This window comes from Helicobacter cinaedi CCUG 18818 = ATCC BAA-847, from assembly GCF_000155475.1.
GTDB lineage: Bacteria > Campylobacterota > Campylobacteria > Campylobacterales > Helicobacteraceae > Helicobacter_C > Helicobacter_C cinaedi.
Genome location: NZ_DS990391.1, coordinates 447,517 through 505,187 on the forward strand (window position 1 = coordinate 447,517; position 57,671 = coordinate 505,187).

The 57,671-nt window shown below is 39.8% G+C and carries 57 protein-coding genes, 2 tRNA genes and 2 pseudogenes (1 of these 61 running past the window's edge); 19 read left to right on the forward strand and 42 right to left on the reverse strand.

Annotated elements, in window-relative coordinates:
* Positions 1 to 170 precede the first annotated feature (170 nt).
* The 6 genes from HCCG_RS02360 to HCCG_RS02385 form a co-directional block, all read right to left on the reverse strand.
* Positions 171 to 392 carry a YdcH family protein gene (locus tag HCCG_RS02360; protein ID WP_002955800.1) on the reverse strand — a complete coding sequence of 74 codons (222 nt, stop codon included), beginning with the start codon at positions 390 to 392 and terminating at the stop codon, positions 171 to 173.
* A gap of 112 nt (positions 393 to 504) precedes the next feature.
* A complete protein-coding gene (gene argJ, locus HCCG_RS02365) occupies positions 505 to 1,716 on the reverse strand; it encodes a bifunctional glutamate N-acetyltransferase/amino-acid acetyltransferase ArgJ (RefSeq protein WP_002955801.1) in 1,212 nt (403 codons plus the stop codon).
* Positions 1,709 to 2,836, reverse strand: coding sequence for a potassium channel family protein (locus HCCG_RS02370; protein ID WP_002955802.1), 1,128 nt, complete (start codon positions 2,834 to 2,836; stop codon positions 1,709 to 1,711). The genes argJ and HCCG_RS02370 overlap by 8 nt, the downstream gene beginning before the upstream one ends.
* 20 nt (positions 2,837 to 2,856) lie before the next feature.
* The gene (gene rpmB / locus HCCG_RS02375) at positions 2,857 to 3,045 is read right to left on the reverse strand and encodes a 50S ribosomal protein L28 (RefSeq protein WP_002955803.1); all 189 of its coding nucleotides are present in this window, start codon (positions 3,043 to 3,045) and stop codon (positions 2,857 to 2,859) included.
* Positions 3,046 to 3,110: 65 nt separating this feature from the next.
* Entirely contained in the window at positions 3,111 to 4,094 is a 984-nt protein-coding gene (locus HCCG_RS02380) for an HlyD family secretion protein (protein WP_002955804.1), read from the reverse strand.
* Positions 4,095 to 4,103: 9 nt separating this feature from the next.
* Positions 4,104 to 5,480: a TolC family protein gene (locus HCCG_RS02385; RefSeq protein WP_002955805.1), complete on the reverse strand. Its 1,377-nt coding sequence runs from the start codon at positions 5,478 to 5,480 to the stop codon at positions 4,104 to 4,106.
* A gap of 110 nt (positions 5,481 to 5,590) precedes the next feature.
* On the opposite strand from HCCG_RS02385, the gene HCCG_RS02390 reads away from it, so the two are divergent.
* Positions 5,591 to 6,451, forward strand: a complete 861-nt coding sequence (locus tag HCCG_RS02390; protein WP_002955806.1) for a TIGR02757 family protein — start codon at positions 5,591 to 5,593, stop codon at positions 6,449 to 6,451.
* A gap of 1 nt (position 6,452) precedes the next feature.
* On the opposite strand, the gene HCCG_RS02395 is transcribed toward HCCG_RS02390, so the two are convergent.
* The 5 genes from HCCG_RS02395 to fabD are packed head-to-tail and all read right to left on the reverse strand — an operon-like array spanning position 6,453 to position 9,518.
* Positions 6,453 to 6,878: a type II secretion system protein gene (locus HCCG_RS02395; protein WP_002955808.1), complete on the reverse strand. Its 426-nt coding sequence runs from the start codon at positions 6,876 to 6,878 to the stop codon at positions 6,453 to 6,455.
* Positions 6,865 to 7,350, reverse strand: a complete 486-nt coding sequence (locus HCCG_RS02400) for a prepilin-type N-terminal cleavage/methylation domain-containing protein (protein ID WP_002955809.1) — start codon at positions 7,348 to 7,350, stop codon at positions 6,865 to 6,867. Before HCCG_RS02400 ends, HCCG_RS02395 begins: the two co-directional genes overlap by 14 nt.
* Positions 7,347 to 7,880: a SixA phosphatase family protein gene (locus tag HCCG_RS02405; protein ID WP_002955810.1), complete on the reverse strand. Its 534-nt coding sequence runs from the start codon at positions 7,878 to 7,880 to the stop codon at positions 7,347 to 7,349. The genes HCCG_RS02400 and HCCG_RS02405 overlap by 4 nt, the downstream gene beginning before the upstream one ends.
* Positions 7,881 to 8,576 carry a 5'-methylthioadenosine/adenosylhomocysteine nucleosidase gene (locus HCCG_RS02410; RefSeq protein WP_002955812.1) on the reverse strand — a complete coding sequence of 232 codons (696 nt, stop codon included), beginning with the start codon at positions 8,574 to 8,576 and terminating at the stop codon, positions 7,881 to 7,883.
* A gap of 12 nt (positions 8,577 to 8,588) precedes the next feature.
* On the reverse strand, positions 8,589 to 9,518 hold the full coding sequence (fabD, locus tag HCCG_RS02415; RefSeq protein WP_002955813.1) for an ACP S-malonyltransferase: 930 nt from the start codon (positions 9,516 to 9,518) through the stop codon (positions 8,589 to 8,591).
* 193 nt (positions 9,519 to 9,711) lie between these two features.
* On the opposite strand from fabD, the gene HCCG_RS02420 reads away from it, so the two are divergent.
* Positions 9,712 to 9,802, forward strand: a tRNA-Ser gene (locus tag HCCG_RS02420).
* Between the two features lie 49 nt (positions 9,803 to 9,851).
* Here HCCG_RS02420 and HCCG_RS02425 read toward each other — a convergent pair.
* From HCCG_RS02425 to HCCG_RS02490, 14 genes are all read right to left on the reverse strand, one after another.
* Positions 9,852 to 10,217: a hypothetical protein gene (locus HCCG_RS02425; RefSeq protein ID WP_002955814.1), complete on the reverse strand. Its 366-nt coding sequence runs from the start codon at positions 10,215 to 10,217 to the stop codon at positions 9,852 to 9,854.
* Positions 10,214 to 11,149: a 16S rRNA (cytosine(1402)-N(4))-methyltransferase RsmH gene (gene rsmH / locus HCCG_RS02430; protein WP_002955815.1), complete on the reverse strand. Its 936-nt coding sequence runs from the start codon at positions 11,147 to 11,149 to the stop codon at positions 10,214 to 10,216. Before rsmH ends, HCCG_RS02425 begins: the two co-directional genes overlap by 4 nt.
* A 14-nt stretch (positions 11,150 to 11,163) precedes the next feature.
* On the reverse strand, positions 11,164 to 11,745 hold the full coding sequence (locus HCCG_RS02435) for a hypothetical protein (protein ID WP_002955816.1): 582 nt from the start codon (positions 11,743 to 11,745) through the stop codon (positions 11,164 to 11,166).
* Positions 11,738 to 12,286, reverse strand: coding sequence for a hypothetical protein (locus tag HCCG_RS02440; protein WP_002955817.1), 549 nt, complete (start codon positions 12,284 to 12,286; stop codon positions 11,738 to 11,740). The genes HCCG_RS02435 and HCCG_RS02440 overlap by 8 nt, the downstream gene beginning before the upstream one ends.
* A 3-nt stretch (positions 12,287 to 12,289) precedes the next feature.
* Positions 12,290 to 13,315 (reverse strand): hypothetical protein, encoded by a 1,026-nt coding sequence (locus HCCG_RS02445; RefSeq protein ID WP_002955818.1) that lies wholly within the window; start codon positions 13,313 to 13,315, stop codon positions 12,290 to 12,292.
* A gap of 99 nt (positions 13,316 to 13,414) precedes the next feature.
* Positions 13,415 to 14,065 (reverse strand): lysophospholipid acyltransferase family protein, encoded by a 651-nt coding sequence (locus HCCG_RS02450; protein ID WP_014667333.1) that lies wholly within the window; start codon positions 14,063 to 14,065, stop codon positions 13,415 to 13,417.
* Positions 14,066 to 15,424 (reverse strand): tRNA (N6-isopentenyl adenosine(37)-C2)-methylthiotransferase MiaB, encoded by a 1,359-nt coding sequence (gene miaB / locus HCCG_RS02455; RefSeq protein WP_015453847.1) that lies wholly within the window; start codon positions 15,422 to 15,424, stop codon positions 14,066 to 14,068.
* A gap of 32 nt (positions 15,425 to 15,456) precedes the next feature.
* Positions 15,457 to 15,708: an HP0268 family nuclease gene (locus HCCG_RS02460; protein WP_002955821.1), complete on the reverse strand. Its 252-nt coding sequence runs from the start codon at positions 15,706 to 15,708 to the stop codon at positions 15,457 to 15,459.
* 150 nt (positions 15,709 to 15,858) lie between these two features.
* On the reverse strand, positions 15,859 to 18,345 hold the full coding sequence (locus tag HCCG_RS02465) for a molybdopterin guanine dinucleotide-containing S/N-oxide reductase (RefSeq protein ID WP_002955822.1): 2,487 nt from the start codon (positions 18,343 to 18,345) through the stop codon (positions 15,859 to 15,861).
* 10 nt (positions 18,346 to 18,355) lie between these two features.
* On the reverse strand, positions 18,356 to 18,949 hold the full coding sequence (locus HCCG_RS02470; protein WP_014667614.1) for a heme-binding protein: 594 nt from the start codon (positions 18,947 to 18,949) through the stop codon (positions 18,356 to 18,358).
* 157 nt (positions 18,950 to 19,106) lie between these two features.
* Entirely contained in the window at positions 19,107 to 19,943 is an 837-nt protein-coding gene (locus tag HCCG_RS02475) for a MotE family protein (protein WP_014667334.1), read from the reverse strand.
* Positions 19,940 to 20,383 carry a flagellar export protein FliJ gene (locus tag HCCG_RS02480; protein WP_002955825.1) on the reverse strand — a complete coding sequence of 148 codons (444 nt, stop codon included), beginning with the start codon at positions 20,381 to 20,383 and terminating at the stop codon, positions 19,940 to 19,942. Before HCCG_RS02480 ends, HCCG_RS02475 begins: the two co-directional genes overlap by 4 nt.
* Positions 20,384 to 20,388: 5 nt before the next feature.
* Positions 20,389 to 21,633 carry an adenylosuccinate synthase gene (locus HCCG_RS02485; RefSeq protein ID WP_002955826.1) on the reverse strand — a complete coding sequence of 415 codons (1,245 nt, stop codon included), beginning with the start codon at positions 21,631 to 21,633 and terminating at the stop codon, positions 20,389 to 20,391.
* Positions 21,634 to 21,667: 34 nt separating this feature from the next.
* A complete protein-coding gene (locus HCCG_RS02490; RefSeq protein ID WP_002955827.1) occupies positions 21,668 to 22,525 on the reverse strand; it encodes an ATP phosphoribosyltransferase regulatory subunit in 858 nt (285 codons plus the stop codon).
* Positions 22,526 to 22,672: 147 nt separating this feature from the next.
* Between HCCG_RS02490 and mnmA the strand changes: the two genes are divergently transcribed.
* The 5 genes and pseudogenes from mnmA to HCCG_RS13095 form a co-directional block, all read left to right on the forward strand.
* A complete protein-coding gene (gene mnmA / locus HCCG_RS02495) occupies positions 22,673 to 23,713 on the forward strand; it encodes a tRNA 2-thiouridine(34) synthase MnmA (RefSeq protein WP_002955828.1) in 1,041 nt (346 codons plus the stop codon).
* Positions 23,714 to 24,066: 353 nt separating this feature from the next.
* Entirely contained in the window at positions 24,067 to 26,289 is a 2,223-nt protein-coding gene (locus tag HCCG_RS02500; protein ID WP_015453848.1) for a TonB-dependent receptor domain-containing protein, read from the forward strand.
* Between the two features lie 254 nt (positions 26,290 to 26,543).
* Positions 26,544 to 27,983 (forward strand): aspartate ammonia-lyase, encoded by a 1,440-nt coding sequence (gene aspA / locus HCCG_RS02505; protein WP_002955830.1) that lies wholly within the window; start codon positions 26,544 to 26,546, stop codon positions 27,981 to 27,983.
* 555 nt (positions 27,984 to 28,538) lie between these two features.
* Positions 28,539 to 29,303, forward strand: a pseudogene (locus HCCG_RS13090) (anaerobic C4-dicarboxylate transporter family protein); the annotation flags it as partial.
* Between the two features lie 402 nt (positions 29,304 to 29,705).
* Positions 29,706 to 30,278 (forward strand): annotated as a pseudogene (locus tag HCCG_RS13095) (anaerobic C4-dicarboxylate transporter family protein); the annotation flags it as partial.
* Positions 30,279 to 30,358: 80 nt separating this feature from the next.
* Here HCCG_RS13095 and HCCG_RS02515 read toward each other — a convergent pair.
* Positions 30,359 to 30,544 (reverse strand): hypothetical protein, encoded by a 186-nt coding sequence (locus tag HCCG_RS02515; RefSeq protein ID WP_002955833.1) that lies wholly within the window; start codon positions 30,542 to 30,544, stop codon positions 30,359 to 30,361.
* 151 nt (positions 30,545 to 30,695) lie between these two features.
* Here HCCG_RS02515 and HCCG_RS02520 point away from each other — a divergent pair, with 151 nt between their 5' ends.
* Positions 30,696 to 31,172 (forward strand): DUF4156 domain-containing protein, encoded by a 477-nt coding sequence (locus tag HCCG_RS02520; protein ID WP_002955835.1) that lies wholly within the window; start codon positions 30,696 to 30,698, stop codon positions 31,170 to 31,172.
* A 106-nt stretch (positions 31,173 to 31,278) separates the two neighbouring features.
* On the opposite strand, the gene HCCG_RS02525 is transcribed toward HCCG_RS02520, so the two are convergent.
* On the reverse strand, positions 31,279 to 31,833 hold the full coding sequence (locus HCCG_RS02525) for a phospholipase D-like domain-containing protein (RefSeq protein ID WP_372449644.1): 555 nt from the start codon (positions 31,831 to 31,833) through the stop codon (positions 31,279 to 31,281).
* A gap of 99 nt (positions 31,834 to 31,932) precedes the next feature.
* Between HCCG_RS02525 and HCCG_RS02530 the strand changes: the two genes are divergently transcribed.
* The 6 genes from HCCG_RS02530 to HCCG_RS02555 are packed head-to-tail and all read left to right on the forward strand — an operon-like array spanning position 31,933 to position 37,526.
* On the forward strand, positions 31,933 to 33,951 hold the full coding sequence (locus HCCG_RS02530) for a midas domain-containing protein (RefSeq protein WP_002955840.1): 2,019 nt from the start codon (positions 31,933 to 31,935) through the stop codon (positions 33,949 to 33,951).
* Positions 33,948 to 34,574 (forward strand): guanylate kinase, encoded by a 627-nt coding sequence (gene gmk / locus HCCG_RS02535; RefSeq protein ID WP_002955842.1) that lies wholly within the window; start codon positions 33,948 to 33,950, stop codon positions 34,572 to 34,574. The genes HCCG_RS02530 and gmk overlap by 4 nt, the downstream gene beginning before the upstream one ends.
* Positions 34,575 to 34,620: 46 nt before the next feature.
* The gene (gene tatA / locus HCCG_RS02540) at positions 34,621 to 34,866 is read left to right on the forward strand and encodes a twin-arginine translocase TatA/TatE family subunit (RefSeq protein ID WP_002955843.1); all 246 of its coding nucleotides are present in this window, start codon (positions 34,621 to 34,623) and stop codon (positions 34,864 to 34,866) included.
* A 14-nt stretch (positions 34,867 to 34,880) separates the two neighbouring features.
* Positions 34,881 to 36,485 carry an arginine--tRNA ligase gene (gene argS / locus HCCG_RS02545; protein WP_002955844.1) on the forward strand — a complete coding sequence of 535 codons (1,605 nt, stop codon included), beginning with the start codon at positions 34,881 to 34,883 and terminating at the stop codon, positions 36,483 to 36,485.
* Between the two features lie 2 nt (positions 36,486 to 36,487).
* Complete coding sequence (locus tag HCCG_RS02550; protein ID WP_002955845.1) at positions 36,488 to 37,186, forward strand: AzlC family ABC transporter permease; 699 nt, start codon at positions 36,488 to 36,490, stop codon at positions 37,184 to 37,186.
* Positions 37,176 to 37,526 (forward strand): branched-chain amino acid transporter permease, encoded by a 351-nt coding sequence (locus tag HCCG_RS02555; protein ID WP_002955846.1) that lies wholly within the window; start codon positions 37,176 to 37,178, stop codon positions 37,524 to 37,526. The genes HCCG_RS02550 and HCCG_RS02555 overlap by 11 nt, the downstream gene beginning before the upstream one ends.
* A gap of 44 nt (positions 37,527 to 37,570) precedes the next feature.
* Here HCCG_RS02555 and HCCG_RS02560 read toward each other — a convergent pair whose 3' ends face one another.
* Positions 37,571 to 38,068, reverse strand: a complete 498-nt coding sequence (locus tag HCCG_RS02560) for a flavodoxin (protein ID WP_002955847.1) — start codon at positions 38,066 to 38,068, stop codon at positions 37,571 to 37,573.
* Positions 38,069 to 38,210: 142 nt separating this feature from the next.
* On the opposite strand from HCCG_RS02560, the gene HCCG_RS02565 reads away from it, so the two are divergent.
* Positions 38,211 to 40,850, forward strand: coding sequence for a TonB-dependent receptor (locus HCCG_RS02565; protein ID WP_002955848.1), 2,640 nt, complete (start codon positions 38,211 to 38,213; stop codon positions 40,848 to 40,850).
* The gene (locus tag HCCG_RS02570) at positions 40,847 to 41,956 is read left to right on the forward strand and encodes a cytochrome-c peroxidase (RefSeq protein ID WP_002955849.1); all 1,110 of its coding nucleotides are present in this window, start codon (positions 40,847 to 40,849) and stop codon (positions 41,954 to 41,956) included. Before HCCG_RS02565 ends, HCCG_RS02570 begins: the two co-directional genes overlap by 4 nt.
* Here HCCG_RS02570 and HCCG_RS02575 read toward each other — a convergent pair.
* The 12 genes from HCCG_RS02575 to hemL all read right to left on the reverse strand — a co-directional run bounded on the left by HCCG_RS02575 (position 41,953) and on the right by hemL (position 53,459).
* Complete coding sequence (locus HCCG_RS02575; protein ID WP_002955850.1) at positions 41,953 to 43,332, reverse strand: methyl-accepting chemotaxis protein; 1,380 nt, start codon at positions 43,330 to 43,332, stop codon at positions 41,953 to 41,955. The genes HCCG_RS02570 and HCCG_RS02575 overlap by 4 nt on opposite strands.
* Before the next feature lie 8 nt (positions 43,333 to 43,340).
* Complete coding sequence (locus HCCG_RS02580) at positions 43,341 to 43,838, reverse strand: PAS domain-containing protein (protein WP_002955851.1); 498 nt, start codon at positions 43,836 to 43,838, stop codon at positions 43,341 to 43,343.
* Positions 43,839 to 43,976: 138 nt separating this feature from the next.
* A complete protein-coding gene (locus HCCG_RS02585; RefSeq protein ID WP_002955854.1) occupies positions 43,977 to 44,798 on the reverse strand; it encodes a MetQ/NlpA family ABC transporter substrate-binding protein in 822 nt (273 codons plus the stop codon).
* 81 nt (positions 44,799 to 44,879) lie between these two features.
* Complete coding sequence (locus tag HCCG_RS02590) at positions 44,880 to 45,707, reverse strand: MetQ/NlpA family ABC transporter substrate-binding protein (protein WP_002955856.1); 828 nt, start codon at positions 45,705 to 45,707, stop codon at positions 44,880 to 44,882.
* Positions 45,708 to 45,744: 37 nt separating this feature from the next.
* The gene (locus tag HCCG_RS02595) at positions 45,745 to 46,437 is read right to left on the reverse strand and encodes a methionine ABC transporter permease (protein WP_172580142.1); all 693 of its coding nucleotides are present in this window, start codon (positions 46,435 to 46,437) and stop codon (positions 45,745 to 45,747) included.
* 19 nt (positions 46,438 to 46,456) lie between these two features.
* Positions 46,457 to 47,488, reverse strand: a complete 1,032-nt coding sequence (locus tag HCCG_RS02600) for a methionine ABC transporter ATP-binding protein (RefSeq protein ID WP_002955858.1) — start codon at positions 47,486 to 47,488, stop codon at positions 46,457 to 46,459.
* A gap of 158 nt (positions 47,489 to 47,646) precedes the next feature.
* On the reverse strand, positions 47,647 to 48,456 hold the full coding sequence (locus HCCG_RS02605; RefSeq protein WP_002955859.1) for a pseudouridine synthase: 810 nt from the start codon (positions 48,454 to 48,456) through the stop codon (positions 47,647 to 47,649).
* The gene (locus HCCG_RS12940; protein ID WP_015453853.1) at positions 48,456 to 49,544 is read right to left on the reverse strand and encodes a tetratricopeptide repeat protein; all 1,089 of its coding nucleotides are present in this window, start codon (positions 49,542 to 49,544) and stop codon (positions 48,456 to 48,458) included. Before HCCG_RS12940 ends, HCCG_RS02605 begins: the two co-directional genes overlap by 1 nt.
* Before the next feature lie 370 nt (positions 49,545 to 49,914).
* Entirely contained in the window at positions 49,915 to 51,123 is a 1,209-nt protein-coding gene (locus tag HCCG_RS02615) for a 2,3,4,5-tetrahydropyridine-2,6-carboxylate N-succinyltransferase (RefSeq protein ID WP_002955861.1), read from the reverse strand.
* Positions 51,124 to 51,172: 49 nt separating this feature from the next.
* Positions 51,173 to 51,721: a hypothetical protein gene (locus HCCG_RS02620; protein ID WP_230197832.1), complete on the reverse strand. Its 549-nt coding sequence runs from the start codon at positions 51,719 to 51,721 to the stop codon at positions 51,173 to 51,175.
* Positions 51,693 to 52,160, reverse strand: coding sequence for an AtpZ/AtpI family protein (locus tag HCCG_RS02625; RefSeq protein ID WP_002955863.1), 468 nt, complete (start codon positions 52,158 to 52,160; stop codon positions 51,693 to 51,695). Before HCCG_RS02625 ends, HCCG_RS02620 begins: the two co-directional genes overlap by 29 nt.
* Before the next feature lie 3 nt (positions 52,161 to 52,163).
* Positions 52,164 to 53,459, reverse strand: coding sequence for a glutamate-1-semialdehyde 2,1-aminomutase (gene hemL, locus HCCG_RS02630; protein ID WP_002955864.1), 1,296 nt, complete (start codon positions 53,457 to 53,459; stop codon positions 52,164 to 52,166).
* 224 nt (positions 53,460 to 53,683) lie between these two features.
* Here hemL and HCCG_RS02635 point away from each other — a divergent pair, with 224 nt between their 5' ends.
* Entirely contained in the window at positions 53,684 to 54,244 is a 561-nt protein-coding gene (locus tag HCCG_RS02635) for a YceI family protein (RefSeq protein ID WP_002955865.1), read from the forward strand.
* 126 nt (positions 54,245 to 54,370) lie between these two features.
* Here HCCG_RS02635 and HCCG_RS02640 read toward each other — a convergent pair.
* Both HCCG_RS02640 and HCCG_RS11515 read right to left on the reverse strand, forming a co-directional pair.
* Positions 54,371 to 54,448, reverse strand: a tRNA-Met gene (locus tag HCCG_RS02640).
* Between the two features lie 200 nt (positions 54,449 to 54,648).
* A complete protein-coding gene (locus tag HCCG_RS11515) occupies positions 54,649 to 55,296 on the reverse strand; it encodes a hypothetical protein (protein ID WP_133246297.1) in 648 nt (215 codons plus the stop codon).
* Positions 55,297 to 55,380: 84 nt separating this feature from the next.
* On the opposite strand from HCCG_RS11515, the gene HCCG_RS02650 reads away from it, so the two are divergent.
* A complete protein-coding gene (locus HCCG_RS02650) occupies positions 55,381 to 56,574 on the forward strand; it encodes an aspartate aminotransferase family protein (RefSeq protein ID WP_002955867.1) in 1,194 nt (397 codons plus the stop codon).
* 26 nt (positions 56,575 to 56,600) lie between these two features.
* Positions 56,601 to 57,671 carry the 5' portion of an SAM-dependent methyltransferase gene (locus HCCG_RS02655; RefSeq protein WP_230197836.1) on the forward strand. The gene runs 9 nt beyond the window's last position, so only the first 1,071 of its 1,080 coding nucleotides appear in the window; it begins with the start codon at positions 56,601 to 56,603; the stop codon falls past the right edge of the window.

Below are 57,671 nucleotides of genomic sequence, written 5' to 3' on the forward strand. Positions count from 1 at the left end.
AACTAAACCCTTTTTTACAGATTCTTGCCCACTTTTACATTGGGCAGGGCTTATTTCTCACTCCCTGTGCCTTCTTAAGCCTTAACACCGAAAGCAACTCTATAGATAGATTTCTACCGACTAGACTGCTGTAAGGGTAGATTCTATTAAACATAGAATCTAAAGGGGCTTTAGTGAGATTTGCGATATTCCAAAATCATCGCATACGCCTCATCTTTAAGACGCAATTTTTGCTTTTTTAGTACCTCAAGCTCCATATCACTCATAAGCTCCTCGCCATTTTCAATCTTTTGAATCCTATCATCAAGCTCATTATGCTCATCAAAAATCTTAGCAAAATGTGCGTTGTTGGTCTTAAGTGCAGTTACCTCATCTCTATATTCGTGAAACATACTTAACTCCTTGTATGAAATAAAACCTTATTGTAAGATATTTTCGGTAATAACACCACGCTTTTACAAGAAATTTTAGGCGACTTTTGTAACCCCAAATCTCAATAAATCACTAGCTTCTATAATCAGCATTAATCTCCACATATCTATGTCCCAAGTCGCAACCATACGCTACAAAGCTCCCTTCCCCCATACCTAAATCACAAGTGATTTTAAAACTTTCTTGTTTCATCACTTCCGCCGCTTTTGCTTCCATTGCTTCATCAAAACAAATCTCACCCCTATCAAAAACAACAACATCATCAAAAGCAATTTTCAATCGCTCCTGTGCTGAATCTACCCCACTAGCCCCAATCGTAGAGGCTATCCTGCCCCAATTTGGATCGCCCCCAAAAATAGCGGTTTTGACTAAAAGTGAGTTTGATAACGCCTTTGCAGCTTTCATCGCTTGAGCTTCATTCATCGCATTACACACTTCAAACGCCACTACATGTGTCGCTCCCTCGCCATCACGGACAATATCAAGGGCAAGTTTATGCATTACTATTTGCAACGCTTCCTTAAACGCATCTTTGTCATACACGCCACTATATCCATTTGCAAACAAAAATACAGAATCATTTGTGCTTGTATCGCCATCTACGCTAATGGCATTAAAACTTGTCTTAAGACATTCCCGCAATGCTTCTTTGGCGTGAGATTCTACAATCTTAGCATCAGTTGTGATAAAGCAGAGCATTGTCGCAAGGGAGGGCTGTATCATACCCGCCCCCTTTGCCATAGCCCCGATGTGAAACTCCCCTGAATCTAGTTTAACTTTTAAGGCTATTTCTTTACTAAAAGCATCAGTTGTGCGTATGGCATTAGCCGCTCTTGTGTGGGCGTCCTTGTCATTTTCAAAAGGCTTAAAAAGCTTAAAACTTGCCTTAATTTTCTCCTTTGGCAGATACTGTCCTATCACTCCTGTGCTTGACATAATGGGATTTTCAATAAAAGGAAATTCCTGCTTTAAAGTTTCTAGAATCTCAACCACATCTTGCACCCCCCTTTGCCCCGTCATCGCATTGGCATTTTTGGTATTAATTAACACAAAATTGCTCTTTTTGCCCTGCACATATTGCTTAAAATGCGTAATGGGCGCAGCAGGAAAGCGATTATTAGTAAAGCTCACAATGGGTTGCAGTGGCTCTTTGCTATATAAAAAAGCAATATCTAATAAATCCTTTCCATTCTTATCCTTGCCCTTTAGTCCTGCACTCACGCCATCAGCATAGAATCCTTGTGGTGCATTCACACCACCATCAATAGGAAAAATCTCAAACATAATCCACCTCCCTTGGCTTTTGCTTTCTCATAATAAGTCGCTTTGTGGCACGGATATTTTCACTTGAGCCAATCACAAGCAGTTTGCACTCGCTTGAGACAATCGTATTGCCATTTGGCATACTGATATATGTGCCATCTTTTTGCGTTAGCCCTACAACTGATACATTTGTAACATCTCTAAAATGTGCTTCCTTAAGCTTTTTTAGCACAAGCCAAGAATAACGCGGCACAATAATCTCTTCTAAATCAAGGGGCGTATCACGGCGATATAAAAACTGCTCTAAAAGATTCTCCATATCCGGTCGCACTGCCATAGCCGAGATTCTCTGTGCCATAAGTTTAGAAGCTGAAATCACAGAATCACAGCCTAGTTTCTTAAGCTTCTTGCTCTCTTCTTGAGAATTAGCACTCGCGATAATATAATAGGGCTTTCTGCCTAGCTCCTCTTCAAAAAGTCTCGCACTCACCACCATTGTGATATTGTCCGCAGCATTCTTAGAAAAGCTCACTATCCCCTTGGCACTTGAAAGGTGGGATTTAAGCATAGCAATATGTGTATGTGGGTCATCAATGATGTAGTAAGGGTATTTATGCTTCTGTGCTTGAGCTTCAAAATCTTTAGAATTATCCACCACAACAAATGGAATATGGGCTTCCAAAAATTGCTGTGCGAGTTCTATGGTAAATTCATTGTGATAGCAAATCACATAGTGATTTTGCAAACGAGCGATTTTATACACCATTTTTTGCTCCTTGATTAAGCGGATAAGTGTGCCATTATTCACAACACTCATAATAAATGCCACGCTAAAGGTTACTACTCCCGCTCCACACACCATTAAAATAGCGGTAAAAAGAATAGTAATCGTGCCAAAATCTTTTTCCCCAAGTGAGCCAAAGCCGGTATTTGTAAAAGTATAAGAAGTTTGAAAAAATGCCTGCATTAAATCATAATCTTCTAAAATCAAATACCCTAAAGTGCCAAAAAGGAGAAAAAACTGAACGAGAATAAGCGGAAGTCTAAAAGGTTTGAGCTGCTCATACAGCTCACCTGCTAAAGAAATGTCTGGTTTTGGGTTGTTGCCCCAATGAAGAAATTTTTTAAGCTTTGCAAACAAGATAATTAAAGCTTAGAATCTTAAGAGTGTTTTTTGAGTGTCCGCAAAGTAGAAGCGGCAACCTTAACTCTAATGCTGCTGCCATCTTCAAGCTTCAAGCGAATGCTACGAAGATTAGGAAGGGAGCGTTTTTTTGTTTTGTTATTTGCGTGGCTTACATTGTTGCCAACCATTGGACCTTTGCCTGTGAAGAAACATTTTCTTGCCATAATAAAACCTTTTTGATGAAATAAGCTTGGGATTGTAGTCAAAATTACCCCAAAACTACCTTAAATTATTCAATAAGCACACTCATACCCACGCGTAAGCCTTCAATAGGGCTAACAGGATAGGCTTCAACTTCAAAGGTACGGACATCATAGCCCTTAGTTGCACTTGTCGCCCTCCAAGTCGCAAAATCGCCCATCACAGAGACAAACTCCACCTTAAACTCTGCCTCTTTTTCAAGGGCAGGAATATAAGCCTTAAAAGCTGTGCCTTTTGGAAAGTCTTTGAGCCGATACTCCGGCAGATGAAAAACAATCCACGCATCATTCATATCAATCATAAGCACAACGGGAAATCCGCTCGGTGCTAGCTCCCCCTGATGAAGCAAAACATTGCTTACCTCGCCATCAGCTGGAGCAATGGCTTGAGTGTCCTTAGCATAGCTCTCCACCTCGCTTACTTGCCCTGCTGCAGCATCTTCCTTGGCTTGGGCAGCGATTTTTGTCTCGTGCGTTGTGCCATCAAGGGCGATTTTATATTGCTGATAGGCTACATTCTCATTATGCTTAGCAGTTGTGTAGTTTGCATAGGCTTCATCGCGTCTTTGCTCACTGACAACGCCATCTTTATACAAAGATTCTAAACGATCATAGGTGCTTTTGGCAAGATTTGCCATCGTTTTTGCCCCTTGCCACACATCTTTAGCTGATTGAATCGTCTCCACTCTCGCACCCTGCTTTGTTTCTGTGCTTAGGGCTTTGGCAGCTTGGTAACCAGCTTTTGCTTGTTCAAGCTTGGCTTCAAGCTCTGGAGAGTTGATCCCATATACCAAATCACCCTTTTTTAACATATCGCCTTTTTTGACAAAGATATTTTCAACTCGCCCTGCCACTTTTGAGCTTATGGCATATTCTCGCGCTTGGACTTGTGCGTAAATCTTATTTTCCTTTGGCTGATAGGCACGCACAAAACTCACAATCAACCATAGCAAGAATCCTGCCACAATGACACCAAGCACGATAAGCTTTGCATTCATTTTGATAAATCTCATAGCACCCCCTTAGTTAAAAAATCCATAGAATCTATCCACCTCATCACTTAGACTTAAGAGTCTAGCAAGGGCGATAGCATAGTTATACGCCACACTTTGACGCTCAATAATAGCTAGAGCTAAAGCATTTTGAGCATCGCTCACATCAGCACTTGTACTCATTCCTTGCAAAAACGCCTTTTGACGCAATTTTAGATTCTCATTTGCAAGTTCAATAGATGACTGCAAACTGAAATATTGCGATTTGAAAGACAGCACTTCATTATAGGTTTTCTCACATAAAGTTTTTAAATCTTTTGTGGCTTGAGATTTAGCAAGTTCAGCCTCAATGGAAGCGATCTTACTTGCTTGATACTTTTGGATTCTCCCTCCGGGCGTGATAAGCGACCACTTTGCGCCAACCCCTGCAAACCAATTTGGCATAGCCTTATCAAGCACCGAACTATTATCATTCATCATATAGCTACCAAATAGCCCAACTTCAGGCAAAAATGTAGAAAACTCAATGTGAGAGAGCTCTTTGGCGGATTTAATCTTATTATCCATAAGGCTTAGGGCAGGATAAACTTCAAGCGTTTTGTTAATAAAATACTCAACACTCTCCAGCCTCGTATCTTGCTTAATATCAATCTGTTTTACAAGCTCCAATCTCTCTTTAGATTCACGATTAAGCATAGCATTGAGTGCCATATTTGCGATAATGAGATTATCACTTGCTTTTTTGACATCAATGCTTGATTTATCATAATTCACTTGAGCTTGGAGTGTTTCTAGTCGTGCGACTTGCCCTTTACTTTGTAGCTTTTGTGCGTTTTGATAATGTGTCAAATGCCCACTATTAGCAGATTCTAGAGTGTTTAGAATCTGATTGTTTAACACCACACCATAATACAATTTCACGCAATCTTCAAACAAACTTAGCTCTTTGAGTTTAAGGGCAAGATAGGAATCTTCAAGGGCGATTTGAGAGAGTTTATTAGCAAAATACCGCTTACCGCCCGTAAAAATGGGATATATGATATTAACAGTCCCAAAGATGACATTTTGATCTTGCAAGGTTACAGGCTGTCCTAAATGCTGTAATAGCGGAGCTAGAGCAGAATTCCCACCGATATTCCCACTAAGATTGCCAAGCTGGGATTGATTGACTAGGTGCATATTCATCGGATCTTGCAAACGCACATAATAAGCCCCAAGCGAGACTTGTGGGAGATAGAGCATTTTACTTGCGAGGTTGAGTTTTTCTTGCTTCTGCACGGCGTGTTGCGTGGATTTTAACCCATCATTGCTTTCTAAAACCTGCTTGTAAGCTGATTGCAATTCCAAATATTCCGCTTTTCCACTACTCGCTACGATACAAACAAGCAAGAATATCCATTGTTTCATTTATAAACCCTTTTTATAAGCCTTTAACACAAACTTGTTTGTGCTAGAATCAGGCGAGTATTCTAACGAAAATTAAATAACCACGAGATTCTAAATATAAAGCAGACACGATGACAAACAAGCAAAGACAAAAGATTCAAAAGCTCCTTGATACACAATACAGCTTAAGAAACACAGATGATGAGTTAAACCAAACTAGCCCCGATCCACTCCTTATAGCTAGAATCTACAAAGAAGATTCCCATTTTGCCGAAATAGCCTTGATATGTGCGTTATTATCTTATGGTAACGCAAAGATGATTGTAAAATTACTCCAAAGCCTTGATTTTGGGCTTTTAACGCGTGGAATTGATAGAATACAAAAGGCTAACTTTCCGCATTATAGATTCCAAACAAGCAAGGACATACAGGGGCTTTTTATGCTCGTTAAGATTTTACTTGAATCTAGCGGATTACTGCAATGCTTTATGCAAGGCTATGAATCCTACCCACACACAAAGAGTGAAAGTCAATGGAGCAAAAGCAATAATCCCAATCACGCTAAGATTCTAAGCGGAATCTATCACTGCATAGACACACTTTATCTTTTAGCCAAAACGCATAAAATCCCCATCACTCAAGGGCTAAGATTCTTGCTTGGCAGTTCCCATAGTACCTATTTAGCACAACATCACACCATTCCGCATAATGCCTCATGTCTCAAGCGGTGGAATATGCTCTTGCGTTGGCTTATACGCAAAGACAGGCTAGATGTCGGCACTTGGGCTTCACATCTGCAGTCTTCAAATCTCATTTTACCCCTTGATACGCATACTTTTAGAATCTGTGGGAAGTTAAGCATCTTGCAACGCAAAAGCTATGATTTATCCGCCGCACTTGAAGCGACTGATACTTTGGCACTTTTTAATCCTAAAGATCCCATAGCTTACGATTTTGCACTCTATCGCTTGGGGCAGAATGGAATCTTATAGGCTATTTATCTAAAATTCTATCGCTAAACTCCTTGCAAAGTGGTTGGGAGAGATTGCACGAAATAATGGGATTAAGGCTTAAATCACTTGGCTGAATGGAAAAGTAGAGAATTTGTGAATCTATGGTGGCTTTTAATGCGTTAGATTCTAAGCTAAAGCGGCAGGTTGGCGTAGAATCTAATGTAGCTGTTTGTAAAATCTGCCTTGCAATCTCAGGCTGAAAGGAATCTGATTGTATAAAGGCTTGAGTGTAATATTTACTCAAAGCATTTTGCGTAAAAGCAAGTTTAGCTTTAAGCCTTAGCACACATTGCTTATGGTGTAAATGCCCCATATATTTTATACCCACACCTGCGAGTATGCCTACAATAACAATCACGCAAAGCACTTCAAAGGCACTAAAAGCACTCCGCTTAGAATATCGCATTTGATGTGCTAAGGGGGATTTCTTTGCGTGTGGGGTGGCGTTTTAGGAGTTTTTCACAAAGTGGAGAATCTAGCTTTGGCTGGATAGAGAGAATAAGTTTGCCATTTTCCTGCATAATGCTTACGCAGTCATTTTCCATATCAACACTGCCATTTTTGGCAAGTTTTATGCTATTGCCTTGGGCTACCCAACGCGATGTGCTAAGCCCGGCTAATTCTAGAATCTTAGCTCCATCAATGCTATTTGGGGTAATATTTTGGCTAAAAACCTCTCTTTGCAGGGCATTAAGTGTGCTGATGATGTCATTTTCAACAGCAATAAGCTGGGCGTCCGATCTTGTAAGAGATAAGCGAGGCAGGGCAATGGCGGCTAAGATTCCAAGAATGATGATAACAAAGACAAGCTCCATCATACTAAAGGCTTTTCGCATTGCAAAGATTCTATGTGAATGGCGAGTTTGCGGCGTTTTCATTTTGTCTTAAAATTTTCAAGCACAAAAGGTGGGATAACAAAATCAATCACCCCACTTCCTTCAAAATCTTTTGCAAGACTTTTTGCACTCTGCTCTAAAACAAGACGGATAAGCACACCCTTTGGCACAAAGGCATTAAAAGGTGGGGCGATATAAGTAGCAAAACTCTTTAAATCCGGTTGATGCCCGATGATAAGCACATTTTGAGCCTCCATAAAAGTTTTGTTTTGTGTGAGCTTCATATAGCCTTCAAGCCCACAATCAGGTGCAATATATTCACTTATCATAATGCAATTTTTAGGCAGAAACTTTTTCAAAGGCTTTAAAGTCTGCAATGTCCGCATAGCAGGGGAGCAAACAACAAGATCAAAGCTTAAATGCTCTAGGGCAAACTTTGCGATATGCTTACTTTGAATCTTGCCAAGTTTGCTAAGTGGGCGAAACAAATCGCTTTTATCTTTTTTGTTTGTTAGGCGATATTCTTCCCTGCTTATCGTATCTGCGTGTCGTAAAAGCGTGATAGTTTTCATCTATGCCTCCAATAAACTCTCGCACATTTTTAGCACAAACTCCGCACTTCGTTTAGCCGAACTCTCTAAAAACTCATCAAAACTCACATCGGCACTGCCATCGGCACTATCGCTAATGGAGCGTAAGACACAAAATGGCACTTGTAATAAATCACACACCACCGCCACAGAAGCCCCCTCCATTTCCACTGCGTCAGCCTTAAAATTTGAAATAATCCACTGCTTTTTCTCACTATCGGCAATAAACGCATCGCCTGATGCGATAATGCCCTGCTGTAAGTCAATGCCTTGTGCTTTGGCTACTTGCTTGGCTAGGGCATTAAGATTCTTATCTGCCTCTATATAGACTTTACTTTCGGGTATAAAGCCTAGCGGATGTCCAAAGGCGGTAATATCCACATCGTGCTGACATAACTTCTCTGCAAGGAGCAAATCGCCCACTTTCAAATCCGCATTTAGCCCTCCAGCAACACCGCTAAAGATAATTTTCTCACATTGAAAATGCAAAATCATTGTGCTAACGGTAAGGGCGGCATGCACCTTGCCTATTTTGCTATACGCGATAAAAATTTTATGCACCCCTTTTGTGATTTCATAATAAGTATTGCCGCCCACCTGTATTTTCTTATGCTCTCCAAATTTTTCAAGTAAAGGCGTGATTTCTTCCACCATTGCTCCTATGATTCCAAGTCTCATTTGCCAATCTCCTTATGCTTTAATTGAATCTAGACATTCTTTTAATGTCGCAAGATTGCTTATATTCCAAGTTGGGCGGGAACTTAGACGCTTATTTAGCCCACGCAACACATTGCCATTACCAAACTCAATAAACACATCAATGTGATCATTTAGCTTTGCAATACTTTGCTTATAATACACAGGCTGTGTAAGTTGCTTCCCTAAAAGCTCTTTTGCTTGGGCTTTTGTGTTATATGTTTCGAGTGTGGCATTTGAAAGGATAGGTGTGCTTAAATTTTCTTTCAAGCTCTTATCCAAAATCTCCATAAATGGCACAACCGCAGATTCTAATAAAGGACAATGACTTGCCACAGACATCGGCAAAAGCAAAGCTCTTTTTGCCCCAAGAGCTTTGATGTCCGCTTCACTTGCAGCTAAGTCATCTTTACTTCCCGCTAGGACAATCTGCCCTTCGCCATTATAGTTCGCACACCAAATGCTTTTACCCTTATTTCGCGCTTCAGCACAAAAAGATTCTAATTTAGAATCTTCCACGCCCACAACGACCATCATACCGACATTTTTACCCTCACACGCCCTTGCCATAAGCTCACCTCTTTTTTGTGTGAGCTTAATACCTTGCGTGAAACTCATACCCTCACTTAGCACCACTGCACTCACTTCGCCCAAAGAATGTCCCAACGCCACGCTTGGCATAATGGGATATTCACTTTGTAAAATATTATGTGCCACTGCACTCACAAGAAAAATGGCAGGTTGCGTGTATTGCGTGAGATTAAGCTTATCATTTTCTTCAAATAAAAGCGATTTCATATCTAAGCTTAACGCATCGGAAGCTTGCTCAAAAAGCTCTTTTGCGATAGCAAAATTATCATAGAGTTCCTTACCCATACCCACACTTTGTGAGCCTTGACCGGGAAAAATAAAAGCATAATTCATCAAAATCCTTTGTGTAAATTGAGGGCTGATTGTAGCATTACTTTGCTTTATTTGTCTTTTGTGGCTCAAAAAGGAGATGAAAATATCAAAAATTTTACATTTTTTATAAGGATTCTAGAATCTGCAATGAAGTTAGGCTGTGTTAAGGGTAGTTTTATGAAATTTTTCTTAGAATGTCGTTCTTTTTTGACAAGGATAGGTGGGTGAGTTGGCTGAAACCACATCCCTGCTAAGGATGCATAGCCGCAAGGTTATCGAGGGTTCGAATCCCTCCCTGTCCGCCACTTGGCAGAATCTGCATTATCTCTTTTTAGCCTAGATTTTCTTACAGCTTTAAAACTCTTCTAAAATGATAAATTTATATCTCAAGCTCTCTAAATCGTGCTTTAATCGCTTATTTTCATCAAGCAACATATCGTGCTGGGTTTGTAAAAGGGCAATGTCCTTACTCAAATAATAAATGCTATTAGAAAGGTAAATCTTTGGCACACATACTACAAGCACCGCACACAAAATAAGCCCTGCTATTTTTAGCTCCCTTTTACCTAGCCCACTGCCCCGCGTCAAATCCGCAGAATCTGTGGATTCAAAAGATTCAAATAGCATATCCTTTTCTTCCTCGCTCACACGCATTTTTACAGAATCTGGCAGGATAATATCATTAAGATTTATGGGCTTGTCTCTATTATAGTCATTCATATCTTTGCTCCTAGTTGAAAAATTCTTAGTTTCGCACTGCGGGAGCGTTTATTTTGAATAATTTCAGTTTCACTTGGCAAAATGGGCTTTTTAGTGAGAATGCTCCCTAAAGCATTATTATTCCCACACTCACATTTTAAGGCATTTTCTCCGCATTTACAGCTTTTTGCCCATTGCTTAAAAGTTTGTTTGATGATTCTATCTTCAAGTGAGTGAAAAGAGATAATAGCCACTTTGCAATCATACAACACACCATTTATAAAGGCAGATTCTATACTTTGAAGTAAAGTTTGTAGCTGTTCTAGCTCACCATTAACCTCAATGCGCAATGCTTGAAATGCCAAAGTCGCAGGGTGAATCCCACCAATGCGTGGAAAATGCCTTTCAATCAACTCACTTAACTCCAAAGCACTCTCAAATGGCTTTTTCTCACGGGTAGAAACAATAAGCTCTGTGAGTTTCTTGCTTTGCCGTATCTCGCCATAGATTCTAAAAATCTCTTCCAAACGCATTGCGGAATAGGTGTTTATAACCTTAGCAGCATTAAGATTCTGCGTAGAATCCATACGCATATCAAGGTTATTTGAAGTAAAGCTAAAGCCCCTGTGCTTATCATCAAGTTGCATAGAGCTTACCCCAATATCAGCCAAAATCCCTCTCACCCGTGCTAATTGCTCATTGCCAAGTGAATCTAGAGCGTTAGCAAAGGCACAATGCTGAATATGCAAGCGTGAAGCATAAGGGGCTAGACGCTGCTTTGCTAAAGACAGAGCACTTTCATCTCTATCAAAAGCATAGATATGTATGTTTGGGTTTTGCTCTAATAAACTAAGTGTATGTCCCCCATAACCCAAAGTGCAGTCAATAACCGCCCCACTCTCTAGATTCAGTGCTTCTAGCACTTCATTTTTTAAAACAGAAAAATGCTTCATATAGATTCTAGATTCTAAGGCTTAAAGGAATCAAAGCGGAGATTATTATCAAGAATGATTTGATGTTCTTTGTAAGCGGAGTTTTTAAGGCTTATCATCATCACAAAATAGATTTGTTTGCTTTTTTCATCAAATTCCATTTTTAATGGCAACTCAACTTTTGCAAAATAAGGTATCGTATTTGTCCAAACAATAAACTCTTCAATACTTTGAACAGAATACGCATAACCCTTAACCTGATAGCGTGTATCAAAAATATCAAGCTCTTTTGTATTGCTGATAGCCTTAACTTCAAGGGCATTAAAATGTCCTTGCAAAAGCTCTTGGAGCTTAAGCTCATCACCCTTATTATGAATGGCTGATAGGATATTGTAATTTTGCACCACAAGGGTTTTGAGCTGGGATTCTATAGCTTGATAGTCTTTGTTAATTTGATTAAAAGCAATTTTTGATTTTTTGGCCTCAAGGGCTTGTTTTTTATATTCTTCAATTTGTGGCAAAAGAAACTTAGCAATACCAAACACGCACACAGACACAAAAATCAAAAACCACACAAAGTTTTTTATTGCATAATCTGTGTTAAAGTCATTATTCATTACTCATATCCTTATCTTCCACATTGAGTGGTTTTAGGGCAGGGTGAGTTTTGCTCACTGATACAAAGTTAAACCACCCGCTTGTAAGAGGATAAAACTCTACCCTTGTTTGTGTGAAAACAGCTCTTAATGGGGCTTCAAGCAGGAATTTATACACTTCTTTTGATGGTGTTAAACCACGCATTGTTAGGGTATTGTAATTTAGCTCAAGGCTTCTTATTGTGATTTGATCAGGGATAAGCTTTAAAAGGTTTGACACACCATCTTTTAACGCCTGATTCTGTGCTTGAATCTCCGCCCCAAGCTTAATCTCATAGTCTAATCGCTCTATATAATCCTTTACAACAATTGCCTTTAACTTTACACTTTGAATATCTTGCTTAATACTTGCTTGCTCATTGATTTTGGCGACACTCTGCTTTTCAAGCACTTTTGCAAAAGCCAAAATACATATAAATGCCAATACACTATAAAAAATCCAAATTTTCGTATAGCGTTTAAGAATGCTCTTTGGTTTTGGCTGGATAAAACTATATGCCATTTTCTACCCTTGAGTGCCGCTAAGCTCGGCTTGTGCTAGGGCGATTAAGGCTTCTGGGATATTTAACGCCCTAACCTCAATATCAAGCATCAACGCATTACGCAAATGCTCAACAGCTTGTTCTGTAATGCCATAGGTATCTAAAATCACAATAGATTCTATAAATTGTGTGCTTGCATAAATGGGATTGCTATAAAACTCATTAATGGAGTTTTTTAGAATCTCAGCCGCATTTGAAGCACGAGCCAAGTCTCTTAAGCCCTCTAAGCGAGAGATTTCCATCTCTTGTTGCTCTTGCGTATCCACTTCTTGTGGAGCAAACTCTTTTCTAATAAGCTCCGCGTCCAAGTCCTCTAGCTCACCAATTTCATTCAGCTCATCAAGAGAGCCAAGGATAGAATCTAGACTGCTTATTTCCTGTAAAGAATGCACCTCAACCGCAGAGAGACTTTCATCTTCGCTTTGTTCTAGCTCCCCACCCATCATAAAAAAGCCACCAAAATATACACCCTTTTTATCCGCAACAAAAAGTGTAATACTCGCTCTCTCTTGTAAGACATAAAGTTTGAGTTTTGAACTTAGCCTTGTCTTAATATGCTCATACACAAGCACAAAAGGAGAAAAAAGATAATCTAGCCCTAACGCACGGATATACTTCACGCGATTTTCATCAACCGCAAGCTGTTGGATATAAAAAAGCCATTGATTTGGCATTTCAACAATCCGTGAAGTTTTTGCATTTACGCCAAATTTGATTAAATCACCCTTTTTTGCACAATTTGCCAAGCCTTGATTGTAAGTCTTACTCATCGCACTAAGATAGGTAAAAGGATACCTACGCTTATAGCTTTTAATCAGCTTTGCCACCTCCATAGGTAGCTCTTTATCTACGATTTTATAATCCTTGCTTATGGTGCTTTTTATGCGTTTATTTTTCATCACAACAATCTTGAGTGAGCAGACTTTTGCGTCTAGATTCACGCCAATAAGCACGGTAGAAAAGAATGGTTTCAGTAGAAAATTTAACAACTTAGCAATCTCCGCAACATTTTAAACTCCACATTTTCAGGCTCACATTTTGAGTTATTGTAGCAAAACTTTAATGAAGTTTCCAAAATCAATAAGCATTTAGAGTTCCTTTTCTAAATGTGAAAGAAGCAAAGCCTTTGCATCATCTAGATTCATATCTCTTGGCACGACAAAACCATCTAGGGCATAAAAGTCAATCCTTGAAAATGGCTTTGGAATCTTAAACTTATCCCAAGTCTTTAACTCCCAATACCGACTATACACCACACGCATAGGAATAATGCGTTTTTGCGTCTTTTGGCTCATTGCTATTACGCCATCGCCTATGCTGTGATATGGTCCCTTTGGTCCATCAGGGGCGATACCTATATCGTAGCCATTTCTAAGCAATTTAAGAGAATCTATAAGCACTTTTAGCCCACCTCGCGTTGTTGAGCCACGCAAAGGCTTGAGCTTAAAATACTCGCATAAACTCACCATTAATTGTGCATCAAAATGATGGGAAGCAATAATGTAAAATCCTTTATCACGCCCCTGCTGCATTTGTTTTCTTAGCTTTTTATACAAAAATGGTAGCATACAAAATTCCCCGTGCCAAAATGCACCGATGATATTTTCACCACTTGTTTGTGGGCTAATAAAAAAGCGATGTCGGCTTAAAATATACAAAACCCACACAAGCACAAGCATCAACGGCGGAATAATTTTACCTAGAATCTTACGCTTTGTTTCGCGACTAATCACTGCCATTTATACACTTTTATATACATTTGCTTGCAAGGCTTGTTCCAAACTTAGCTCTCTTACAAACTCCCCATACAGCCCACCGCCATCATTATGGGTAACCTTGACTTGAATAATTGAGCCAATGGGGCATTTTCTGCCTAGGATCTTTATAAGTTTATTTTGACTGCTCCGCCCCTCACTCCAAGTCTGCCCCTCATCATCGCGGTGATTTTCAATCAGCACCTCATAGATTGAGCCAATTTCTTTTTGTGCCTTTTTTTGTAGAATCTGCTTATGGAGATTCTGTAATCGACTTAATCGCTCTTTAGCCACCTCTTGAGGCACAAGCATACTCTTATCATAGCTATACGCACTTGTATGCGGACGCGGAGAATACACAAAACTATAAAGCGTATCAAATTCAACGATTGATAGCACCTCCATTGTGTCTTCAAAGTCTTGTTCAGATTCAGTGGGGAAGCCTACAATAATATCCGTGCCAATGCCAACATTTGGGAGCAGGGACTTAAGCTTTGCAATTCTGTCTAAATACCACTGCTTATCATAGCCGCGTCTCATCATTTTTAGAATCTGGCTTGAACCACTCTGCAAAGGAATATGTATGCCTTTAGCAATTTTTGGATTCCTAGCAAATTCTTCCAAAAACTCATCGTCCATATGCAAGGGATGCGGTGAAGTAAAGCGGATTCTATATAGCCCTTCAATCTCGCTTAAAGTCGCTAAAAGCTCTGTGAAGTTTGTCTTTTTATGCGGGGTAGAAAACCTTACGCCATAATGATTGACATTCTGCCCTAGCAAAAGCAACTCCTTTGCCCCATTTGCCACAAGCTTTTTAGCTTCATTTACAAGCAAATCTATGGGAATTGAAATCTCCTTGCCACGCGTGAAAGGCACGATGCAATAGCTACATTTTTTATCGCAGCCTATTGAGATATTAAGATGAGCTTTAATCCCCATATCTTGTGATGAAGCAAACACATAAGTGCTATCATCATAGTCTATATCTACCTCCACAGCTTTTGGACGATCAAGCACCTGCGTGATTTTAGAGACATTCCTAGCCCCAAGCACAAAATCAACACTAGGAGCTTTCTTAATAATCTCTTCGCCCAAATGACTAGCCGTGCAGCCGCAGATTCCTATCTTTGCGCCAGATTTTTTCTCCTTAGCAAACTGCCCAATTTCCGAAAATAGCTTTTTTTCAGGCTTTTCACGCACAGAGCAGGTGTTAATAAGGATTAAATCCGCCTCTTTAGCATTATCAGTAAGTGTGTATTGCTTCTTTTCTTTCAATTCAGCAATGATATGTGCTGAATCTCGCTCATTCATCGCACAGCCCAAAGTTTGTATAAAAAGCTTCATAAACTTAGTCTTTGATATATAGATTCTAAAAATTACAAAATATGAAGCTCATAAATATAACTGCCCTCATCTAACGCATAACGCACTTCATTGAGATATGTGCTATGCCCCGCTTTTTGAAAAAATGCACACGCCTTTTGCATATCTTTATGGGAATTTTCCTTATCAAAATAAAAGATATTTTCCCCCTGCGTGAGTTTTTTAAGTATATCTTCACAGCTTATTTTCACCGCATTTGTCTTGTTTTTGGTATTGAGTGTGTTTTTAGCAAGTTTTAGCTCCATTTGCTCTCCTTTATGTAGATATTGCAGATAAACAAAGGGTCGCATTATAAGTCAAAATCACTCATTGCTTGCTTAATTTAAGATGATTCTATGAAACTTCACATAGAATCTAAGCATACGCTGCCAAGATTCTATATTTGAGAAGAGGATTTAAGCACCCTTTGGTGGAGTGAATACGCTTATTGGCTCAAGGCTACCTTCATATTTTTTGATATTCACAAGTCCTGTATGTGCGATATTACCATTAGCAAGAGCAGAGGTTGGCATATCTAAAGTCAAAACATTTGGTGAGCCATTTTTACATATACTGCCGACTTTACCCGGCTCTTGTGGGTCATACCACGCCCCTTCACACAAACGCACGACACCGGGCTTAATTGCATCGGTTACAAACGCCCCTGCTAAGACTTCACCCCTTTGATTACTCACACTCACAATATCACCTGTTTTAATGCCTTTAGCCTGTGCGTCCTTTGGATTAATCCAAATAGGCTCTTTATCGCCAATAGCATACTCTTTACGCAGTGAAGTATTGGCAAGTTGAGAGTGCAATCTTAATGCTGGGTGAGAGGTAATAAGTGCAAATTCTGCTGGCTTATCCTTCATACCTAGCCATTCTATTGGCTCAAGCCAAGTGGGGTGTGCCGGGCAGTCTTTATACTCATATTTCTCAATCGTTTGAGAATAAATCTCAATCAAGCCAGAATCTGTCCCAAGCGGATTTAAAATTGGATCTTCTCTAAAGTCCGCATATCGCACAAATGCTTCAGATTCAGCTGGAATCTCAAACTGAAGTGGCTCATTTGCCTCCCAAAACTTTGCAAAATCAGGTAGCTCTAACAACAAGCCTTTTGATTGAGTGAGAGCTTGATTATAAAATTCCTCAAGCCACTGCATTTCGCTTTTATTCTCGCTAAACTTATCATACACGCCAAACGCCTTTGCTAAATCACAAAAGACCTTATAGTCATCTACGGCTCCAAACTGCTTCTCCACAAGCTGTTTCATCGGCACAATATGGAGGTTTGAGTAGTCCCCACTCATTGAGATATCATTGCGTTCATAGCTTGTGGTAATTGGCATAACAATATCAGCGTGTCGTGCTGTTGGCGTCCAATAAATCTCATTGACTACAATCGTCCTAGGTTTTTGCCACGCTTTAAGGAAAGTGTTTGTATCTTGATGATGCACGAGCGGATTCCCACCAGCCCAATAGATAAAATCAATATCTGTATAAGTGATTGTCTTGCCGTTGTGCTGTATGCTCTTGCCCGGATTCAGCAACGCATCGGCTATTCTCGCTAATGGGAAATTATTCTCACTGCCCTGCATAAGCCACTCTGCACCACCTTGACTGACATTACCAAGATTTATTCCGCCTACAACCGGAGCCGTAGCTGTAGGTGAGCCACCATTGCTGTAATGATAGGACAAGCCAAATCCACCACCGGGCAGCCCAATCTGCCCTATCATACACGCAAGTGTTACTAAAGCCCAGTGTGTTTGTTCGCCGTGATGAGCGCGTTGCATTCCCCAGCCAGACATTAGCATTGTGCGATTTTTGAAAAAGAGTTTGGCTAAAGATTCTATTTTTTGTGCTGAAATACCACAAATCTTAGACGCCCACGCAGAATCTTTGACTACACCATCACTCTTGCCCAAAAGATATTGACTAAACTTATCAAAGCCCTGCGTGTAGTTTTCAATAAACTCTTTATCATATTGATTTGTTTTTAGCATTGTATGCATAATGCCAAGCATTAGTGCCACATCAGTATTTGGCAAGGGAGCAATCCACTCCGCTCCCAAATAATCGCAAGTCATATTCCTTACAGGATCTATGCTAATGAGCGTTTTGTCTGATTTTTTAAGCTTTTCAAAAAAGTCAAGTCCCGTGCCTTCGTTCAAAGCCCAAGCATTTCGCAAAGTCGCCATAGGGTCAGCACCCCAGATAACAACCACTTGAGAATTATCTAGCACCATAGGATAAGAAGTTTGCTGCTCATACACCTCTATACTTCCCACGACATAAGGCATAATTACTTGCGATGCCCCGGTAGAATAATCTCCCGTTACGCCCACATAGCCACCTGCCATACCCATAAATCTTTGCAACAAGATTCTGGAATTGTGCAGATTCCCGCTACTTTTCCAGCCATATGACCCGGCAAACACACCCTCCTTGCCCTTTTGCTTGTAGGTTGCCTTAAGCTCTTTGGCAATGAGTGCAATAGCCTCATCATAGCTTACTCTCACCCACTCATCAGCTCCACGCAATTCCGGCTTTGGAGAGGCGGGATTTTCAAGGTAGGATTTTCGCACCATTGGATATTTGATACGCGTAGGTGTGTAAATTAAATCGGCAATCGTGCTATGTAAAGGGTTTGACACACTATTTTGCAAGGCATTGACACTAGAGATAACTTTGCCATCTTTAATCGTGGCTTTCAAAACACCCCAATGTGCACCCGTAATCACCTCTCCATCTAACACGAGATTTTCGCTAAATGCTTTTAGTCCAGATTCTACACTCGCCTTTTTGCTTGAATCATCACAGCCCACAAAAGGCACAAGAGCAAAGACTGCTAGTCCCTTCCCCATTGCTTGAAGTATTTGTCGTCTGCTAATATTACTCATCACGCCCTCCTTACTTATCTTTTGGCATATCTTTGGCATTTTTTTGCAAATATTGAGACACAAGGTATTCTTGGTTGCTATCATAGCCCACGCGACTTTTCATTGACTTTACAACGCTAGGCCACTGATTAGCATTAAACTCCTTTGGCGGGTGCAATGCGTGGCACACAGAGCAGTTTCCAAAAAGCTCTTGTGCTTCCTTATAGAGTGGCTCTACACTCTCTACCAAATCCGCATTTTCACTCCATAGCTCAACACTCGCTTTCACCCACTCTTGCTTACTTTCACTCTCTTTAAAAGACTTGGTAATCTTAAATTCCACATCTGCATTTTTAGAAAACCCAGCATTTAAGATTCTACGATTAGGGACAAAATATAAAGCCACTTGCTTATCAGCTTGTGCGTAGCCTTCAATCCTTAAAAGCACCTTATCACCCTTTTGCTCTAGCACTTCCACCTGAGCTGTTGGTAGCAGTCTTCCCACAACCTTATCACTCCCATCTTTGTAAAGGGATTTTACCTTAGAAGCATACTTCACATCACCCGCATACGAATACGCAAACGCCATACTTACAAGTATCATCGCTCTTGCAAATACTCTCATTTACCCTCCTTGACTTTTTGGTATTATTCACTTAAGGAATGTTTTGATTTTAGTCAAAGTTTATTAAAATCAACTGAAAAAGCGTTATTTTAAGGAGTGTTTCTTATGGGCTATGTAGCCTTTTGTATCGTGGAATTATCGTTATTTACAAAAAAGTCTATCGCTTATCTTGGGCTTGAGATTCTGTATTTTGTTCTTTATCAGCAGGGTTTTCATTGGTGGAAGAATCTTTAATGGAAGATTCATTGGTAGGATTTTCATTTGTAATAGAATCTTGCGTATCTTGTGTGGGCTCTTGGTCTAATTCTTGGCTTACTTCATTCTCTTGCAAATCTCCTGCCTGTGTAGAATCTTGTGAGCTAGAATCTTGGCTTGGCTTAGAATCACTTTTTTGTTTTAAGCGATTTGGTTCTACTTGGCGGATTTGTGATGTGATTTTAGCTGCTTTTTGAGTATCCATTTTGCCTAGAATTTTTGTCATATCTTTCACTTCCATTTGTGAGAGAATCTCCACCGCTTCAGATTCTGGCATATCAGCTAGAATAGCTGCTGCCTTGGCTTCTTTCAAACCTTTATAAGCTTTGACTATTTTATCATCTTTGACCTGTTTAATTTGGGCTAGAATCTCCTCATTTCGCGTGATTAAATCCTGCAATTCCTGCTCTTTTTGCTCTAATTCTTGGTTATTTTTCTCTTTCAAACTCGCTAATTCCGCCTTTGCCTTCTCTTGCTCTTCAGCAAAGATAACGATTTTCTCATCAATCTCTTTTTGCTTATCTTGGAGCTGTCGCTCTTTTTCATCAAGTAGCACTTGCGTAGCATTTTGCAATACTTGCAGGGCTTGTTGCCGCTCATCTATCTCATCAAGTTGAGTTTTTATCTCGTTTTTACGCGTTTCAAAAATAATACTACAATCAAGCAATTGCGAGTTTTCAGCAAAGCTCTGCACCCCCACACATAAGCACAATACACCATAGAAAAAAGAAGCCCTCATATCACTCTGCCTCCTATTGTCTTATCTCCAGCGTTATTATAAAGCATAAGTGCGATTTCATTGCTTTGAAACTTCTCTTGCATTTTTAGCTTTTGTAGCACAGAATCTTGCTCTTTTTTTTCCAAAAACTTTACCTTTTCATATTCAATATGCGATTTTTTATACTGCTCTTGCAAAAGGGCTTTATTTGCTTGTAAAGATTCTAACTCCGCACAATGCAAGGCGATATGGGCTAAAAGCATATTTTTTGTTTCTTCAAATGCCCTAAAAGCATAAAATGCCCCGCCACTTGGCATTTTAAGCCCTAAAAATTCTTCTTGCAACGCCGCTATTTGACTTTGCTTACTCGCGATTTTATTTTCATTTTGCATAATGCTACGCTCAATCCTTTGCATATCATTTTTGCGAAGATTCACAATCGCACCAAACTTTGTTTTCATTCTTCTCAAAGCCTAATAGTATCTTCTCGCTCAGCACTTGTAGAAATCATAGAGATTTTCACACCTATGAGCTTTTCAAGCTCTTTGATATAGATTTGTGCGTTTTTTGGTAGGGCGTTAAAATCTCGGATTCCACAAGTTTTGTCCCACCCTTCAAACTCCCTGTAAATAGGCTTCACACATTCATAATCTGTTGGGATATAGCCTATCTCCCTGCCCTCATATTCATAGCCCACACAGACTTTGATACGCCTAAATCCATCAAGCACATCAAGCTTCATAATACTCAAACTCTCACAACCATTCAACGCACACGCATACCGCACCGCTACAGCATCAAACCATCCACATCGCCTAGCCCTGCCTGTTGTCGTGCCAAACTCGCCTCCAGATTCTCTTAGTCTCTCTCCTATCTCGCCTAGCTCTTCGGTTGGGAACACGCCATTGCCCACCCTTGTGCAGTATGCCTTGGCGATGCCAATAACCTTTTGTATATCTCGTGGGGCAAGTCCGCTACCACTACAAGCCCCTGCGGCAATGGTGCTAGAGCTTGTTACATACGGATATGTGCCGTGATCAATATCTAGCATACTGCCCTGTGCCCCCTCGCATAGAATCTTCTCGCCCTTTTTTTGTGCCTCCCATAAAAGCTGTGTCGTATCTGTGATAAAAGGCAGAATCTGCTCTCTTAAAGATTCTAAATGCGAAATCACATCTTCCACACTTGGTAGCTCCACACCATAGAGACTTTCAGCATATTTGGCTTGTTGATAGATAGATTCTATTTTTGCTTTTAAAATTTGAGGATGCTTTAAATCCATTAGTCGCACACCATTGCGTGAAACCTTATCGCCATAGCAAGGTCCTATGCCCTTGCCTGTCGTGCCAATGGCACTTGTATTTTTGCTCTTTTCTTTTGCTTTGTCTAAAATCTCGTGGTATGGTAGAATGATATGTGCCTTATCGCTAATAAACAATCGCCCCTGCAAATTCTCAAACGCACTCATCTCTTTTAACAACGCTTCAAGGTTAATCACAACGCCATTGCCGATGACATTTTTGCACTGCGGATACAAGATTCCAGAGGGAAGTAAATGCAAAGCGATTTTTTTAGAATCCACCACGATTGTATGCCCTGCGTTATGTCCCCCTTGGTAACGCACCACATAGTCATACCCACTAGCTAATAAATCAACAATCTTTCCCTTGCCCTCATCGCCCCACTGAATCCCCACAATCAAATCAGCCATCTTTAATCTCCTTAAAAAAATAGAATCTCACAATTTACGCTAAAAGGCACTCAACCACTTCATCAGTATATATCGCAAAGCCACACGAGCTTACACTCTCTACCCCATCTTCAAACACGCTATATTTGCCCCCTTGAAGCAAAGTCGCATTCCCTAAAAACATTCTAAAAAATAAATCCCCATAATATGAGCTAGGCGCATACGCAAGGGGAGAGAAAATGCTATTTTCATACTCGCAATAACTCGCACACTCTAGCAGCCTTTCAAGCTCCCCTTTTAAAAACACAGGCGAATCTGCTATGGCTTTAATCAAATCCTGCTTAGTCTTTACACGCGTGAGATTAGCAATATATGAAGGCATTTGCAAAAGTTGCTCCACATTATTTGAAGCAAAGACTTCAAGATTCACACCACTATGTTTAGCACATAAAAGCGGAATCTTCATATTTGAGATTTGTAAAAATGGCTTTAACCCAAGCTCGGCTAAGATTCCAATACCTAGGCACATTACCGGCGATAGACTTTCTCCGCCTAAATGCTCCGCTCCAATTTGATGAATTTCAGTCGTAGGATAGCTAAATACCGGCTGGATATAAAACCACTTCTTATGCTCACTGCTACGCGTTATCCGCTTGGTAACAATACGCATAGCATCAAGTGTCGTATCATACCTTAGCCCAATTTGATGATTGCTTTCACTGCTTAGCCGCACAAGCTCACGATTAAAAATATCGCCCTGATGTTCTAAAAAGCTAAAAGTTGGCGTTACAATCTCTTTATAATCATTCTCATAAAACGCCCTAATCGCACAAGATTCTATATCTCGTTTTAGCTTTGCTGCGGTATCAAAATATAACTTGCTCCCTTGCGGTAGCTCGTGCTCTAAAATCACTTTTACACACTCCTACTTTCATCTAAAATCGCTATAGCTTACACAAAAGGCTGGATTATAGCATAAATATCGTTTTATGCGATTTACATAACTTTTACTTGCAAATGCTATACTCGCCATTCTTCTAATAAACACAAAGGGTTTTCAATGAAAAAAGTAGCATTGCTTATGAGCGGGGGTGTAGATAGCTCTTATTGTGCACATTTGCTTTTATCTCAAGGGTATGAAGTCATAGGGCTATATCTCAAACTCCACGATAAAGAAAAAAAACATAAAATTTACATTAAAAATTGCGAACAAGTCGCTAGTCAGCTTGGAATCCGCTTTGAAGTGCTAGATTTGCGTGAGGAATTTAAAAAGAATGTCTATGACGCATTTGTGAAATCCTACAAAGCAGGGCAGACGCCAAATCCCTGTGCAGTGTGTAATCCGCTAATGAAATTTGGCTTAGGGTTACAAAAGGCTGATGAGTTAGGTTGCGACTTTATCGCTACGGGGCATTACGCACAGATTAAAGAGATAAATGGCATTAAACGCATAGCAAAAGCACTTGATGATACAAAAGACCAAAGCTATTTTCTCTACGCCCTGCCACAAAGTGCGATAGATAGAATCATCTTTCCACTTGGGACATTTACAAAAGAAGAGGTAAAAAAAACCGCCCTTAAACTCCTGCCTTTCCTTGGGACATTAGAGACTTATAAAGAATCTCAAGAGATTTGCTTTGTAGAAGATAGCTATATTGATATTTTAAAACTCCACGAAAAGGTGGATATGGAAGGTATTGTGCGGGATAGCAATGGTAAGGCGGTTGGCACACATAAGGGCTATATGCACTACACTATCGGCAAACGCAAGGGCTTTAGCGTCTTTGGCTCACACGAGCCGCATTATGTCAAAGCGATTAACCCACAAAAGAATGAAATCATTGTCGGCACAAAAGAAGAGCTTACCATAGATTCTATACAAGCCCTCAATAAAAGCCTCCCACAAGCCTTTGATGGCGGAGTGTATGATATAAAGGTGCGGTATCGCAGTGAGCCTTTAAAAGCAGAAATCAACATACAAGGCGAATATATCCACGCAAAATTACTAGAATCTGCCTATGGCGTGGCTCAAGGACAAGCCTTGGTGCTTTATCAAGATGACTGCGTTTTGGGTGGAGGCGTCATCACTCAAGCGAACTAAGAGGTTTGATAACCCGTGTCAAAATAAATCTTTAACAATAAAGCCCTATATCTCTCAAGTTTAGATTCTAGCTCAAACTCTCATTTTGTCTAGAATCTAAAAATTCTAACCCTTTTCCGCATTTGACTTCTTTGACTGACACAACATAAAGTTTATGAAAACTCTTATTATTTTCATATTTTTCACTTGCCTAGATGTTTATTAAGATTCTAAAATGCCTGAAACAAACCTATCTCAATTCTCATTTTGGTTTATCTTTAAAAACTTAATAACTATTCCTATAATTAATTATATTTTAAGCTGAGTTATATTATTCTCCCGCTTTCACACATAATTTACACAAAGGAATCACAATGAAAACTCAAATGAAAACAATAAGCAGAATTTTAACGGGGGGGGGGGCAATTTGTCTTTTTGGCTCAATCGCCCTTGCAGATACTCTCAATGAAAATTCACACACAGCCACAAATCAAACAAGTCTTGCAGAATCTTCAAGCGATCAAACTTCCCCATCCACTCGCAATGTCAAACTCAACAAATCTATTGTTACCGCCGCATCAGGTAGTGAAAAGCTTGTCAAAGATGCTCCAGCTTCTACCACCGTGATTAGCCAAGAAGAGTTGCAAACAATGCCCTATCGCGATTTAGCCGAAGCAGTAAGGAATGTCCCGGGCGTTGAGATTGACTCAAGTGCAGGGAAGCTTGGAGGATTTTCATTCCTTATACGCGGTATGCCAGCAGACTATACACTTTTACTTGTAGATGGCAGACGCACCAAGCCGGGCGGACAAATCGCCACAAATAATAATGGTATGGAATCTATGTATAATGCCTTTATGCCCCCCCTTAGTGCGATTGAAAGGATAGAGGTTATACGCGGACCTATGAGCACACTCTATGGCAGTGATGCAATGGGCGGTATGGTGAATATCATAACGAAAAAAATCCCAGAAAAATGGGGTGCGACACTAAGCCTTGAAGCAAATATCCCTGAATCTAAAACCTATCAATCCACCTATCAAGCCTCATTCTACGCCGCAGGAGCATTAAGCAAAAAAGTAGGTATGAACTTTAGACTACGAGATCTCTATCGCTCTGAAGCGGGAGATACCTTTAAAACAAATGATGGCAGCACAACCAAAACCTTCTTTGGCGCTCAAAGCAATGCTTATAATATCGGCACAAGGCTAAACTACACGCCAGATTCTAAAAATACCTTTATCTTTGATGTGGATTATACAAAAATCACTTTTGATAATCGCAAGCAACAAGTAGGAAGCCACACCACAAGTAGCAATGATACGCTGATAGGCGGATATACTGATTATCTGAATGTATCTAAACTTGTAGGGCTACTTGGACACGATGGGGATTATAGCTTTGGGAAGTGGAAAACTTCATTGCAATATATGGATACACGCAATCTTGGACGCAAGGTTGTGGGCAAATACACCGCCGATCCTGATGTGGGCAAAAATCGCGATATTATAGGGCAGGATATTTATCTAGATTCACGATTATTGCTTCCATTAGGAGACTATAATAACCTTAATATTGGGGCAGAGTATCGCAGTGAGCAAATGCACGATAGAGCGGCAAATCCAAATAGATTTGGCTTTCACACTATAAGTGCGTTTGTAGAAGATGAGTGGAATATTTTTGAGCCTTTTACAATTACACTTGGATTGCGTGATACTTATAACACAAAGTTTGGCAATCACATCTCGCCTAGAATCTATGGTGTGCTTGATATAACAGATAGTCTAACGCTTAAAGGCGGTGTATCCACAGGGTATAAAACCCCTTATACCAACCAGCTTGTAAGCGGTGTGTATGGCTATGGGTCTCAAGGAAAATTAGGCTTTTTGGGGAATCCGGACTTAAAGCCAGAAACTTCAATCAACTATGAGCTAGGCTTAGTATTTGATAATGACTATGTGGATTTTAGTGTTACAGGATTTAGGAATAACTTTTCTAACAAAATCACTTCACAGAAAGTAGCTTCTGGCGAAGCATTTAGCGCCTATTGTGGCAATAGTATTTATAGTAGTGGCTGTAATCAACTCTATAACGCCGATACTGCCTACACACAAGGGGTTGAAAGCACATTTGGGATTAAGCCCATTTATGGCGTGGGCTTTGATATAAGCTATGTTTGGACAGACACAGAAGTAACTTCAGGCAAGACAAAAGGGCAAAAACTATCCTTTATCCCCGAGCATTCACTCAATGCAAAGGTAAGCTATGCGTATAAGGATTTTAGTGCCTATTTACGCACAGAATACAAAGCAAAAACGCCAAATAATAGTTTTTACAGCAACACAAATACACTCACTTACAAAGAATACTACAAAGACTATGTCGTGCTAACCCTTGGCGCACAATATAGGATTAATGACTTTGTTCGCTTAAACGCTGGAATCTACAATCTCTTAAATCATAGCTTTATTGATTTTGATTATGTCGGCACACAAAGTAGGAATGGTAGTAGTAGTAGTACACCAGTATATGCCAACAACTACCGCTTTATCCTTGATGGACGAAGATATTGGCTCAATGTAACGCTTGATTTTTAATCACACAAAATGTTTTTAGAATCTACAAACTTCAAAATGACAAAAAGCTTGAAACAAAACTTTGGGGTTTTGCCCCAAGGTGTATAAAGCTGATATATTTCTTAAAATTTTTTAAAGGATTTGTAAAAAACATCTCTCTTATCTTAAAAAAATGTAAAAAATTATAGCTTTTAGATTCTTTTCAGTTTCTAAGGCATAGAATCCTAACCGAAGTTATCATAATGTGATAACAATCTCACCCAAAGGAGTTTATTATGGGAAAACGCGTAGAACACGATTTTATAGGCGAACTAGAAATTGCTGATGATGTGTATTATGGAGTGCAAACTTTTAGAGCTTTGCAAAACTTCAACATCACAGGCGATAAGCTTAGTAGCTACCCAAGCTTTATTAAAGCTTTCGCACAGGTAAAAAAGGCGGCGGCTCTAGCAAATAATGAGCTAAAACTACTAGATAGCACAAAAAAAGATGCCATTTGTAAGGCTTGTGATAGGCTTATCGCTGGGGAATTACGAGATCAATTTGTCGTAGATATGATTCAAGGCGGGGCTGGAACTAGCACAAATATGAATACCAATGAAGTGGTAGCAAACCTTGCTTTAGAGATTATGGGGCATAAAAAGGGTGATTATCAACACTGCCACCCAAACGACCATGTGAATCTCTCTCAATCTACAAACGACTCTTACCCAACAGCTATCCATGTAGCCCTTTATGATGAGTTATCCGCCCTTGCTAAAGATATGGAAGTGCTTAAAAAATCCTTTGAAAATAAATCAAAAGAGTTTAAAGATGTGCTAAAAATGGGACGCACACAGCTCCAAGACGCTGTGCCTATGACTTTAGGGCAGGAGTTTCATACATTTGCGGTGATGATGGGCGAAGACATTGCTAGAGTTTTAGAGGCAAGAAGCCTTGTAACAGAAATCAATATGGGCGGCACAGCGATTGGCACGGGGATAAACTCTCACCCAAACTATCCAAAAATCGTGCAAAAATATCTTTGCGAAGTTACAGGACACCCCTTCAAAACCGCTGATGATTTGATTGAAGCGACACAAGATACGGGTGCTTATGTGCAAGTAAGCGGTGTGCTAAAAAGAGTAGCGGTAAAACTCTCTAAAGTATGCAATGACTTGCGACTTTTAAGCTCTGGACCGCGTGCTGGGCTAAATGAGATAAATCTCCCTAAAATGCAACCCGGAAGCTCCATAATGCCCGGAAAAGTAAATCCCGTGATTCCAGAAGTGGTCAATCAAGTGTGCTATGCGGTTATTGGTAATGATGTAACTGTGAGCTTTGCGAGTGAAGGCGGACAATTACAACTCAATGTATTTGAGCCGGTTATTGCCTATGGACTCTTTAACTCTATCTCTATGATGAGAAACGCAATGCTTACCCTTGCAAGCAAATGTGTCGATGGAATCACAGCAAATGAAAAGGTATGTAGCGACTTTGTGTATAACAGCATAGGTATCGTTACCGCCCTAAATCCATATATCGGTTATGAAAACTCTGCATCCATCGCTAAAGAATCTTTGCAAACAGGCAAACCGGTAAAAGAAATCGCATTAGAGCGAAAGCTTTTAAGCAAAGAGCAGTTAGATGAGATTTTCCAACCAAAAAATATGCTAAATCCTCATATGAGTGCGGAAGATAAGGCGAAGTTTCAAAAAAATTCGCCATTTGCGTAAGAAATTTAGGCTTTGAGTGCAAAGGCAAGAGCCTAAAATTTTGATTTTTGGGAAGTTTCTCATAAACCGCAATATTAGCTTAAGTAGCTACATTATTATGCGAGATAGCCCAAAATACACCTTAAAGATACTTCCGCAAGTATTCATATTAGTATCTTGTATGGAATCTAGATTCTTGTCATATTGAGCCGTAGGCGAAATATCTTTTTTAGATTTTAAAGTTTTAGATACTTCGCCTAAAGGCTCAGTATGACAAGCTGTTTTAGATTCTAGATTCTAACAACTTGTTATGTTTGAGCGAAGCGAACCGCCTAAGAGTTTGGATTTCAAAATAAATTTAAATTAAAAGGTATTTCATCAAATGCTTAATATAACAAGAGTTTAGATTCTAGGTTTTCACTAGGCAATACTTATTTTTGTGTTTTTTAAGGCAAGAACTACTCTATGTGCGAATTGCTATCTTAAAAAACACAAATTTAGATTGAACACAAAGTAAAACTTGTGAATCTTTAAAGTAGATTCTAAAACTTTTTAATGCAAAATCAAAGGATTACAATGGAAATGTTAGTGCTTATACTTCAAGTTGCCGTGCTACTTGGAGCTATTTTTATCGGTATTCGGCTTGGCGGTATGGCGATAGGCTACGCTGGTGGTTTTGGCGTAGTTGTGCTTTGTCTCTTTTTGGGTATGAAGCCCGGAGCTATTCCTTGGGATGTTATCCTTATCATTATGTCAGTTATTGCGGCGATTGCGGCAATGCAACTTGCTGGTGGGCTAGACTATATGGTGCAGGTGGCTGAAAAGATTCTAAGAAAGAATCCAAAATACATTAACTACCTTGCCCCAACGGTTACTTACTTTTTGACATTTTTAGCAGGGACTGGGCATACTGCCTTTTCTATGATACCTGTGATTGTAGAAGTGGCAAAGGAACAAAATATTAAGCCATCCGCCCCTCTTTCAATCGCTGTTGTCTCTAGTCAAATCGCCATTACCGCAAGCCCTGTAAGTGCGGCGGTAGTGTATATGACCGGTGTGCTAGAGCCGCTTGGCTGGAGCTATCCTACTTTGCTTTTAGTATGGCTTGTTACAACTTTCAGTGCGTGTATGCTGACTGCCTTTGTGGTGAGTAAGTTTTTCCCACTTGATTTGAGTAAAGACCCTGTGTATCAAGAGCGACTAAAAGCTGGGCTTGTGAAATCAGCAAATGGTGCAGCACACATTGAGCTAAAAAAGGGAGCAAAGCTAAGTGTTGGTATCTTCCTTGTGGGTGTGCTTTGCGTGGTGATTTATGCCACTTCAATATCTGATGTCGTGCGTAAGCCTATGCTAGAATCTGTAAGCAAAAATATCCCAGTGTATGTGGATAATGAGCTAGATTCTATAAAGAATGAAGCAACTTCGCTTTTAGCAATAAAAGATAGTGAGCAATTAAAACTAGAAAAACAAAACCTTAGCACACCGCTAGAATCTTTGAAGAAAACCTATATAGATTCTATCCCTGCGATTAAGGCAAATCCAAATGATATAGAAAATCTTCAAAATGCCTTTGCCACCGCAAAAAACGAGATAAATTCTATTGCTAAAAATGAGCAGAATGAAAAAGCCCTTGAACTAATAGAATCTAAGCTAGATTCTATGGTAGGGGAGCTAGATTCTATCCTGCTAGACTTCGCACAAAAAGATGGAATGTTAGCAAACTTATCAGCAATGGTAAAAAGCTATATTGATCCTGTGCGATTGCCACGCGATGGGGCGATTATGAGCTTTATGCTGATGATTGCAACTTTGATTGTGATTTTCTGTAAGGTAGAAACCGGCAAACTGCTTGATGCAAGCACATTTAAGGCGGGAATGACAGCTTGTGTGTGCGTTTTAGGTGTGGCTTGGCTTGGCAATACTTTTGTTGATGGCTACAAAGCAGAGATTGGCGATTTAGCCGGCAAACTTGTGGGCGATTATCCCGCACTTTTGGCAGTAGCCCTTTTCTTTGCGAGTATGTTGCTTTACTCACAAGCGGCTACGGCTAAGGCGATTATGCCGGTTGTGATTGCTGCACTCGGTATCACCGCTACAAATGCGGATTCTGCGTATATTTTGGTAGCAAGTTTTGCGGCTGTGTCGGCATTATTTGTGCTTCCTACATATCCTACGCTACTTGGAGCGGTGCAAATGGACGATACCGGCTCTACACGCATTGGTAAGTTTGTTTTCAATCATAGCTTCATACTGCCGGGTATTATAGCTATCGTATTTGCCGTAGCTCTTGGCTTTGCCATCGCTCCGCTATTCTAAAAACTACAACATAGAATCTTTTTAGATTCTATGTTTATTCTCTCTTTTGATAAGCATCATCACTAAGGCTAAGATTCTATCTACCTTTCCTTAAGCTCTAGGCTTTGTAGCTCCTTGATACATTTTTGCAAATCTTCAATAATCTCATCGTATTTAAAACTAAGCAACACACGCTTATAAAGCTCTGGCTTATGCTTTCGCCAATTTCTCAAAGTCTTTGGTGTAACATCAATAATGCGTGCCATATCCTGCTGTGTGTATTTCATTGTGTCCCTTAGATTCTTTTGGGCTAGAATCTACACAAAAAGTTTTTTAAATCAAATTAGGTAAATATTTTCTAAATAAATATTATTTTAAGTATTTTTTACCTAGAATCCTACACTCGCCAAGAGAAAATACAAAAACAAGGAGAAAAAAATGAAAAACCCGACATTATCTATTGCACTCAAAGTGGGAATGGCATTTGGCTTGGGACTTTTAGTTGTTGGTTGTGGAGACCCCGTCCCTGAGTTGCCACACTATAAACCAAAAAGCCTAGAACAACAAGGCAAAGGTATTACTATCGCCAAAAGCACCCCCTATAATTGCAAAATTTTAGGTGAGGTTGAAGGTAAAGACAATACAAATGGCACAAGAGGAGCAACACGAGAGTTACTAAGGGAGGGTGCATTAAACGACCTTAGAAATGAAGCTGGGGATGCAGCAGGAGTGGGCAAAAGAATTATGCTTAACATTACCAATGAAGAAGTGTTATGCAGTGTCGTGCTTGAAGGCAAAAAAGGCAAAACGCAACAAACCATAAAATGCACCGACGGCTTACCAATCGACGCAATAAATGGCAAACTGCTCTCTCATAGAATCCACGCTCAAGTTTTTGATTGTGGTGAAAAATAAACTCGCTCCTTTTAAACTGAAAGATTCACAAACAAAGGGGATTTTATTGCAAAATCCCCTTTTAGAATCTCACACGCGCAACAACCAAACCCTTACACCCCACTCCCTAGAATCCTAAGCAATTTTGCTTCATTTTTGCAAATGCGTTATTTGCCTTTTGGACAAGATTAGGCTCAAAACTAAAAAGCAGAGTTTCAAAGTTATTTTCAAAAGCGTTTCTGCTCCAATTTGCCGAGCCAAGCACTAAAATCTCATCATCAATAATCGCCATTTTTTGGTGCATTATCCCATAATACTTGCCGTTTCTGGCTTTCACCCCGCTTAGCAGACACACGGAAATATTATTATACTTTGCTAGATAGCCAATGACTGAACTTTTATTCTCCATATTGCTTTCTTTATCAAAGATAATCTCCACGCTCACGCCCCTTTTTGCCACATCTCTTAGAATCTTAGCAATATCATTATTTGTAAAGCTATAAATGCTGATTTTTATCTCACGCTTTGCATTTCTTAACGCCCCCTGCAATGTATTTAAAGCTTGTTTTTGCTCATAGGGCAGTATATAAAGCGTATCATTTGGAGCAGAAAACGCAAATGAAGTAAGCAAAAAAGTGTGAATTATCCCCACAAACACATAATTCTTACATTTTCTCAATATTTTTGCCATTTTTGCCTGCATTTTATTCCTTTGTGCTGTGGATTTAGTTATAATCATAGGCTATTATTACACAAAAAGCAATAAAAGCGGGGAATGTATATGAAATTTCTACTCATCAATACCAATCAAATCGTTCAAAAACTCGTTGAAATCACAGCCAAAAAAGCTGGGGCAGATCTCACCACAATTACAGAATCTAGCCAACTTGCCAACCTAGAGCAGTATGATTATATCCTTGTTGATGATGATTGCTTTGGGCTAGATTCACAAGCCTATACAGACGCACTCAAAGACAAGCGGAAATGCCTTATTTACAACAAACAAGTCAAAAGGATTGAAGGGTTTGATGACTATGTGCAAAAGCCCTTTTTACCAACGAGTATTTTGGATATTTTCACCGCACAGCTTAGCAAACAAGCCCCCGCACAAAACCCTGAAAAAACGCCTTTAGACTCAGTAGATTCGGCACTTGGAGCAGAGCTTGATGCGGCATTAAATGGGGAAAATTTAGATAGCACAGAGAATGCCCCTATTGAGCTTGATAACCTAGATAAAGGGCTAGAAGAGATTGACAACTTGCTTGATGATAACCTTGAAAGCTCTAGCAGTGGGGATTCTAATGTAGATTCTAGCAATGTAATAAAACAGGAATCTATTGAAACAAAAAGTGGGGATAGTGGGGATTCTCAAGCAGAAAATATAGAGACTGAAGAGCCGACACTTGATATAGAACAAGCGACCGATGAGCTAAACCCCGAAGCGACTTTAGATGAGGGGCTAGATATTAACCTTGATTTGAGTGGGCTTGATGAGTCGGAGGGCTTCAGTGATGATGAAAATACTGAATCTATGGCAGATTCAGTAGAGACGGAAAAGAAAGCAGAGGCGGTAAGTGAAGCTGGAGATACGGCGGATTTAGATAATTTAGGGGATCTAAGCGGTTTAGATGACTTGACACAAGATGAAAGTTTGACTGAAAGCACTGCAGATTCCATAACTGAAGAGAATTCTACCGACACACAAGATGAAACAGAATCTTTAAGCTTAGATGATGAGCTGGATTTGGCAAATGAGACAAAAGAAGATTCTAAAGATTCAACACAAGAAAACATAAAGACAGAATCTCAAGGATTAGATGATTTGGAGAATTTGGACGATGAGATGGCACATCTAGATTCTGCACAAGAAATTGCAGAAACACAAAGTGCCGAATCTACACAAGATGAGCTGGGCGGTTTAGATGATTTGGAAAATCTCAATGATGACGCAGGGGAAAATGACAATCTAGGGGAAACAAAACAAACACAAAACGCTGATGATTTGGGCGAGTTAGATAACTTAGATGATTTGGATAGTTTGGGAGATTTGGCAGGGCTTGAAAATGAGCTAGGACAAACAGAGTTAGACGACATAGAATCTCAAAACGAAATAGAACACAATATAGAATCTGCAGATTCTGCTGATGAAAACTTAGGTGGAGAATCTTTGAGCGAAGAGAATGAAAAAAATTTGGAAGCAGAAAATACAGAATCTTTAAGCGATTTGGGCGATGAAACACTTAGCCTTGATGAGTTAGATGAGCTAGATTCCCTTGACACAAATGATGAAACACAACAGGACGCCACACAAGAAGCCGCAGATTCACATATACCACTTGATGATGAGTTTTCAAGTGAAGGCTTACTAGAAAATGACTTGCTTGATAATGTGGAAAAAGTGAGCTTAGCTGAGCCTGTGCTTGATAAAGAACAAGTGAGTGAAGTTAGCAAAGCCCTTCAAGCCCTTGATGAAGAAAGTGCTGATTTTACTTCACTTAAAGAGCCACAAATCGCAGAAGCACTCGGCGAGGAACTCCCTAAAGAGTTGTTATCCCTTGATGAATTAAGTGAATCTAATAATGAAGCCCTTGAAAATATATCCCTAGATTCACAAGATACAATAGAATCTGCCCCGGCACAAAGCACTCGGCAGGATACACAGCCCCAAGAGATTGTCAAAAATATGATAGCAAACTCCGTGCAAAGTAGCATTTCAAGCTTAAGCTCAAATAATCTTAAATCAATGCTTGATGGGCTTGAAGTAACCATAAACATTAGCTTTAAGGATAAGAGCAAATGAGTAGGGAAGCTCTAGGGCAAACAGGAGCGGTGCTTATCATATCTGGACCAAGCGGTTGTGGTAAAAGCACACTTACAAAGGCGATTATGGATTCTATCCCTGATGTGTATTTTTCAATCTCCACCACCACGCGTCCTATCCGCGATGGTGAGATTGATGGGGTGCATTATCACTTTGTTGATAAAGACAAATTTTTAACTGATATAAAAAACAATGTCTTTTTGGAATGGGCGGAGGTGCATACAAACTTTTATGGCACTTCATTAGAGCCTGTTAAAGTTGCTCTAGCACAAGATAAAATCGTGCTTTTTGATGTAGATGTGCAAGGACATCACAGCATTAAGGAATATTTTGGCGATTTTGCTAAATCCGTGTTTATCACCACAAAAAATAAAGAGATTCTAAAACAAAGGCTTGTGGCTAGGCAAACTGATGACTTGCAAACCATTGAGTTTCGCTTGATACAAGCACATAATGAAATGCAGCATATTGATGATTTTGACTATCTTATTATTAATGATGATATACATACCGCCAAAGAGGCTATTCTTGCCATTACGCGTTCGCTTAAATATCAGCAGATTGAGCGTTTTTCACATATTATCCAAAAATGGCAAGACTAATGGCAATATTCGGTATAATATCTCAATTTAACACAAAGGAGTTCCTATGACACCACCTAGTCCTACACAGTTGATAATTATCTTACTCATTGTTCTGCTTCTTTTTGGGGCAAAAAAAATCCCAGAGCTTGCTAAAGGCTTAGGCAGTGGGATAAAAAACTTTAAAAAAGCAGTCAAAGAAGATGATGAAAGCACAACAAACAAAGAAGAAATCTCGCAAGTAGGGGAAACTTCACAAATCAAGCAAACCCAAGCTACTGAATCTACCACACAAAATAAAGCAGATTCTTAAAAGCAAGAAGCCTAATGTATCAGCACATTAAAGCTATTTTAGCTCAAGCTTGTGGGCTTGAGAATGAAAGTGAGATTGTTTTAGAAAAGCCTAAAAATAAGGATTTGGGGCATTTAGCCACACCTCTTGCTTTTAGCCTTGCGAAAATAAAAAGGCAAAATCCCAAGCTTTTAGCTGAAGAGCTTTCAGTATCCCTAGCCCAAAATCCTGCCTTTAGCAAGGTAGAAGCACTCAATGGCTTTATTAATTTAACCCTTTCTGCCGATTTTCTTTTTGATATAAGTAAAGCAGAATCTACCGCACCACAAAGTAAGCAAAACAAAGAGAGCATTTTGCTTGAGTTTGTCAGTGCCAACCCAACGGGACCTTTGCATATAGGACACGCACGGGGGGCTGTGTATGGTGATGTATTATCGCGTGTGGGTAGGCATTTGGGCTATGAGATTACCACAGAGTATTATATCAATGACGCAGGTTCGCAGATTCAAATGCTTGGACTATCCTTACTTCTTGCAGGGCAGGAGCATATTTTAAAGCGTGAAGTGAAGTATCCAGAGAGCTATTATCGTGGGGAATACATTGTAGATTTAGCAAAAGAATGTGAAAAACACTTTGGGAAAAGCATTTTTGAGAGTGAAGATTCTATCCCCGCACTTGCGGATTTTGGCAAAAATGCAATGCTCCAAGAGATTAAGGATAATCTTTTACAAGTTGGCATTAGCTTTGATAATTTTGTCAGTGAAAAGGCTTTGTATGAACGCTGGAATAGCACACTGCAGACTTTAAAGCAAAATAATGGAATCTACACTCAAGATTCTAAAGTGTGGATTGCATCTTCAAAGCTTAATGATGAAAAAGACCGCGTGATTGTGCGTGAGAGCGGTGAGCCAACCTATCTAGCAGGGGATATTATCTATCATCAGGATAAGTTTCAAAGAGGCTTTGAACGCTACATTAATATTTGGGGAGCTGATCATCACGGCTATATTCAAAGAGTAAAGGCGGCGATACACTTTCTAGGCTATGATGAGAATAAGCTTGAGGTGCTACTCTCTCAAATGGTAAGTCTCCTTAAAGGCGGACAACCCTATAAGATGAGTAAAAGGGCTGGGAATTTTATCCTTATGAAAGATGTGGCTAGTGAGATTGGTAGCGATGCCCTGCGATTTATCTTTCTTTCCAAAAAGCCCGATACACACCTTGAATTTGATGTAGATGAGCTAAAAAAGCAAGATTCAAGCAATCCTATCTACTACATCAACTACGCTAATGCGAGAATCCATACGCTTTTTGAAAAAGCAGGTGTAAATATGCAGGATTTGGAAAAAAATATCCAAAGCTTGAGCTTTGATTCTCACATTAAAGATTCTGCTACACATTTGCTTTTTGAATCTTTGTGTCTTTCACACATCTTAGAATCAAGCTTCCGCGATAGAGAAATGCAAAAAATATGCGAGTATCTTAAAAATCTTGCCGCAAGTCTGCATAGCTTCTACAACACGCATAAAATCCTGCAAACTCCAAATCAAAATGATATTTTATATGCGTTAAAAGTCGTTAGTCAAACGCTCACACTCGGATTAGCCCTGCTTGGCATTACAGCAAAAACAAGAATGTAGCAATGCCTAAAAATGCCTTAAATGTATTGTGGGCGTTAAAAGACGCTTTTCCACATACTATTCCTATTTTGGTTGGCTATGTTTTTATGGGTATGGTGTTTGGAATCTTGCTTCAAAAGGCGGGATATGGGGCATTGTGGGCGTTTATTATGGCGGTAGTTATTTATGGTGGGACGACACAATTTATCGCTGTTGGACTTATGGCAAGTGGAGCTGGGCTGTGGGAATCTTTCGTGCTTGTTTCAATGATTAATGCAAGGCAGATTTTTTACTCTATCAGTATGCTAGAGCGTTTTAAGCAAATGGGCAAAAAGTCTTACTATATGATTTACTCACTTACTGATGAAACTCTAGCCCTGCTTAATCTCAAAAGCCCAAAGCCACATATTGATAAGCATTGGTTTGATTTTTTTATCGCGTTATTAAATCATAGCTATTGGATTATAGGCTGCACACTTGGGGCGATTGTAGGGAGTTTTGCAGACTTTGAGCCAAAGGGGCTTGATTTTGTAATGAGTGCGATTTTTGTGGTGATTTTCATAGAGCAATGGCGGAATAAAACAATGAGAACACCCGCACTTATTGGGATTCTTGTTAGCCTTGCGTGTTTGTATATTTTTAAAGCCGAGCATTTTTTACTCCCAGCCCTTGTTGGAATCTGTATCGTTCTTACACTACGGAGAAAGTCTCTTGAATCCTGAAATCTACCACTCTATACTGCTTGTTACACTCATTGCTATCAATACTTTTTTGAGTAGATTTTTACCCTTTATCATTTTTGCTAAATCCACACCTGCTTATATCATCTTTTTGGGTAAAGTGCTACCTAGTGCGATTATTGCGATGCTTATTGTGTATTGTTTGAAAGATACAAATTTTTCACAAACGCCTTATGGGCTGAATGAAATTATCGCTGTGTTTGTTGTGAGTAGCACACATATTTTATTTAAGATTCCTGTTGTGAGTATTGTGTGCGGGACGATTGGCTATATGGCATTGGTGCAGAGTGAGATTCTTAGCTCCATAATAAGCACAATGTAAAAAATTAAGATTCTAACGCCAAAGCAAATTGGCGTTTTTAAAATTTAAGCAAAAGCGTTTTTTAGGCTATCAATCCACGCTGCAATTCTTTGCTCTGTATTTTCTTCTTGATTGACTTCATCAATGACTAATCCCACAAACTTACCATCAACTACCGCTTCGCTATCATCAAAGGTATAACCATCTGTGCTTGTTTGCCCTACGATTTTGCCTTGCTTTGAAACTTTTTTATAAATATGGGCTATCCCATTGCAAAAAGTATCGCTATAAATATCTTGATCGCCTAGTCCCAAAAGAGCGATTGTCTTGCCGCTAAAGGCACTTTCATCAAGGCTAGATAAGAAGCTATCCCAATCATCTTGCAAATCTCCAGAGCCATAAGTTGGCGTAGCAAGGATAAGATTATCAAATCCAGCTATATCTTCAGCACTACAAGATGCTACATCAAACATTTGGCAATCACCAAGCTTATCTGCAACTTTCTGTGCGACTTCCTGTGTCACCCCGCCATCACTTCCATAAAATAAACCGACTTTTTTCATAAATGCTCCTTAGTGTTAAAATAAAAAGTCTAGCTTATAGCATAAAAGATAATAAAAGTAAAATATTAAAATAAGAATTGTTTTTATAATAGTTTTAGAATCTTTATCCTACAATCCGCATTTTAATTTTGGAGCATCAATAATGAAAACAAATATTATTTATATAATAAGGATTTTCTTCCTCTGTGCGATATGCTTTGTAAATAATCTAAGCCTATACGCTACGCAAGATTCTAGCCCCATAGAGCAAAGCCCACAGCATAGAAATGTCAAATTTTCCACTTCTATCGTTACCGCAACACCACCCACAACAACCTACCAAAGCGGTTCAAAACTCAATAAAACTATGCTAGATTCTACGCCAAGTGGCAATGGCGATATTACATCAATATTAAAAATAATTCCTAATGTTCAATTTGATAACGCACAGCTCAAGTCCTCTACACCCGGCGAGATTGACCCAGCAAATATAAGCATTAGTGGCGGACTTTTCTATCAAAATAATTTCCAGCTTGATGGCTTTAATATGAATAATGATTTAGACCCAAATGGTGGGCTACAAGATGGACCAAATGCGTTAAGAAGTGGGAGAAGTCAAGGTTTAGCAGTGGATACAAGCCTTCTAGAATCTATCCAAGTGCAAGATTCTAATATCTCGGCTGCTTATGGGGGATTTACCGGTGGAGTGGTAGAAGCAAATGTGCGAAAGCCACGAGCTGATAAGGGCGGCTTATTTGGGTGGCACGGAGGAGTGAGCTATCAATTCACCGGCAGTGATTTAACGCAATATTTCATAGATGAAAGCCAAGAGGCAAACTTCATTACAAGCTCAAATGAAAACTATCAGCCAAATTTCACAAAACATTTAATCCGTGCCAATCTTGAGGGCTATGCTACGCAGAATCTAGGCATTATCACAAGCTTTTCTACCACGCGGAGCTTTATCCCACTTAAAGGTTATTCATTTGACATCGGCACAGAGGCAAATGCTACAAGAGAGCAGCATCGCTATATTGATAACTACTATATTAAAACACATTATAATCCAAGCGAAAAGCTAACGCTTGAAGCAAGTCTCGCCTATATGCCCCAAGATAATACCTACTACAATAGCGTAGCAAAACATAGCTTTTATAGTATGAAAAGTGGGGGGATTCAAAGTGGGCTTAAAGCCCTCTATGATAGCAACATAGGGCTATGGAGCAATACTTTGAGCTACTCTTTTATGCAGACTTCAAGGGAGAGTGAGAAAAACTACTTTATGTCGTGGTATTATTCACAAGGCGATAAGGACTGGGCAGGGACAAATAGCAAAAGTCCAAAGGCAAATGAGGGTGGATTTGGCGATATGGAGCAGATTCAAAACACACTTAATTACAAATCAAATATGAACTTTGAATCTTGGGATTTATGGAAAAGCGAGCATACGCTCAACATAGGCTTTGAGGCAAACTACACTCACGCTTATCGCAATCGTAAAAATCCCTACTATGCTTTTAGAAATCCTGTTAAACTTGACAGCAACCCTTGTGGCACGGATAGTATGTTTGACTTTGCTACCTGCTCTAATACACAAACGCAAGGCAATGGTCAAAAACCACCTTGGCAAGGACAATATTTTGATAAAGTTACAGAATCTAAACCCGGCGAAATAGCCCTTGATAACCTTGCGTATGGAATCTATGCTGAAGATTCTATTTTGCTTGACTGGAGCAAAATAGGCAAGATTCAAACACGGCTAGGATTGCGACTAGATGGTGATACATATATGCAAAAGCACACCTTAGCCCCGCGATTTAGTCTTAACTACACTGCCCCTTGGGAAGAGTATAAAAGTAAGCTTATCTTTGGAGCAAATCGCTACTATGGACGGAATCTCTTAAGTTACCGCCTCTATGAGCTTGTGGCAAATAGCACACAGGAATACAAAAGGACAGATTCTAATTCTAGCTGGACTCCAACCACAGCAAAAGAAGGCCAAGTCAGCTATGCTTTCCATAAGCTCAATGTCCCTTATAGCGATGAGCTTATGGGAGGCATAATGCAGAATCTTGGGCTTTTTAGCTTAAGTGCTAAATACATCTATCGCCACGGACAAGATGAAGTAATGAAAAAAAGTATTAAGCAAAATAAAAGCTCTATAACCACTTGGACGAATGATGGGGAAAGTCAAAGCCATATCATCACCCTTAGCCTACAAAGCACCGAACCCTTAGAGATATATAGCGTGAAAAATCACATACTTTTTGCTTTTGATTATACTAAGGTAGCACGAAGCTACAATCTCTATTCCACTGATGATGCTTATCTTAATAATGATGATATTATCTATGATGGTGTCCAAATCAAATATAAAGATCGTCCAACTGAAAACTTCGCACGACCTTTTACCTTGAGGCTTTCCACAACACATACTTTTAAACTATGGAGGACAAAATGGCTTTTTAATAATTTCTTCCGCTATCGTGGCGGATATGATGCAATGGTGCTTTTAAACAAAACAAGCCCGGGCTATAATCCAAGCTCAACTTTAAAGCAATATGGTAAAATGCACTTTGATGGAGCTTTTAGCTGGGATATGCGTCTAGGCTTTGAGATGAATATATGGAAAGATAATGTTGTATTTGTGAATTTTGATATATATAATGTGCTAAACACTCGCAACAAAGCTGCCCTTAGCGGAACAAATGGTGCTGTGATACCCGGTATCCCTTCAAGTGCATCTGTGGCGGTGTATGAGATAGGACGACAATTTTGGATTCAAGGGGGGTATAAATTTTGAAAAACTTTTTACATAATAGCAGACACAAGACAATCGCAATCGTTTGTGTGCTTGGCATAAGCTCAGCCTATGCTATGCCAAAAAATATACAAGCCCTGCGAAAAATGTATCTCTCTCCCAAATCTCAATGGCAAAAGCCACAAGTAGATTCTAGTGTGTTGTGGGAAGAGCTATCCGCCCTGCCAGATACACCGCCCTATCCAGAATCTAATCCCTATTCATTAGCTAAAGCAAAGCTTGGGGAAAGGCTCTTTTTTGACCCTATCCTCTCTCAAAGCAAACAAATTGCTTGTGCCACTTGCCACGATAAAGAACTAGGCTTTGCCGATGGGCGAAGCGTAAGCTATGGACATAATCGCCAACTAGGCAAACGCAACGCACCAAGCGTTGTAATGTCAGCATTTGGAAAGGAAAAGTTTTGGGACGGGAGGGCAAAAGACTTAGAATCTCAAGCTCTTTTTCCCATAGCTGACCCAAAGGAAATGGCGTATTCCCCACAAAAAGCAGTCAAAAGATTGGCTAAAGATGCTAGTTACAAAGCGATGTTTAAAGAGGCTTTTGGGAGTGATGAGATTACCACGGAGCGTTTAGCCCAAGCTATCGCCACTTATGAGCGAACGCTTATGCCAAAAAATAGCCGTTTTGATAAATTTATGAAAGGGCAATTCCAAGCCCTAAGCGATAAGGAAGTATGGGGGCTACATCTCTTCCGCACTAAAGCTCGTTGTATGAACTGCCATTATGGAGCGAGTTTTAGCGATGAGAGTTTTCACAATCTGGGGCTCACCTACTATGGAAGAAAATATGAGGATTTAGGCTTGTTTCACACTACGGGCAACACAGAGGATATAGGCAAGTTTAAAACGCCAAGCCTTAGAAATGTAGTCAAAACAGCACCCTATATGCACAATGGGCTTTTTCCACATCTGCGTGGAGTGCTGAATGCCTATAATGGAGGAATGTTCCACCCAAATGCAAACACCAAAGAGCTAGAAGATAAAACAAGGAAAAATCTCCCCTACCCTAAGACAGATTTACTTCTAAAGCCGCTAAACTTAAGTAGTGATGAGATTCAAGCACTTGAGGCATTCTTAAAAACACTCTAATTTTTGCTTAGGCTTTCAAGCAGAGAGTTTGAAGTCTGCTCCAAACTACTTACACTTTGAATAATCTCTGTAGAATTACTTTGTGTAATCTCTTCACCAATAAATGAGGTTGCCTTGGCAGAATCTGTAGAAAGTCTTTGAGCTATCTCATCTGCCCTGCTTTGTGGTAAAAGTGTATGAATCACACTTTGTGCATCTTCATTGTCAAGCAAACGAGAGATAGGATTAAGCGAGACAAGATTCTCATTTTTCTCTTGCGTGTTAAGACAGAGATAAAGATTTGATTTAAACAAAATATGATCAAGCTTTGTTACTGATAGCACTAACTGCTTATAAAGCTGGGCGAATATCTCATCTAAAGACGCACTATTAGCTTCCATTTTGTCAAACACCTCATTAAATGTATGGAGCTTAGATTCAGACACAGAAGCAATTTTGCTTACCTCATCACCACCCTGTTCAATACTCCCTACTTCTTGTTGCATACTTTGGATAGAGATGGAAATCTCATTTGTAGCTTTTTGCGTATTTTCAGCAAGTTTTCTTACCTCATCAGCAACAACTGCAAATCCTCTGCCGTGTTCTCCAGCACGAGCAGCTTCAATAGCAGCATTCAATGCTAAAAGATTAGTTTGATTAGCTATATCATCAATAAGTGCGACAATATTGCCAATCTCGCGTGATTTTTCAGCAAGGCTTTGAATAGATTGATTATTTCTCTCAATCAATGAAAGCAACTCACTAATAGATTCTGTCAAATTACTCACATCTTCGCGACTTTCAATTGACGCATCACGAATATCGCGGACATTTAAATCCACCTTCTTCATATAAACAATATCATCATTCAGCGTATTTGCTATGCTATTAAGATTTGCATTTTGACTTTTTAGACTAAGATTCATCAAATTTTTAGACAATGCGTTGCGAATAGAATCTTTAGCGTTTTCTTCAATCGCACTTAGAGCCTTATTAATCCCTTCTATGTTTTGAGCCAATGTCCCATTTAGCCCACCTGCAAAGCCTTTACGATAGTATCGCCCTTCCTGCGAGCTTTCAATAGAGCTTTTCACTTCACGCAAAAAAGCTTCCAAATGATCAGCAAAATCATTCAAATGCTCACAAATCTCTACAACAGCACCGCTCCCCTTAATATGTGTGATGCGTGAATCAAACTTGCCTAAAGCATATTCTTTTGTCGTATGAGCCAAAGTTTTGAAAAGTCGCTCATCGTGCCTTGCCATATAGAATCTCACACACACAATTCCAGCAAGGAGTGCAAAAATAAGACTTGCTAAACTAAATCCATTACAATAGCCATCAACACCAATGCCCACCAAAAGAAGCAACAAAGAAACAATATTAATCTTACTCATAAGTCCCCTTACGCCTTATCTTGCATTGTCAAAATCAGCTGATTGTAATCCATCTTGCTTTTATCTAAAATCTTATGAAGCACGGCTAAACTCGCCTCCATAGATTGAGATTCTGCATTTTTCATCTCTCTATATACTCCAGCAATTTTCTCCACTGCCTTTGCATTTGGCTTTCTCCGCACGGAATAATACCCCACAATTTGATTATTTGTATCAAATGAAGGCGTAACATTAGCAAACACCCAATAATGTCCGCCACTTTTAGTTTTATTTTTCACAAAAGCAAAAATCTCCTCTCCCCTTTGCACATAATCCCACAAAAGCTTAAAAACCGCCCTAGGCATATCACTATGTCGCACGATACTATGAGGTTTGCCAAAAATCTCTTCTTCTTTATAGCCGCTGTATTGGATAAAATCCTTATTGCAATACACGACCTTGCCTTTTAAATCTGTCTTAGAGGTTATCAATGTAGAATTTTTCAGTTCCTTACCTAAATCAATCATTCCCTATCCTTGAAATTGCTATGTTATATATCTATTGAAATAAAGGCGGGATTGTAACAAATGTTAATTAACTGATAAACTTTTTAGTTTGAAAGCAGAGTGGCGTCTTGCAGAATCTACAAAAGATTCTGCAATGTTTTAAAATGCAGGAACTATTTCCCCTTTGTATTGTGTTTGGATAAAATCTTTTACCTTTTGGCTTTGCAGTGCATTTTTAAGCTTTTGCAAGGTCTCATCATTCACCCTAGATTCCTGCACGACAAGGATATTGGCATAAGGAGATTCTTTACCCTCTAGCACCAACGCATCACCGCTTTTAAGCCCAGCTTGCAACGCGTAGTTGCCATTGATTACAGCTGCATCAACATCATCAAGTGTGCGAGGCAAAAGTGCGGCTTCAACGGGCTTAATTTTAATGTCTTTAGCATTTTCTACAATATCAAGCTCTGTTGAGGTGAGATTGCTAGAATCTTTAAGCTTAATCAAACCCTTTGCCTCAAGCAACAATAATGCTCTACCACCATTGCTTGGATCATTTGGGATAGCTATACTAGCCCCCTGTGGCAATTCATCAATACTCTTAAGTTTGCGAGAATACAGCCCAATTGGCTCAATGTGGATTGTTGCAATAGATTCTAACTTTAAGCCCTTATCCGCTTTAAGAGAATCTAAAAATGGCTTATGTTGATGAAAATTCGCATCAAGTGAGCCATCATTAAGGCTAATATTAGGCAAAACATAATCTGTAAAAGACACAATTTGCAAATCAATACCCTGCTCTGCCAAATCAGGCTTTACAAACTCCAAAATCTCTGCGTGTGGCACAGGCGTAGCACCGACTTTTAGCACGACTTTTTCTTGCTCTTGTGTCTTTTTAGGATATGTTTCCTTATCCCTATCATCACCACAGCCAACAAAGGCTAAACCTGCTGCAAAAACTAAAGCAAGTAACTTTTTCATTTTTTTCTCCTTTTATTTTGGTTATTTAAATTTTAGAATCTTTAGAATCTCACTCCAAGATTCACTTACGCCGCTTCACTTCTATTCTGCCACACTCACAGGGATAATCTCGCCCTTATATTTTGAAAGGATAAACTCACGCGTTTCCTTGCTTAAAAGCACTTCTTTGAGTTTAGCTATACGCTCATCGTCCTTGTTATCTTCCCTTGCCACAAGCACATTCACATACGCACTTTTATCATTTTCGTGGAAAATGGCAGACTTTATGCTCATTTTTGCCTGCAAAGCATAGTTTGCATTAATCACTGCACCATCAACGCTATCAAGCACTAGTGGCAAAGACGCTGCTTCCATAGGCTTAAACACGATTTTTTTAGGATTTTCTATGACATCAAGCTCGGTTGTATTGAGATTGCTAGGTTCTTTGATTTTTATCACACCATTATCGTGGAGCAAAATAAACGCCCTTGCCATATTTGAAGCATCGCCGGGAATGGCAATACTCGCCCCTTGTGGAATCTCATCAACACTTTTTGCCTTTTGTGAATAAAAACCCAAAGGCACGACATACACAGGTGCAATTGCTGTAAGCTTATACCCCTTTTCTTCATTAGTCTTATCCATAAAAGGCTTATGCTGATACAAGTTTGCATCACTGCTTCCCTCTGCCAAAGAAGTATTAGGCACAACATAATCAGTAAAGTTTTGAATCTGAATCTCCACGCCCTTTGCTTGAAGTTGCGGTTTAATAAAATCCAAAATCTCCGCAGCTGGCACAGGTGTTGCCCCTACTCTCAAGGGATCAGACCTACTCACTTCATCTTTGCTTGATTTGGCTTTTTCATCTCCACAAGCCACAAATCCCGCACTTAAGGCTACTACAAAAGCCAAACTCACAATTTTTCTCATTCACTACCTCCTTTTTTATGGTTTAAATGTTTAGATTCTAACGATATTGACGCAAACGCTTGACAAACAAGTCGCCACTTGATTGAATACATTGCACCATAACGATGATACATATAACCGCATAGGTCAAAACATCAGGCTTAAAAGACTGAAAGCCAATGCGATAAGCTAAATCCCCTAACCCACCAGCCCCCACAACACCAGCCATTGCAGAAAAGCCAACAAGGCTAACTGAAGTAATTGTGATAGCATTAACAATGGAAGGCAGAGTTTCAGAAATCATCATAAAAATCACCACTTTCTTACTTGCTCCCATACTCATTGTAGCTTCTACCAGCCCCTTATCCACCTCATCAAACGCCCCTTCAAAAAGCCGTGCGATAAAAGGTGTAGCGGCTATCACAAGAGGGATAATCGCCGCCGTGCTACCGATACTTGTGCCGATAAGGAGTTTTGAAAGCGGCAAAAGCAAAAAGATAAGCACAATAAAAGGAAAGGAACGCACCACATTCACAATAGCACTTAAGATTCTATATAAACTTGGGGTTGCCATAATACCAGAGGGCTTAATCGCACTTAAAAGCACACCCAAAGGCAATCCAAAAAGCACAGCAAAGAATGTAGAGAAAAGCACCATATAGAGTGTTTCGCAACAGGATTTAACAAGGCTAAAGGCGATAGGATCTGTAAAAACATTTCCCAAAAATACCAAAAAATGCCTTTCCCACATATTTAAAAAATCAAGCATTTTATTCCCCCTTGCTAGAATCTATGTAAGCAGAATGATGAGCTAGAGATTCCACACTCACGCCTTGTTCTTGTAGCCATTTGAGCGAATCTTGCAGGAGAGAATCTTGTGCGATAAACTTTAACACCAAATGCCCAACTTCCCCTGTGGCAAGTTCATCAATATTACCACTTAAAATATTCACATCAATATCAAATTTACGAATCATCTGTGAGATAAGAGGGCTTTGCGCATAAGGTCCTGTGAAAATAATCTTATACACATTGTCTTTATTTTGCAAATGCGAGATAACACGCCCTTCATCTTGAGGCAAAAATGAAATCAGTTCCTTTGTAATAGCGTGTTTTGGTGAAGCAAACACAGAATCCACGCTGCCCCGCTCCACTATCTCACCACCACTCACCACACACATCTTATTGCAAATCTCCCGCACCACTTCAATTTGATGTGTGATAAGCACCACACTTAGCCCGAGCTTTTGTTGTATATCACGCAAAAGGGAAAGAATGGATTTTGTTGTTTTTGTATCAAGTGCGGAAGTTGCCTCATCGCATAAAAGCACCTTTGGGTGATTAGCCAATGCCCTAGCAATCGCCACTCTCTGCTTTTGCCCTCCACTGAGCTGACTAGGATAGAATCCCGCTCTATCGCTTAAGCCCACAAGCTCTAATAGTTCATTCACACGCGGCTTAATCTCGCTACTTTTCCACTTAGCGATACGCAGGGCAAAGGCGACATTATCAAAGACACTTTTCGCACTCAAAAGATTAAAATGCTGAAAAATCATACCGATTTTTTGACGCTCCTTTTGCAATGCCTTTTCCTTAAGGTTTAAGAGATTCACACCATCAATGTGAATCTCTCCACTTGTTGGCTCTTCAAGGCGATTGATAATGCGAATAAGAGTGCTTTTTCCTGCACCAGAATAGCCGATAATCCCCATAATATCGCCCTTTTCCACACTCAAATCTATATTTTTCAGTGCCACAAAACCATTAGGATAAGTCTTATTAATGCCACGAAGCTCTATCACATACACTCCTTGTGCTGTTTCATAAAGGCGGTATTATATCACTTTTTTTAAAAATACAATATGTAATAAAATTTATGTTTAAATTTCTTAAGAATGTTTTACCTTAGAATCTCACAAATCATCAAGTCAAATTGATACCTATCTCTCTTTGCTTTATCTCACGAAGTGTGTTTGAGAATTTGCGGAATGCTCTTAGGTGTTTTTGAAACTCCCAACAGGGCTTGTTCTTTTAAAAATGTATGTAGGCTCTTGTATTCTTCTTTTGTAAAATATCGCTTTTTGCCACAAGGCAAAGCATTAAGATTCACAAAGCCATAAGCTATACGGCGTAAGTCTAGCACCTCTCTACCAAATACTCCAAAAAACCGCCTTAACTCTCTATTTTTTCCCTCTGTGATACTTACTTTGAGTTTTGAATGTCTCTTATCATTTTTAAGAATCTCATAGTGTGCAAATGGGGCAAACTCCATTGCCACAATGTTACTTTTAATGTGCCCACCAGCCCTCGCATCTTCGCTTACCAAGCCCTTTTCCATAGCCTCTATGATTTCTTTTGTAATCTCACCATTAATTTTTACAAGATAGACCCGCTCTAAATGAGATTCCATTAATGCCTTAGCAACAGGTGTGCTATCAGTCAAAATAAGCAGTCCCTCACTTGCAAAGTCCAATCGCCCCACATACATAAAATGCTTAAAGCGACTTTCAAGGCTATCATAAATCACCTTCCGCCCACGCTCATCGCTTTTACTCACAAGCTCACCTTTTTGCTTATGATAGACAATGCAGGTAAATTGCTCCTTTGGCACAATCCTTTTGCCATCTATAAAAACACTCATACCCTCTCGTAATACACTCTGCAAACTCGCCTTGCTTTTTTCAATATTTACTCGCCCAGATTCTATAAGCTTATCCGCCTCTCTGCGAGAATATTTTGTATGATGAGCGATATATTGATTAAGACGCATTACTTCAAGCCAAAGAAGTTATTATTCCCCGCACTGACACTCCCTCTTGTTCTCATAAGCGAATAGTTGTTGCAACCAGATTCTATGCCATAATCACACGCCAAGCCAAAAAGCTCAATAGCCTTGCGTTTATCCTGCCTTACGCCAAAGCCACCATCATATAGCACACCTAGATTATTACAGCTTTGAATATGTCCGCTATCACACGCAAGGGTAAAATATTTTGCCGCATTATAGTAGCTCTTTTCCGCTCCACTTGATCCTGTGGCATACATCCAGCCCAGATTCCCACAGCCCACAATATCGCCCTGCTGACAAGCTACATAGTTCATCTCCACATAGCTCATTTTATCCTTTGTCATACCATAGACATTATAGGTGTTACTCATAAGCCCAAGGTTATAACAACCCAAATCGCTCCCTAGCTGACACGCACTATTATAATACGCCAACGCCTTTTGGTAGTCCTTTTTCACACCAACACCATTAGCATACATCCAGCCGATATTTGTGCAGCCTAGAGAATCTCCACCTTGACACGCCACTTCATAAAGCTGTGCAGCCTGATCTTTATCCTCTTTGACACCTTGCCCATTGTCATATGCCATAGCTAGATTAGCACACGCCACCGCATCGCCACCCACACAAGCTTTGTAATAATAATCTACTGCTTTTTGAGGATTAGGCACACCAGAGTTTGCCCCATACATATAGATAAGCCCCGAGCCAAAGCACCCTGCCGCATTACCCTGATCGCAAGATTGCATAAAGAGCTGCAACGCACTCTCATAATCCCCCTGCTTTGCAAAGCTCATTGCCGATTTAAGTGCGGTATTTGATTCATTAACATTTTCAAGCATATCATCAAGTGGTGCACCTGTGATTTGATGAGAAGGGGTGAGAGGCTGTGAGCCTAGAAGTCCGCTAGGTGTGTTATCCTGCCGTGGCGGAGTTGGTGTATTGACATTAGGGATATAATCTTCTTGTGTGCTAGGAGCTTTACTCATCTCTCCAGCAGTCTCTTGTGGCTCTGCAAGTAGCACACTCATCGTTATTGCTATACAAAAAAGCATACAAAGTTTTTTCATCGTATATCCTAGACTAAGAAATTACCTAAAACATTCAAAGCAAAAATAATGCCATATTAAAGACAAGATTCTATCTCACTTACCAGAATCCGATTCTGCGTCAGCTTTTTTGCTAGAATCGGAGCTTTACGAGCCGAGTGCAAGGAGTTTATTAAATATATGCGGTGGCAAATCCACACTTGCCAAATGACGAAGCACGAGACGAAGTAATCGCCGATTCTAGAATCTAACAAACTCCACAATGTCTACTGCGGAAGTATCTTGTGATGACTTTTTGGGTTGTGAAGCTTTTTTTGCGAGAAGCTACCTAAGCGGTAGTGCCGAAGCAAAAAAGCAAACTCCCAAAAAAGCGTGCAAGAGACAACGCAGATTAATGCAATGCACTATTTAGCTCAATCTTACGATTACTCCTAAAGGCTATCATTTTGCCACTTTGAGAATCACATCTAAAGTGGATTCCGTGTTTGCCAGATAGCTCTTTGCCTTTGTAGAGATTGCTCTCTTTGACAGCAAAAGTATCATTAATCTCTGCAATTTTTACCGCCTCTTCAGGCTTAATGTAAAACACTCCACCAGCTAACACCGCGATACCGCCATCTACAATACAGCCATCGCCTAGACTTATGCCTGTGGCACTATTCACACCCAGTAGGCAGTTTTTACCAATGCTAATAGGCTCACTATTACCCCCGCTTAGCACACCTAAGATACTAGCCCCTCCGCCAATATCCGTGCCTTCCCCCACAACCACACTTGAGCTAATGCGTCCTTCATTCATACACGCCCCCATAGCCCCAGCGTTAAAATTCACATAACTAGCTCCGGGCATTTGCGTATAGCCACCACTGCCAAGATACGCACCAAAGCGAGTTTTCGCAGAATCTAATAAGCGGATATTATCATATTGTGGAATGACTTGCATTAAATAGCGTGGGAATTTATCCACAAAGTCAATATGTGGAAACTCACCCTCCATTTTTAAAGCAATTTCATTCTCTCTAAGCCATTCTAGCTCATAGGGTTTATTCCCACTCCAAGCGACATTTTGCAATAGCCCAAAGATTCCATCAAGTTGCAAGGAACGCAATGGGGCTTTGCCAAGTGAAAGGGCTAGAAGTTTAAGATACGCAGATTCTACACTCTCGCATTTCTCATCTTTATAAATCACGCAGAATCTGTATCTCGCCCTACCGCCTTTTGTCTTTAGCTTACCTTTGTTGGCTCGTTTTTTAAGCTCTAATATTACTTGAATATTTTTGTGTGCTGACGGATCACTTAAAGCCTCGCTTAAAAACGGCTCATATAGCTCTAAAGCCTTATTAACAAACTCTTGATTAATGCCATACACCGCTTCATTTTCAGTTGCAGAGATTTGCTCCGCCTCCTTTGCACTTTGACATAGCACCGCATAAGTGCCGAGATTTTCACCTTTCCAATTCATTGTAGGATAAGTCGCACAAAGCACCGCTTTAGACTTTTTGCCAATCTCCACGCGTGAGATTCCAAAGCCTAGTGGCTCTTTGTATTCCCCACTTTTTTGATACCCATCAACAAACACCTTAAATCGCTCTACGCCCATAATCTACTCCTTCGTTTTTAGCTTGTTTTAGCATTGTATAGAATCTAAACTACATTTTGGTATATTTATAGGCTTTTACCGCAAACATACCCAGCCCCACAAGCACCACAAATGCCACGCATAGCCCCACAAAAAACCATAGAAGAGAAAAGAATCTATAATGCAATAAAAACAAAATAAGCCCGGTAAAAATAATATATCCTAGCATTCTTAAAAGCGAAAAACTCATCTGTGTGCCAAGCACAAAGCGAGTAGAAAAGCTTGAATTTTCCTGCTTTTCTTGATTGTGAGATTTTTTAGTTTCTTCTGCAAGTTGCGAATCTTGCGTAAGACTTTGCTGCATATCTAAATCCTGCCGTGAATCTAAGGATATAGAATCTTGCTCCTGTGCTTTCACTCTTTTTAGCACCCCCGCAAACGATCCTCCCACAATAGACACAAAACCCAAAAATGCCACTTCAAAACTCAATAACGCCTCCATACCAAAAAGCAACGCCACAAGCCCACCAATCAACGCTACTCCCAACACTACCCCTGTAATGCCTAGCCCAAGCTTGTAGGCATAATTTTTAGTAGTATTTGCTATTTTCATCTTCATCATCGTCATTTTGGGCTTTTTTTGAATCCTGTGGCTTATAGGCATAGCGTGGATTTTTAGCGAGTTCTTGTGCGTCTCTTTGCTGACGCTGATAGGCTTTGTAGATATTTAAAATCGCCGCTCCAATGCCCCAAGCTACACCAAGCCAAAAGCTCCATCTAGCCCCGCTTAGATATTCTAGCCCAATGCCTATGCCAATGCCTAAAGCCACTGCCACCACAATGGATATGCCCAAACTTAGCTCATTTGCACCGCTAACTACCGCACTTAAACGCGGTTTTTGCGATTCTTGTGTGGCTTTTTGTGTAGAATCTTGTATAGATTCTTGTGTGGATTCTAGGCTAGATACTTTTGAATCTTGTGAGTGTGAATCTAGCGTTGAGTGAGTTGCTTCAAGCTTAATAGAATCTAGATTCTGCTTTTTATCTATATTTTCCACTTTTTAGCCTTCAAAATGTATCTCTTTAAAGCTCTCTCTTGCCTTTTGTATCACTTCTTCAATCATCGCTTCATTCATCGCAGAGCAAATAAAACCTGTCTCAAACTGCGAGCAGGCAAAATACACACCCTTTTCTAGCATTTTTTGATGAAACTTCGCATATATCGCTACATCACTCTTTTTCGCATCATCAAAATTTTTTACCGCCCCTGCGTTAAAGAAAAAGCCAAACATACTGCCACGATAATCCACCTGCAATGGAATCTTATACTCCTGTGCGGCAGATTTTAAGCCCTGTGTCAAAGTTTTTGCTAAAGATTCTAGCTCATCATATAAATTTGGCTTTGATTTGATAAGTGAGAGTGTGGCTATCCCCGCACTTACGGCAATGGGATTCCCGCTTAAAGTCCCGGCTTGATACACGCCTCCAACGGGGGATAATATATCCATAATTTCAGCCCTCCCACCAAAAGCCGCCAAAGGCAACCCACCGCCTATCACCTTACCATAAGTAACCAAATCCGCTTCAATATCATAGATTCCCAATGCCCCATTCAACCTAGCCCTAAAGCCACTCATCACTTCATCTATGATTAAAAGGGCGTTATGCTCATCACATAGCTTTCGCAATGCGTGGAGAAACTCCCTATCAGCAGGGACAAAGCCCATATTCCCAGCCAACGGCTCAATAATCACACACGCCACATTCTTACTTTGCTCAAAACACGCCTTCACAGAATCTATATCGTTATACCTTGCTACTAAAGTATGCTTTGAAATATCGCTTGGCACACCCGGTGAGCTAGGAGTCCCAAATGTCGCACAGCCACTGCCTGCAGAAACTAGTAAGCTATCGCTATGCCCGTGATAGCAACCCTCAAACTTGATAATATCATCTTTATTAGTAAATGCTCTAGCCAATCGCAACGCACTCATAGTAGCTTCCGTCCCCGAGCTTACAAGTCGCATTTTCTCCACACTATTCGTAAGTGAGATAATCTGCTTTACAAGTGTTGTTTCTTTCTCCGTTGGCGCACCAAAGCTAAGTCCATCTTTGAGGGCTAGAGTAAGGGCAGATTCTATAAACTCATCAGCGTGTCCAAATATCAGCGGTCCCCAGCTTTGCACAAAATCAATATAGGCATTATCATCTTCATCATAGATATATGCTCCCTTGCCCCTAGCGATAAATCGCGGTGTCCCGCCCACAGAGCCAAATGCCCTAACAGGCGAATTTACCCCACCGGGAATAACCTGCTTTGCTTCATTAAAGTCATTAATACTATGTAAAATCTCCATATTTGTCCTTTACTTGCAGAATTTTTGACATTATAACAAGATTCTGCTTACATTATTTGTGAGAGCCAATTTATGATACCCGCTATCAAACTGCTTTATAATTTTTATCGTTACTTCATTACTCACAATACTTGAAGTTTAAATAACATTAGAAGGCTATTTGCATTTTTAATGGAAAATAAATATCGCAAGTATTGCAATAAACTTTTTCAAAGGAGACAAAAATGAAAAAAATCATCATGGGAATAGCTCTCATAGGTAGCATAGCGTGTGCGGCAACTATTGATGCACAAAAGGCAGAAGTTCAATGGACAGCATTTAAAACACCAGCTAAAATAGGTGTAAAAGGTAAATTTGATGATGTGCAGTTTAAATTTGGCACACCAAACAAAACTCAAAGCCTAGAATCTCAACTCAATAACGCCACAGCGACTATTGATATTATGAAAGTCAATACCAATGACGCGGGTAGAGATGAGACTTTACGCAAAAACTTTTTTGATAATTTCAACAAAAAAGAGCCTATTAAAGTAACTTTCAAAGATGTAATTGAAGGCAAAGATAAAGGCACGATTTTGGCAAATGTGCGAATGAATGGCAAAAGTCAAAAAGTGCCGATGCAATATGAGATTGTAAGCAAAAAGCTCGTCGCAAAAGGTGTGCTTGATTTAAGTGAGTTTGGACTTGAAAATGCGCGTACAAGCTTGCAAAAAGCAGTGGCAGATTTACACGAGAATCTTACTTGGTCGCAGGTGGAAATCGCCCTTGAAGCCCCACTCAAATAATCTCTCAAATAAAACACCCCCAAAGGCTACTTAAAATAAGTAGCCTTAGATACACTTAGATTCCACAACAAAACTAGAAAACAAAAAAACATAGTTAGGCATTTTATGAATAGGCTAAAAAATGTATGGTGTCAAAGGGGGGACTTGAACCCCCGACCTCCGGCTTATGAGACCAGCGCTCTAAACCAGCTGAGCTACTTTGACCTCTAAATCAAGAATCTATAAAGATTAAGAATCTAACAGAAAGCATTGAAGAAACAAAAGTCGCAATTCTAAGCAAAAAGCAACAATAAGTCAAGCACTTTCCCACAAAAGCTACTTCACACGCTATCACACTTTGCTACAATTCCTTTTTTTCACATAGCACCCGCACCCAACACAAAAACTACAAAATTTCTCATCTCTCACAGAAAATCATTTGGCACGGCCCCTAAAACGCGTGAAGTATATTGAGATTCTAGCACTTTATCATAGGCATTTTTATAGCGATTGATAAAATCATCAATATTCTTCTGCTCCACGCCAAAAGCCCTTTGTGCTTGAATCTTTTGATTATCAAGCCCATTTTGCTCCATATTTTTAGAATCTCTGCCTTGATAAAACTCTGTGAAGCGATACAGACTTTGAGCCATAAGCATTTTTTCCATCTCACTCATTCCTTCACTCGCCCATAAAAACGCCTTATATTCCTCATCACTCATTAACTCTAGCACCTTTAGCCCATAGGTAATGCGATTTTTATGCCCCTCTAAATCCTCCATTTTTGGGGCATTTGGCTCAATCTCGCTTGATTGCTTTACTTCTTGTGTGGTGCTTTCACCCACATTTTGCGTGTCAATTTTAGCAGCCGTGCTTTTTTGATGATACTCTTTTGTTTTTTCTTCTTTTAAAGATTTAGAATCTGTGGCATAAGATTCATTATTGCTGATACTAAAATTATCTTTATTCCTTACATAGCTCGTGTTTATGGGCATTTGAGAATGATTGAGATTCTGAATCTGCATTAAAGTCCTTTGGTATTCTGTGGCGTATTTCGCACAAAGCATTAGCAAAAATCGCTCCACATATCACAAAAAATTTAAACTCTTAATGTAAAATCAACACCTTTCATATCTTTAGTAAATGGGGGCAAGGTAATGGAATTTTCACATATACAAGGGCTTGACGAAGAATTTGTATTGCACACTTATTCGCGTTTTAAAGTCGCTTTCACACACGGAGAAAATGCGACACTCTATGACACGCAAAATAGAGATTATATTGACTTTGGCTCGGGCATTGGCGTAGTGAGTGTGGGACACAATAATCCAAAGCTCACTCAAGCCATCACCAAACAAGCTGCAAAGCTTTTGCACACTTCAAATCTCTACCATATTCAAAATCAAGCTGCCCTAGCTCACAATCTCATCACACTTTATCGTGATAACGCCCCTTTGCCTATGCGTACGTTTTTTGCCAACTCCGGAGCAGAAGCAAATGAATGTGCTATAAAAATAGCTAGAAAATATGGCAAACAACGCAATGCCTATAAAATTATCACGCTAGATTCTAGCTTCCACGGACGCACAATCACTTCGCTCAAAGCCACCGCACAAGAGAAAATGCACGAGCATTTTGGTCCATTCCCTGATGGTTTTGTGTATGCAAAAGATGTGAGTGATATTTATAATCTTATAGATTCAAGCACCTGTGCAGTTTTACTAGAGCTTGTGCAGGGAGAGGGGGGTGTATGCCCCTTAGATAAGACCCAGATTCAAGCCCTTGCCTCGCATTTAAAGCAAAAGCAGATTCTCCTTATGATAGATGAAGTGCAGAGTGGAATCTACCGCTGCGGCGAGATTTTTGCCTCAAAAGTGTATGGCATTAGCCCTGAAGTTATCACAACGGCTAAGGGCTTAGGCGGAGGCGTGCCTATCGGTGCAGTTTTAACCACACTCACTGATATTTTTGCCCCAAGCGATCACGGCTCAACTTTTGGGGGCAATGCTTTAAGCTGTGCGGCGGGGCTTTGTGTGCTTGAGATTCTAAGTCAAATGCACGAAAATGGGACATTGAAAGAGACTATCAGTTACTTTGATACCAAGCTAGATTCTCTTGTGGCGGCATTCCCGCAGATTTTTAGCCATAAAGTGGGTTTAGGGCTAATGTGTGGAATCCACACGCAAAATCCTAATTTACTCCCTAACATTGTAGAATCTGCCCTAAACCAAGGCGTTTTGGTGCTGAAATCGGGCAAGGGCGTTTTGCGTTTGCTCCCACCTTTAAGTATAAATAAAGATGAGATTGACTTAGGATTCTCTCGTTTAGAATCTGCCCTAAAAACCTTGTGAAAGCAATGCTCACTTTTAGCGAATTTATGTCCCAAAGCCTTTATGGAGAGAGCGGCTATTACGCAGATTCTAGCAGGGTAAGCAAAACAGGGGATTTCTACACTTCTGTGAGTGTGAGTAAGTTTTTTGGCGGCTCAATTGCCTCTTATATCCTTTCACTTTTAGAATCTAATGCCCTAAGTCTGCCCTTAAGGATTGTAGAAATCGGGGCGGATAAGGGCTATCTGCTAGGCGATATTGCCTTATTCCTTGATGCCTTGAGCGAAGTTTTGCCCCAATGTGAGTTCATTATCATTGAGCCACTCTCCACCTTAGCACAAACACAAAAGGCGTATTTGAGAGGCTTAAAGTTTTCTTGTGTTTTGGACTTTAAGATTGTTGAAAGCTTTGAAGCACTCTCGCAAAATAAAGATTCAAATCTTTTTATCATCAGCAATGAGCTTTTTGATAGCTTCCCTTGCGATGTGTTAGATTCAGGCAAAATGCTTTGTGTAAGCCAAGATTCTAAATGGTGTGGAATCTGGCAGAACCTAAATGCCAAAAATCTCTCCACCCTTTTGCCGCGACAAAGCCTTGAGATTTTAGACAAACTCAAATGCAATCCTTTGAAGTTTTGCGGTGTCCTGCCACAATGGCAGGATTTTATTTGCAATCTCTCACGCTTTGCTAAAGCCCATAAAAATAGCTATTTTGTGAGCTTTGACTATGGCAGGGAGAATCTTAGCCAAACGCAGAATCCTAACGCCAAATACTACAATCCGCTACATCATAACCCAAGATTCTATAAATCCCATCAAGTGCTAAGTTTAAAAGACTTTTTAGAGCAAGGTGGGGATTTTCACACACTTTATCAAAATGCGGATATAACCTACGATGTGGATTTTACACTGCTAGATTCCCTCCTGTGTGAGAATGGATTTCAAAAAATCTTTTGCGATACACAAGCAAAAGTGTTGATTGAAAAAATGCAGATTCTAGAATTATTACAGACTTTTTCACAACAATGCGGATATAATACTTATCTTAAAGAAATTCACAAGCTTAAAACGCTCTTGCATACGCTAGGAGAGCGGTTTTTAGGTATATGCTACACATTC

Coding starts and splice junctions, on each gene's coding strand:
- HCCG_RS02530 (WP_002955840.1), top strand. CDS start 31,933: ATGAAATTTCTACTCATCAATACCAATCAAATCGTTCAAAAACTCGTT.
- HCCG_RS02635 (WP_002955865.1), top strand. CDS start 53,684: ATGAAAAAAATCATCATGGGAATAGCTCTCATAGGTAGCATAGCGTGT.
- gmk (WP_002955842.1), top strand. CDS start 33,948: ATGAGTAGGGAAGCTCTAGGGCAAACAGGAGCGGTGCTTATCATATCT.
- HCCG_RS12940 (WP_015453853.1), bottom strand. CDS start 49,544: ATGAAAAAACTTTGTATGCTTTTTTGTATAGCAATAACGATGAGTGTG.
- fabD (WP_002955813.1), bottom strand. CDS start 9,518: ATGAATTATGCTTTTATTTTTCCCGGTCAAGGCTCACAAAGTGTGGGT.
- HCCG_RS02475 (WP_014667334.1), bottom strand. CDS start 19,943: ATGAGGGCTTCTTTTTTCTATGGTGTATTGTGCTTATGTGTGGGGGTG.
- HCCG_RS02500 (WP_015453848.1), top strand. CDS start 24,067: ATGAAAACTCAAATGAAAACAATAAGCAGAATTTTAACGGGGGGGGGG.
- miaB (WP_015453847.1), bottom strand. CDS start 15,424: ATGAAGCTTTTTATACAAACTTTGGGCTGTGCGATGAATGAGCGAGAT.
- HCCG_RS02480 (WP_002955825.1), bottom strand. CDS start 20,383: ATGAAAACAAAGTTTGGTGCGATTGTGAATCTTCGCAAAAATGATATG.
- HCCG_RS02440 (WP_002955817.1), bottom strand. CDS start 12,286: ATGGCATATAGTTTTATCCAGCCAAAACCAAAGAGCATTCTTAAACGC.
- HCCG_RS02460 (WP_002955821.1), bottom strand. CDS start 15,708: ATGGAGCTAAAACTTGCTAAAAACACACTCAATACCAAAAACAAGACA.
- HCCG_RS02615 (WP_002955861.1), bottom strand. CDS start 51,123: ATGGGCGTAGAGCGATTTAAGGTGTTTGTTGATGGGTATCAAAAAAGT.
- HCCG_RS02360 (WP_002955800.1), bottom strand. CDS start 392: ATGTTTCACGAATATAGAGATGAGGTAACTGCACTTAAGACCAACAAC.
- HCCG_RS02550 (WP_002955845.1), top strand. CDS start 36,488: ATGCCTAAAAATGCCTTAAATGTATTGTGGGCGTTAAAAGACGCTTTT.
- HCCG_RS02605 (WP_002955859.1), bottom strand. CDS start 48,456: ATGCGTCTTAATCAATATATCGCTCATCATACAAAATATTCTCGCAGA.
- rsmH (WP_002955815.1), bottom strand. CDS start 11,149: ATGAAGCATTTTTCTGTTTTAAAAAATGAAGTGCTAGAAGCACTGAAT.
- HCCG_RS02410 (WP_002955812.1), bottom strand. CDS start 8,576: ATGAGACTTGGAATCATAGGAGCAATGGTGGAAGAAATCACGCCTTTA.
- HCCG_RS02580 (WP_002955851.1), bottom strand. CDS start 43,838: ATGATTGATTTAGGTAAGGAACTGAAAAATTCTACATTGATAACCTCT.
- HCCG_RS02585 (WP_002955854.1), bottom strand. CDS start 44,798: ATGAAAAAGTTACTTGCTTTAGTTTTTGCAGCAGGTTTAGCCTTTGTT.
- mnmA (WP_002955828.1), top strand. CDS start 22,673: ATGAAAAAAGTAGCATTGCTTATGAGCGGGGGTGTAGATAGCTCTTAT.
- argJ (WP_002955801.1), bottom strand. CDS start 1,716: ATGTTTGAGATTTTTCCTATTGATGGTGGTGTGAATGCACCACAAGGA.
- hemL (WP_002955864.1), bottom strand. CDS start 53,459: ATGGAGATTTTACATAGTATTAATGACTTTAATGAAGCAAAGCAGGTT.
- HCCG_RS02470 (WP_014667614.1), bottom strand. CDS start 18,949: ATGAGAGTATTTGCAAGAGCGATGATACTTGTAAGTATGGCGTTTGCG.
- tatA (WP_002955843.1), top strand. CDS start 34,621: ATGACACCACCTAGTCCTACACAGTTGATAATTATCTTACTCATTGTT.
- HCCG_RS02425 (WP_002955814.1), bottom strand. CDS start 10,217: ATGAATGACTATAATAGAGACAAGCCCATAAATCTTAATGATATTATC.
- HCCG_RS02520 (WP_002955835.1), top strand. CDS start 30,696: ATGAAAAACCCGACATTATCTATTGCACTCAAAGTGGGAATGGCATTT.
- HCCG_RS02565 (WP_002955848.1), top strand. CDS start 38,211: ATGAAAACAAATATTATTTATATAATAAGGATTTTCTTCCTCTGTGCG.
- HCCG_RS02485 (WP_002955826.1), bottom strand. CDS start 21,633: ATGGCTGATTTGATTGTGGGGATTCAGTGGGGCGATGAGGGCAAGGGA.
- HCCG_RS02400 (WP_002955809.1), bottom strand. CDS start 7,350: ATGAAAACGCCGCAAACTCGCCATTCACATAGAATCTTTGCAATGCGA.
- HCCG_RS02380 (WP_002955804.1), bottom strand. CDS start 4,094: ATGAGATTTATCAAAATGAATGCAAAGCTTATCGTGCTTGGTGTCATT.
- HCCG_RS02395 (WP_002955808.1), bottom strand. CDS start 6,878: ATGCGATATTCTAAGCGGAGTGCTTTTAGTGCCTTTGAAGTGCTTTGC.
- HCCG_RS02435 (WP_002955816.1), bottom strand. CDS start 11,745: ATGAATAATGACTTTAACACAGATTATGCAATAAAAAACTTTGTGTGG.
- HCCG_RS02465 (WP_002955822.1), bottom strand. CDS start 18,345: ATGAGTAATATTAGCAGACGACAAATACTTCAAGCAATGGGGAAGGGA.
- aspA (WP_002955830.1), top strand. CDS start 26,544: ATGGGAAAACGCGTAGAACACGATTTTATAGGCGAACTAGAAATTGCT.
- HCCG_RS02390 (WP_002955806.1), top strand. CDS start 5,591: ATGACAAACAAGCAAAGACAAAAGATTCAAAAGCTCCTTGATACACAA.
- HCCG_RS02405 (WP_002955810.1), bottom strand. CDS start 7,880: ATGAAAACTATCACGCTTTTACGACACGCAGATACGATAAGCAGGGAA.
- HCCG_RS02595 (WP_172580142.1), bottom strand. CDS start 46,437: ATGTGGGAAAGGCATTTTTTGGTATTTTTGGGAAATGTTTTTACAGAT.
- rpmB (WP_002955803.1), bottom strand. CDS start 3,045: ATGGCAAGAAAATGTTTCTTCACAGGCAAAGGTCCAATGGTTGGCAAC.
- HCCG_RS02575 (WP_002955850.1), bottom strand. CDS start 43,332: ATGAGTAAGATTAATATTGTTTCTTTGTTGCTTCTTTTGGTGGGCATT.
- HCCG_RS02515 (WP_002955833.1), bottom strand. CDS start 30,544: ATGAAATACACACAGCAGGATATGGCACGCATTATTGATGTTACACCA.
- HCCG_RS02385 (WP_002955805.1), bottom strand. CDS start 5,480: ATGAAACAATGGATATTCTTGCTTGTTTGTATCGTAGCGAGTAGTGGA.
- HCCG_RS02650 (WP_002955867.1), top strand. CDS start 55,381: ATGGAATTTTCACATATACAAGGGCTTGACGAAGAATTTGTATTGCAC.
- HCCG_RS02560 (WP_002955847.1), bottom strand. CDS start 38,068: ATGAAAAAAGTCGGTTTATTTTATGGAAGTGATGGCGGGGTGACACAG.
- HCCG_RS02590 (WP_002955856.1), bottom strand. CDS start 45,707: ATGAGAAAAATTGTGAGTTTGGCTTTTGTAGTAGCCTTAAGTGCGGGA.
- HCCG_RS02450 (WP_014667333.1), bottom strand. CDS start 14,065: ATGGCAGTGATTAGTCGCGAAACAAAGCGTAAGATTCTAGGTAAAATT.
- HCCG_RS02620 (WP_230197832.1), bottom strand. CDS start 51,721: ATGAAGATGAAAATAGCAAATACTACTAAAAATTATGCCTACAAGCTT.
- argS (WP_002955844.1), top strand. CDS start 34,881: ATGTATCAGCACATTAAAGCTATTTTAGCTCAAGCTTGTGGGCTTGAG.